At 35.6% G+C, this 57,671-nt stretch carries 28 protein-coding genes (1 of these 28 running past the window's edge); 3 read left to right on the top strand and 25 right to left on the bottom strand.

Annotation, left to right across the window (positions count from 1 at the left end; all coding sequences use genetic code 11):
- From JOD96_RS19680 to JOD96_RS19615, 14 genes are all read right to left on the bottom strand, one after another.
- Nucleotides 1–1,280, bottom strand: the 5' portion of a protein-coding gene (locus JOD96_RS19680) for a glycoside hydrolase family 43 protein (RefSeq protein WP_209565919.1). Its footprint begins 448 nt before the window's first position; only the first 1,280 of its 1,728 coding nucleotides appear in the window; the start codon lies at nt 1,278–1,280; its stop codon lies off the left edge, out of view.
- Between the two features lie 232 nt (nt 1,281–1,512).
- A complete protein-coding gene (locus JOD96_RS19675) occupies nt 1,513–3,456 on the bottom strand; it encodes a RagB/SusD family nutrient uptake outer membrane protein (protein WP_209565918.1) in 1,944 nt (647 codons plus the stop codon).
- Nucleotides 3,457–3,467: 11 nt separating this feature from the next.
- Nucleotides 3,468–6,560, bottom strand: coding sequence for a SusC/RagA family TonB-linked outer membrane protein (locus JOD96_RS19670; protein ID WP_209565917.1), 3,093 nt, complete (start codon nt 6,558–6,560; stop codon nt 3,468–3,470).
- A gap of 536 nt (nt 6,561–7,096) precedes the next feature.
- Nucleotides 7,097–7,753 (bottom strand): fructose-6-phosphate aldolase, encoded by a 657-nt coding sequence (fsa, locus tag JOD96_RS19665; RefSeq protein WP_209565916.1) that lies wholly within the window; start codon nt 7,751–7,753, stop codon nt 7,097–7,099.
- A gap of 174 nt (nt 7,754–7,927) precedes the next feature.
- Nucleotides 7,928–9,253 carry a xylose isomerase gene (xylA, locus tag JOD96_RS19660; protein ID WP_209565915.1) on the bottom strand — a complete coding sequence of 442 codons (1,326 nt, stop codon included), beginning with the start codon at nt 9,251–9,253 and terminating at the stop codon, nt 7,928–7,930.
- 4 nt (nt 9,254–9,257) lie between these two features.
- Nucleotides 9,258–10,742 (bottom strand): xylulokinase, encoded by a 1,485-nt coding sequence (locus JOD96_RS19655; RefSeq protein WP_209565914.1) that lies wholly within the window; start codon nt 10,740–10,742, stop codon nt 9,258–9,260.
- A 61-nt stretch (nt 10,743–10,803) separates the two neighbouring features.
- On the bottom strand, nt 10,804–11,511 hold the full coding sequence (locus tag JOD96_RS19650; protein ID WP_209565913.1) for an NUDIX hydrolase: 708 nt from the start codon (nt 11,509–11,511) through the stop codon (nt 10,804–10,806).
- 36 nt (nt 11,512–11,547) lie between these two features.
- Nucleotides 11,548–12,582, bottom strand: coding sequence for a glycoside hydrolase family 43 protein (locus JOD96_RS19645; RefSeq protein ID WP_209565912.1), 1,035 nt, complete (start codon nt 12,580–12,582; stop codon nt 11,548–11,550).
- A 24-nt stretch (nt 12,583–12,606) separates the two neighbouring features.
- Nucleotides 12,607–14,040: an MFS transporter gene (locus tag JOD96_RS19640; RefSeq protein ID WP_209565911.1), complete on the bottom strand. Its 1,434-nt coding sequence runs from the start codon at nt 14,038–14,040 to the stop codon at nt 12,607–12,609.
- Nucleotides 14,041–14,262: 222 nt separating this feature from the next.
- On the bottom strand, nt 14,263–15,378 hold the full coding sequence (locus tag JOD96_RS19635) for an endo-1,4-beta-xylanase (RefSeq protein WP_209565910.1): 1,116 nt from the start codon (nt 15,376–15,378) through the stop codon (nt 14,263–14,265).
- Between the two features lie 103 nt (nt 15,379–15,481).
- Nucleotides 15,482–16,651, bottom strand: coding sequence for a mannonate dehydratase (gene uxuA, locus JOD96_RS19630; RefSeq protein WP_209565943.1), 1,170 nt, complete (start codon nt 16,649–16,651; stop codon nt 15,482–15,484).
- 132 nt (nt 16,652–16,783) lie between these two features.
- Nucleotides 16,784–17,521, bottom strand: coding sequence for an SDR family NAD(P)-dependent oxidoreductase (locus tag JOD96_RS19625; RefSeq protein WP_209565909.1), 738 nt, complete (start codon nt 17,519–17,521; stop codon nt 16,784–16,786).
- A gap of 18 nt (nt 17,522–17,539) precedes the next feature.
- The gene (locus JOD96_RS19620) at nt 17,540–19,702 is read right to left on the bottom strand and encodes an alpha-glucuronidase family glycosyl hydrolase (RefSeq protein ID WP_209565908.1); all 2,163 of its coding nucleotides are present in this window, start codon (nt 19,700–19,702) and stop codon (nt 17,540–17,542) included.
- Between the two features lie 347 nt (nt 19,703–20,049).
- Nucleotides 20,050–21,084, bottom strand: a complete 1,035-nt coding sequence (locus tag JOD96_RS19615; RefSeq protein WP_209565907.1) for a LacI family DNA-binding transcriptional regulator — start codon at nt 21,082–21,084, stop codon at nt 20,050–20,052.
- Between the two features lie 226 nt (nt 21,085–21,310).
- On the opposite strand from JOD96_RS19615, the gene JOD96_RS19610 reads away from it, so the two are divergent.
- Together JOD96_RS19610 and JOD96_RS19605 are read left to right on the top strand one after the other, a co-directional pair.
- Nucleotides 21,311–23,944: a beta-glucosidase gene (locus tag JOD96_RS19610; RefSeq protein ID WP_209565906.1), complete on the top strand. Its 2,634-nt coding sequence runs from the start codon at nt 21,311–21,313 to the stop codon at nt 23,942–23,944.
- Between the two features lie 68 nt (nt 23,945–24,012).
- A complete protein-coding gene (locus tag JOD96_RS19605) occupies nt 24,013–26,055 on the top strand; it encodes a transketolase family protein (protein WP_209565905.1) in 2,043 nt (680 codons plus the stop codon).
- A gap of 57 nt (nt 26,056–26,112) precedes the next feature.
- Here the strand turns inward: JOD96_RS19605 and JOD96_RS19600 are convergent, their stop codons facing one another.
- The 11 genes from JOD96_RS19600 to JOD96_RS19550 all read right to left on the bottom strand — a co-directional run bounded on the left by JOD96_RS19600 (nt 26,113) and on the right by JOD96_RS19550 (nt 56,008).
- Nucleotides 26,113–27,093 carry a M20/M25/M40 family metallo-hydrolase gene (locus tag JOD96_RS19600; protein ID WP_209565904.1) on the bottom strand — a complete coding sequence of 327 codons (981 nt, stop codon included), beginning with the start codon at nt 27,091–27,093 and terminating at the stop codon, nt 26,113–26,115.
- A gap of 243 nt (nt 27,094–27,336) precedes the next feature.
- A complete protein-coding gene (locus tag JOD96_RS19595; RefSeq protein ID WP_209565903.1) occupies nt 27,337–28,761 on the bottom strand; it encodes a SusD/RagB family nutrient-binding outer membrane lipoprotein in 1,425 nt (474 codons plus the stop codon).
- Nucleotides 28,762–28,773: 12 nt separating this feature from the next.
- Complete coding sequence (locus tag JOD96_RS19590; protein WP_209565902.1) at nt 28,774–31,953, bottom strand: SusC/RagA family TonB-linked outer membrane protein; 3,180 nt, start codon at nt 31,951–31,953, stop codon at nt 28,774–28,776.
- A gap of 630 nt (nt 31,954–32,583) precedes the next feature.
- On the bottom strand, nt 32,584–37,278 hold the full coding sequence (locus JOD96_RS19585; RefSeq protein WP_245188455.1) for a hypothetical protein: 4,695 nt from the start codon (nt 37,276–37,278) through the stop codon (nt 32,584–32,586).
- A 102-nt stretch (nt 37,279–37,380) separates the two neighbouring features.
- Nucleotides 37,381–39,837 (bottom strand): hypothetical protein, encoded by a 2,457-nt coding sequence (locus JOD96_RS19580; RefSeq protein WP_209565901.1) that lies wholly within the window; start codon nt 39,835–39,837, stop codon nt 37,381–37,383.
- A 6-nt stretch (nt 39,838–39,843) separates the two neighbouring features.
- A complete protein-coding gene (locus JOD96_RS19575) occupies nt 39,844–41,187 on the bottom strand; it encodes a PKD domain-containing protein (RefSeq protein ID WP_209565900.1) in 1,344 nt (447 codons plus the stop codon).
- A gap of 21 nt (nt 41,188–41,208) precedes the next feature.
- The gene (locus tag JOD96_RS19570; RefSeq protein ID WP_209565899.1) at nt 41,209–42,024 is read right to left on the bottom strand and encodes a hypothetical protein; all 816 of its coding nucleotides are present in this window, start codon (nt 42,022–42,024) and stop codon (nt 41,209–41,211) included.
- Nucleotides 42,025–42,223: 199 nt separating this feature from the next.
- Complete coding sequence (locus JOD96_RS19565) at nt 42,224–43,306, bottom strand: hypothetical protein (RefSeq protein WP_209565898.1); 1,083 nt, start codon at nt 43,304–43,306, stop codon at nt 42,224–42,226.
- Nucleotides 43,307–43,311: 5 nt separating this feature from the next.
- The gene (locus tag JOD96_RS19560) at nt 43,312–48,813 is read right to left on the bottom strand and encodes a fibronectin type III domain-containing protein (protein WP_209565897.1); all 5,502 of its coding nucleotides are present in this window, start codon (nt 48,811–48,813) and stop codon (nt 43,312–43,314) included.
- 3 nt (nt 48,814–48,816) lie between these two features.
- Nucleotides 48,817–53,937, bottom strand: a complete 5,121-nt coding sequence (locus tag JOD96_RS19555) for a T9SS type A sorting domain-containing protein (RefSeq protein ID WP_209565896.1) — start codon at nt 53,935–53,937, stop codon at nt 48,817–48,819.
- Nucleotides 53,938–53,941: 4 nt separating this feature from the next.
- Nucleotides 53,942–56,008 (bottom strand): fibronectin type III domain-containing protein, encoded by a 2,067-nt coding sequence (locus tag JOD96_RS19550; RefSeq protein ID WP_209565895.1) that lies wholly within the window; start codon nt 56,006–56,008, stop codon nt 53,942–53,944.
- Nucleotides 56,009–56,351: 343 nt separating this feature from the next.
- Here JOD96_RS19550 and JOD96_RS19545 point away from each other — a divergent pair, with 343 nt between their 5' ends.
- The gene (locus JOD96_RS19545) at nt 56,352–57,371 is read left to right on the top strand and encodes a proline iminopeptidase-family hydrolase (RefSeq protein WP_209565894.1); all 1,020 of its coding nucleotides are present in this window, start codon (nt 56,352–56,354) and stop codon (nt 57,369–57,371) included.
- Nucleotides 57,372–57,671 lie beyond the last annotated feature (300 nt).

The raw sequence follows: 57,671 nt of genomic DNA, 5'->3' as shown, positions 1-57,671 counted from the left end.
AAAGGATTAATCTGAAGTCCTTTTTTGGTTACAGAACTAAAATTTTCACGCGGACCTCTCAATCCGATCCATCGGTAATCTAATTTATCTGAAGTAAAATTCTCGGTAAATGTGAAATTGCCATTTGGGAAAAAGCCGTCTTTGCCTGTTTTGTTTTCGGTAACGCCTTTTGGCATTTTTATTTTTGGTTCTAAAGGCACTAATCCGTTTTCAAAAACCGGAAAAGTTCCTGACCAGTCTACCGGAAGCATAAACGTTTCGCGTCCTGTATTAACGAGGTCTTTATCATTCGGACGAACGCCTAAAAATACACCGTAATATTTATTATCTGGTCCGAGAACTAAATCGGCATGTCCTGCCCAGTCTACTTTGTCTTTTCTGTTTTGCGGAAAATACCTTTGGGTTAAAATCGGGTTGTTTGATGCCGGTTTAAAAGGCCCTTTTGGACTGTCACTGATAAAAATAACTTCACTGTGATTTCCGCCTGTACCGCCCTCGGCACACATTAAATAATAATGACCATCTTTTTTATACAAATGCGGCGCTTCTATCCAGATTGGTTTTTTAGAAAGATCTACTCCCCCATCTACAATAATTTTATCCGTTCCTTTAATAACCTCATCTTTTTCGAGATCGTATTCCCAAACTTTTATAACACGATGACCTTCATATAATTGCTTTCCTTTATCGGGAGCGTCATTGTGCACGATGTAGCCTTTTCCGTTATCATCAAAAAAGATACACGGATCGATTCCGTCAAAACCTAATTTTATCGGGCTTCCCCAGCCTTTCATCGGGTCTTTTGTTTTTACTATGATATTGCCCAGGCCTCCGGAAAATGCTGTTACAATCATATAGAAAGTATCATTGTGTGGATTATACGTTATTCCCGGTGCATATACACCCTGGCTTATACCGGTATCGTGCGGATTAAATTCTGAGACTTTATTTAGTATGCCTCCAAGGTCTGTCCAATTCACTAAATCTTTAGAATGGAAAATAGGCACGCCTGGAAACATAGCAAATGAAGAGCATACCATAAAATAATCATCGCCTTTTCTGGTAATGGCCGGATCGGGATAACAGCCCTGCAAAACGGGAGAATAAAACTCATCTGGTTTTAAGGGATTATTTTTATAAATATTGTCGTTTCCCTGATACACAACATTCGAAAAAATGGGTGGTTTTGGTGTAATATAATCTTTAAACTTTGTTCCTTTAAAAGAAAAAAGAAATAGTATTGATATGGATAATAAAAATAATAGGTGTCTTTGTTTCATCTTACAGATTCTTTTTTGTAGACATTTCTTAAGAAATGTTAGATTATTTTAAAATAATTAATTTCAACATATCAATGTTAGCCTTTGGTAATCAATTCATTTTTACAATTAAATTCACAATTTAAAAGCCGGGGAATTTTACTTCCCCGGCTCAATTTAAGCAAACTTAACCAACTTATAAAAGTTTATTTGTAGAATCAACACTTATAATTACATTTAAATCTGCTATATCTTAATTGTATCCTGGATTCTGGTAAGCCTGCTTTTCAGAAGCTGACATCTCCATACCGTCTATCTGACCCTGTGGAATTGGGCGCAGATAATGATATTTCTCTATTGTTCTTGTAATAACCTGTGGTGTATGATCACCTAAATTTGGCCCACCGATTGTATATGTGCCGGCTAGTTCATTCCATTTTTGAGTTCTCACTAAGTCATACCAGCGGTAGCCTTCACCATAATATTCGCGTGAACGTTCTGCCAGAATATAATTAATGTCTATTATTGCAGGGGTTGCGCTTGTTAACAAAGCACTATTATCTGCAGTTTTTGCTACATTTCCATTATTATTCCAACGCCATTTTCCTGCACGTGCACGAATTACATTAATAAGATCTCTGGCAGTCATAGACCCTGTTGCTCCTTTTACTGCAGCTTCTGCAGCAACAAAATAAAGTTCTGAAAATTTAGCCACCGGATAAGGTCTTGTGCTACCGGCATTTGGCTGTCCCAATCCACCTGCGTTATCTGTACGGTATGGTCCCAATTTCCATAAGCCTGGGTATACTCTTCTGCTAATTCCTAGTGGAGAAACTACATAATCGGCTCTGCCCGGCAAAACTCCGGCACCAACATTACTGCCTCCGCCGCCTGTATAATCGATTGGTGTGGCTGGCTCATCATTAAGGAAAGACAAAATAGCATCTCCTGGTTTTACCGGTAATGCATTAGCATTATAAAGTGTTGCCACATCGGTTTGTCCGGTTCCTATTAAATTCCAGTTGCCACGATATACAGAAGTAAACGTCCCGTCATATCTGGAGTCATTTGTTTTATCTGCAAAAGTATTTGTAAAAACTCCTATTGGCGGCGCCATTCTTGTCCATGGACGGCCTAAGAATTGGTCTGCTGCTCTCTGAACGCTGGAAACTGCAGATCCTGCCGCATTTCTACTTCTGATAGAGGTATAATCCCATGTTCCCATCCAGCCTGCAAAATTGTCCGGTGAGCCTCCGCTACCATATGAAAGGCTTCCTCCATTATAATATTCACTTGCCTGAGTATGGTCTGCATAAAGCATCATCTCTTTATGACGGTCATTTGATCCTAAATTTACATCATAATAGTAGGGTAGCAATGCATATGGCCCAGGATTATTGATACCATCTAAAGCCAAATCGTAGGCTTTTTGAAAATACCATTGAGCATCGTGTCCGTCAGGATCTGTTCTTGGTGTATCAGGATATGTCGGAATATCATTTGGATTTTCTAGCCACCATCCATAAGTAAGATAAGCTTTTGCCAATATTAAACGAGCCAGAGTTTTGGTTGCTGTTCCTGTTAATCTTGGAGAATCCGGTAATTCATTAACCGCTGCTACAAGATCTGGAAAAATAGCTTTAGTGTAAACTTCAGGAACTGTATTTCTCTTGGAAGATCTTGATGGATAAATGTTGAATTTTAATTCTCCGGCTCCTAAATCTAAAGGCACTCCTCCAAAATTCTGAACCAGTAAAAAATAATCAAAACCTCTAAAGAATTTAGATTCCGCAATTAATTTACTTGCTACTCCCACTGCTGCCCCATTTTCAATAATTCCACTGGCAGTGTTTATATCATTATAGGAATTATTCCATACTACATCTGCTCTGCTTGAAGTGGGATTAATGATTCCTACCCCTGATAAATCATGATCTTTAAAGTTACCATCGGCTTGTTGACCATATGTATATTCATCTGTACCTGTTTCAGTAGAGTTGTAATAATAGGCCTGACCGTAAATCCAGCGTAAATGAGCATAATGTGAAGTTAATCCCTGAATTACACCACTTTCTGTTTTAAAATAGTCCGGTTCATAAAAATCATGGGGGTTCTCTTCCAGAATATCAGAGCAGCCCGAAAAGGATAACAAAACTACTGATCCTATAATTAAGTTTTTTAAAATATATCGTTTCATAGTTTTCTTGATTAAAATGTTAGATTAAGTCCTAATAAATAATTTCGGGTTGAAGGAGTATTTGTTCCAATAACCAAAAATCTTCTCTGGTAAGTACCTGTTACTGCTTGGTTTTCATCTCCAAGTGAATTTGTTTCCGGATCCATACCAGACATTTTGTGGTATGGGGAGAAAAATACAAAAGGATTTTGAGCTGTAAAATAAAGTCTCAGTCTTTCAATTCCTAAATCTCTCATGAATTCCTTATCCAATGTGTACCCCAATGTTAATGCTCTGATTTTCACATAAGATGCGTCAAAATAACCCATTGTTGACATGTATTTTGGATTATCACCTGCTCTGATACCTCTTGGGTTAGGGAATTCGGCATCTCTATTATCTGGTGTCCAGTAATCTACATCGACGTTACTTCTACGTCCGTTAAGAAGGTTAAGATAACTATTGCCTCCATAAAGCGTACTCACTAATACACCTCCGCTTTTAAATGCACCAACTGCAGAAAAATCAAAACCTTTATAAGTCAAATTAGTATTAAAACCTCCCTGAAAATCCGGGTCGGTATCTATTATTTGTCTGTCGCTTCCATTAATTGCACGTGTTGGTGAGCCATCTGGGTTGTACTCTCCGGTATATTTTACTTTAATAGACCCTACTACAGTTCCCTGCTGATTAATTCCTGCAGGTCCAGGTTCATATATAGACATGTAAGGATCACCTTCCTGCCAAAGTCCAACTTTTTCGTAATCATAAATAGAGTTGATATTATGCCCTACAAACCAAGAGTTACTCTCATCTCTTTGAGCTCCTGAAGCCAGTTTAACCAGTTTATTATTGTTGGCATATAAGTTAACACCAACAGACCAGCTTAAGCCTTTTGGATTATCCAGAATAACTCCGTTTAAAGAGATTTCATAACCTTTATTTTCGGTTTCACCAATGTTTCCGGTAAATGAGTTTATACCAGATGTTACAGGCAAGGCTACTTTTTGCAGAACACCTTCTGTATGTGTTTGATAATATTCAATTGTACCTGATAAACGATTATTAAAGAATCCAAAATCTAATCCATAATTCCAGGTTGTAGAAAACTCCCATCCCAAGTCTGCATTAGGTGCATCTGTAAAATATACTCCGGTTAAATTTGTACTTCCAAAGTTGTATGGTCTGGTTGTTAAAGCTCCTAAAGTAGAATATGGGGTAACTGCCTGATTGGAAGTTCTACCATATCCTGCACGAAGTTTCATTAAATTAATCCAGGAAAGTTTTTTCATAAATGACTCATTTGAAACTGTCCATCCTACAGACACAGCCGGATAAGTAAACCATTTATTTCCTTTAGCCAATCTGGATGAACCATCTGAACGAATTGTTCCTGAAACAAAATATTTATTATCATAAGAATACATTGCCCTTGCCATGTAAGAAGTCAGCCCCCATTGTGTATAGTCTTGTTCTGACGGCGTAATAATTATTGGTTCTTCACTGTTGGCCATATTGTAAAACTGAAAGGCATCTGAAGTAATTCCTTTTCTTGTTATTCTTGAAGTATTACTCGTATATTGTTCATTCGAATATAATCCAACAACGTTTATAGTATGTTTGTCTGCAAAAGTTTTGTCATAGGTTATCAAATTCTCAATAAGCCATTGGGTGGACATATCATTTCTAATAGCTGCTTCTGATAATGTAGCGGCATTTACATCAAATACTCCTTTTCCTTCGTAATAACCGTTATTAGCCACACGGAAATTTAATCCTGTATTCATACGATATTTCAGACCATCTACTCCAGGTATTTTCACCTCAGCAAAAATGTTATTGTAACTACTATATGCTCTGTCTAAGTTAACATAAGCTTCTCCCAGATTATTGATAGTCTCTCTTGTATACACCCAGTTTTCATCAGCTGCCATTCTAACTGTTCTTTTCAAAGAACCATCTTCATTATATGGATTTGCCAAAGGAGAAGTAGACAAAGCAGTACCTGTACCAATGTTATCTCCATTTGTAACAACATAATTACTATTGGTATTAAATCCAATACGGAAATAATTTCCAATCTGTTGATCTAAACCTGCCCTAAGGCTGAAACGTTCATAACTTTGACCCGGTAAAACAGATTCTTCTTTATAATAACCTAAACCTGCGTTGTATGCACCACGCTCAGTACCACCAGTAACAGTTACATCATGACTAACCATTTCTCCAGCACCATAAAGTGAATCCTGCCAGTTAGTGTTTGTGTCTCTTGATTCATCCAACCCATCAGTGTATAAAGTTGAGTAGTCACGAAGTGCCCCAAACTTAGCGCCATCCATCATATCATATTGACCAAAAACTTGTTTGATACCACTAAATCCATTATAATTAAATGTAGCTTTCTGGTTTTTGCGTCCTTTATTACTTGTAATTAATATTACTCCATTTGCTCCACGTGAACCATAAATAGCAGTTGCAGAGGCATCTTTTAAAACATCAACAGATTTAATGTCAACAGGATTAATATCGCCTATTTTACCACCAAACGGAACTCCGTCCAGTACAATCAGCGGATCATTTTCTCCGGTTAGAGATCTTGTTCCACGTATACGGATTTGCATGGCAGCTCCTGGTTTTGAAGAGGTCTGCAATAACTCTACACCTGCCAGCCTGCCCTGCAGCGCCTGTGTAACGTTCGCAGCCTGAACTTCGTTTAGTTCTTTTCCGCCAATAGACGCTACAGATCCGGTAACGGCTTCTTTTCTTTGTGTTCCATATCCGATAACAACCACTTCTTTTAATTGAGCGGAATCTTCTTCAAGGGTTACATTAATTTGAGTTTGACCGTTGACCGCTATTTCCTTGTTTCTTAAACCTATAAAACTGAAAATAAGAACACCATTGGAAGGTACATTGATAGTATAAGTACCATCAAAACCTGTACTTACTCCATTCTTTGTTCCCTTTAAATTTATATTAGCTCCCGGAATTGGACCATTTGCATCTGATACCGTCCCGGTAACTTTTGTCTGCGCACTCGAATGGAGAGACAACGCAAACATTAAGATCAAAAAACAAAAGCATTTTAGATGCTTTGCTTTACTTGTAACAAAAGAGTTAGTCATAAAAATTGATTTAGATAGTTAAAATTTGATTGGTTTAGTTAATAAGTGTATTTAAAACAAATATAGAAAAAAGCAATTAATACACAATCGGTTGTTTGTTATTTTTTTATGTATTCAATAAAAAAATACACTTTAAAAAATAGTGTATATAATTTATAAGCCAAAATAATACAAATTACTCATTTAGTCAATTGGTTTTAAATATAATTTTAATGATATTGAGGCTTTATTTGTATTTAATTAAAAAAAACATAAAAGTCTGTCAACCAATACTGCACTTTTAGAACAGCGCTTTTTTAATGTAAAAATATTGTTAAAATTGAATTATTAAAGGTAAATAAAGCCACGTACTTACTATTAATCACTGATTTTCTTGTTTCTTTTCATTCAAAAAAACTAACAGAAAAAGCAAAAAGGCAATCGGTTGTTATTGGCAATAAAAAAATCTCCTTCTAAGTTTAAATTTAAAAGGAGATTTTTATAAGATTATAATTTACCAGATTAACAATTACCTTATTTAACTAGTAATAAATATGTTACAAATTCATTTTCTTGGCATCTTCAATAAATTGGTTCAGTCCAATATCAGTTAGCGGATGTTTTAAAAGTCCTTTAATAGCAGAAAGTGGTCCGGTCATAACATCTGACCCTGCTTTGGCACAATTTACAATATGCATGGTATGTCTTATAGAAGCCGAAAGTATTTGAGTCTGATAATTGTAGTTATCATAAATTTCTCTTATTTCTTCTATTAAGTGCATTCCATCAGTTGAGATATCGTCTAATCTTCCTAAAAAAGGCGAAACATAAGTTGCTCCCGCTTTAGCTGCCAACAAGGCCTGCCCTGCCGAAAAAACTAAGGTAACGTTGGTTCTTATTCCTTTAGAAGAGAAATATTTACAGGCTTTTACACCATCACCAATCATGGGTAATTTCACCACAATTTGAGGATGCAAGTCTGCCAGTTCTTCACCTTCTCTCACCATTCCGTCAAAATCTGTTGAAACCACTTCTGCCGAAACATCTCCATCTACAATATTGCAGATGTCCAGATAGTGTTTCAAAATATTATCTTTTCCTGTAATTCCTTCTTTTGCCATTAAAGACGGATTGGTGGTTACTCCGTCTAGAACGCCCATTTCCTGCGCTTCTTTAATATCATGTAAATTGGCGGTATCTATAAAAAATTTCATTTTTTTGGTTTAATTTGGTTATTTAGTAGCTTAGTTTGTCATCCTGACGAAGGAAGGACCACACTCGATTCCGTAATATATATCGACAATCTTTGTCGAGTTTCTTGTGTGATCCTTCCTTCGTCAGGATGACAAACTGTACGCTGAATTATATAACGTCTTACAGCTATATCATTAAATATACTGATTGATAATATTCTCAAACAATTCCTGTTTACCGCTTTGAAGTGTTAGTTCACCGTTTTGGTTTGCGATATCGTATAAATCTTTCAGGTTTAATTTTCCTTCTGCAAAATCCTTTCCTTTTCCGGAATCGAATGAACTGTATCTTTCTTGTCGCAATTTTTCGTACGGAGAAGAAGTAATAATTTTATCTGCAGTCAATAATGCTCTTGCAAAAGTATCGGCACCGCCAATGTGCGCTAAGAAAACATCTTCAAGATCTGTAGAATTTCTTCTGATTTTAGCATCGAAGTTTACACCACCGCCTTGCAATCCGCCTGCTTTTAAGAAAACCAGCATTGCTTCTGTTGTTTCCTGAATATTGTTTGGGAATTGATCTGTATCCCAACCGTTTTGGTAATCACCTCTGTTGGCATCGATGCTTCCTAACATTCCGGCTTTTGCAGCCACTTCCAATTCGTGTTGAAAAGTATGCTGAGCCAAAGTGGCGTGGTTTACTTCGATATTGATTTTGAAATCTTTATCTAAACCATATTCTTTCAAAAATCCAATCGCAGTTGCAGAATCAAAATCGTATTGGTGTTTTGATGGTTCCATAGGTTTTGGCTCGATAAAGAAAGTTCCTTTAAAACCTTGTGCTCTAGCGTAATCTCTTGACATTGTCAGGAATTGTGCCATGTGGTCTAATTCTCTGCCCATATCTGTATTCAAAAGAGACATATAACCTTCTCTTCCTCCCCAGAATACGTAGTTTTCTCCGTCTAAAGCGATAGTTGCATCCAATGCCAGTTTTACCTGACCTCCGGCTCTTGCTACTACATTAAAGTCTGGATTGGTAGCTGCTCCGTTCATGAATCTTGGATTTGAGAAACAGTTTGAAGTTCCCCAAAGCAATTTAATTCCGGATTCTGCTTTTTTCTGTTTTAAATATTCGGTAATCGTAGCCAAACGTCTTTCTGATTCTGCGAAAGTTGGACCTTCAGCAACCAAATCATAATCGTGAAAACAGAAATAATCGAATCCCATTTTACTGATAAATTCAAATGCAGCATCGGCTTTGTCTTTTGCTGCCTGAATTGGATCTGATGACTGATCCCAGGCAAAATTTTGAGTTCCTGGTCCGAATGGATCACTTCCTTGTCCGCAGAACGTGTGCCAGTATGCAATCGCAAATCTAAAGTGCTCTCGCATTGTTTTTCCCGCAACAACCTGATCCGGATTGTAATATTTAAATGCTAACGGATTATCAGATTCCTTGCCTTCAAATTTAATCTGACCTATGCCCTTATAATATTCTTTATTTCCTAAAACTATCATCTCTTTATTTTTTATAAGTTAATATTAATTCTAATTCTTGTTTCCATTTTGCGTAAGCTTTTGCATACGGCTCAGCATTTTTTAGCGGTAAAAAGGTCATTACGTGATCGTTGGTTGTTATGCTTGAACCAAATTTTGTGTAATCTCCATCTTTTAGCCCCACAGCTCTCGCCGCTCCTACTGCTCCGGTTGTGTTGTAAATTTCGATTTCGTGCCCGATTAAGGTTGCCACTGTATTCGAAAAAATCTCAGAACGGAACAAGTTATCATTACCGGCCCTAATCACATTTATCGTCGCATTATCATCTTTTAGACATTCCATTCCGTACACAAAAGAAAAAGCAATTCCTTCAAGGGAAGCCCTGAACATATGGGCACTGTTGTGAATATTTAAATTGAGATTTAAAAAATGCGTTCCGATGTTTTTATTGTTGAACATACGCTCTGCACCATTTCCAAACGGAATCACGACAACACCATCAGAACCAACATCAATTTTTGACGCTTTTCGGTTCATCGATTCGTAGGTTTCATCGCCCATATTATTGCGCAGCCAACGATATTGAATTCCGGCTCCGTTTATATTTAAAAGTTTCCCTACTCGTGGTGTTTTTTCTTCGTAATTAACATGCACAAAATTGTTTACTCTTGTACTTTTTCCCGAAGATATTTCGCTAACGGCATAAAAAACGCCCGAAGTTCCGCCGGTTGCAGCCACTTCTCCCGGATTCAAAACATTTAAAGCCAATGCATTATTAGGCTGATCTCCTGCTCTGTAAACCACCGGAATCCCAACAGGAAGTCCTGCTTCTTTCGCTCCTTTTTCGTTTAAAGTTCCCTGATTGGTAAAATTCTCCACAATAGTTGGCGTCAGCGACTGGTCGATTCCGTAATAATCCAGAAGCCAGTTTGCGACTTTATTTTCTTTATAATCCCAAAGCATTCCTTCAGATAAACCATTTTTGGTGGTCGTAATTTCTCCGGTTAATTTTAGCGCAATATAATCGCCCGGAAGCATGTATTTGTAAATCTTATTGTAGATCTCAGGTTCGTTTTCTTTGACCCATTTTAGTTTGGAAGCGGTAAAATTTCCAGGGGAATTTAGTAAATGCTGCATGCATTTTTCTTCTCCAATTTCGGCGAAAGCCTCATTCCCAATTTCAACCGCACGGCTGTCACACCAAATAATGGAGTTTCGAAGCGCATTTCCGGCTGCATCCACAATAACCAATCCGTGCATTTGGTACGAAATACCAACACCCGTAATTTTCGACGCTTCGATATTCGCCTCACGAATGGCTCTTTTTGTTGCGGTGCAAATGTGCTGCCACCAGATTTCAGGATCCTGTTCTGCCCAGTCAGAATGAAGGGCAACAATTTCCATTTCGTTTTGAGGTTCATTCAAAACAATAATTTTCTTTCCTGTCTCTGCTTCTACCAAAGCCACTTTTACAGAAGAACTCCCAATATCATATCCTATATAATACATACTTATAATGATTCTCTTAAATTAAATTTGTTGGCCTGAATGTTATCAATTTTAATCCGAATTAAAAATTGAGGTTAAATTCCCTCTGCGATAATAATTCCTGATTTTGTAAATTCAGACTATAAAACCTTGCTGCTCTGTGTGAAACATCTTCTTCTTTTTCGTTTGAATCATGCACGATTCCAGTCTGCAGTAGCTTTCTTCTAAAATTTGATTTGTTTATCTCAATTCCCAAAATTTCTTTATAAAGGTTGATAACCTGCAGTAACGTAAATTTCTCGGGCAGTAAATTAAATCCAATGGCACTTTTGCAGATATTTTTACGCAATTCCATTAAACTGAAATCCAGAATTATTTTGTGTTTATTATTTAAATCAATTATTTCATTAATGCCAATCCATTTAGTATCAGCATTAAAAAAATCATCTTTACTGTTATCTCTTTTTACCAGAGCATAATAGGCAATCGAAATATCTTCCTGTAATGAAGAAGACGATTGATAACTAAATGCTTTTAACTGTTCTAAGAAAAAATGATCACCTCCAATATAATTCTTCAGAATATTATGGGCCGTACTCAGTATCGTTTCCCCTTTTCTGATGTAATCATTCGCCAGCCCCCAGGTTATAACTCCCTCATTGTCCTGCTGTTTTACTAATAAAACTTTAAGACTGTTATTTTCAAAATTGAATATTACACAATCAATTTCTATTTTGTTTGTAATATATTGTCCGGCGATTTTTCTAACTTTTTCATCTCCCTTTTTCATAGAAAACAAAATTTAAACATATTACTTTTCTTCAACTTAATCTCCCGATCTTCTTATTCCATAAGGATCTATAGTAACAATTGAGCCATCTTCCAGATACGCTATTTTTGTCACCTTCATGCTTCGCAAATGCGTTACCCCTTTTGATAAACTCGAATCGTGGTAAAACAAATACCAGTCATCTTCAACTTTACAGATAGAATGGTGCGATGTCCAGCCTACAACCGGATTCAAAATTCTGCCCTGATAGGTAAAAGGCCCATACGGACTGTCGCCTATTGCGTAACAAATAAAATGTGTGTCGCCTGTTGAATACGAAAAATAATATTTGTCGTTGTATTTATGTACCCATGAAGCTTCAAAAAAACGACGGTCGTTGTCTCCTGCCAATAAAATTTCTCCATTTTCATCGAGGATTTTAATCTCTTTTGGTTCTTCGGCAAATTCCAGCATGTCATCTGTCAACAAAGCCACAATTGGTCCTAAAGCTGTTTCATTTGCAAGAGGTTCTTCATGATCTAAACTGTAGGTATTGTTTCTGTATTTTTGAAGCTGACCGCCCCAAATGCCGCCAAAATAAATATAATGCTTTCCGTCGTTGTCTTCAAAAACAGCGGGATCAATACTATAACTTCCTTTAATAGCTTCTGGTTCAGGTAAAAATGGCCCAACCGGTGAATCGCTTACCGCCACTCCAATCTGGAAAATTCCGTTGGCACGTTTCGCCGGAAAATACAAATAAAACTTTCCGTTTTTGCAGGCGGCATCTGGTGCCCACATTTGTTTTTCGGCCCAGGCCACATCTTTTACATGAAGTGCCACTCCGTTATCAACCGTTTCTGCGTCAATACTATCCATTGAAAAAACGTGATAATCTTCCATTCCAAAATGGTCGCCATTATCATTAAACGGAATACCCGCATCAATATCATGCGACGGGTAAATATAAATTTTACCATTAAAAACATGCGCCGATGGATCTGCGGTATAAATATGAGAAACCAAAGGCTGCGAAATGGCTTTTTTATTAATTTGCTCGAAATTAATTTGTTCAGTACTATCTTCAGGCATAGTGTATTTTTGTTTTATAAAATATTAAGTTCTTCTTTCTTTTAAATCTGTCTCTATCTGTACTTCCATTTTTTTATCGATTTTATAGAAAAATAAGAGTGCAACTCCTATTAAAAAAGGTATTGCAGGAAAAATGCTCACCAATAATTTTATTCCGTTTATGGCAACAGCGGTTTGGCTTAAAGCGTTTGGTATATAATGGAAAAAGCCTAAAAACGAAGTGGTTAAAGCTCCGCCAATACTTAATCCGGCTTTTAAACCTACCATCATGGCCGAGAAAATAATGGCCGTTGCACGACGGTTATTGAGCCATTCTGAATAATCGGCAACATCTGCAATCATGGCCCATAAAAGCGGAATTGTTATTCCGTAGAAAAATCCGTGCAATATTTGTGAGAAAAACATAAAGCCGATGGCTCTCGATGGAAAAAAATAAAAAACAATAATAAACAAGGTCGAAATGAATAAAAACAACCCAAAAATATTTCGCTTTCCGTATTTATCTGCCAGACTTTTAGAAAGTGTAATTCCCACAATCATGAAGATGATTCCGCCCGCATTAAACAATCCGAAACCTGCTGAAACAGGATCACTTCCAAAATAATTCAATTTAAAGGTGGATAGAACATCCAAAATAGGCTGTATAAAAATCGCAAGCTGTTCTTTGTCTACATAATTTTCAAAATAATAGACATACGAACCGCCTTTCATCGCCAACGTAATGAATACTAACGTTGTAAGACTTAACATAATAACCCAGGGTTTGTTTTTTACCAAATCGCTCAAATCTTCTTTAATGCTTGATTTTTGTTCCGGTTTGGGAATAATACGTTCTTTTGTCGTTAAAAATGTGATCAACAACATGATCGTTCCAATGATGGCCAAAACCGTCATTACTTTTTCGATTCCGATGGCTTTATCTCCGTTTCCGGCACTTTTAATAATCCCGAGCATAAAAACCTGAACAAAGAATTGTGCAAACATTACCGCCACAAAACGATAGGCCGACATACTGTTTCTTTCGCGCATATCTCCCGTAATCACGCCGCTTAAAGCAGAATAAGGCAGGTTATTACTCGCGTAAAAAAGCAACAATAAAGTATAGGTTACAACGGCGTAAAGCACTTTTCCCTGATAAGAAAAATTGGGAGTTGTGAATGCCAACAAAGCGATCACACCCAGTGGAATTGCGGTTATTAAAATCCACGGCCTGAATTTTCCCCATCTTGTAATGGTCCTGTCTGCCAAAACACCAATAATGGGGTTGAAAACAAATGCAGCAATTAAGCCAACGACTAGCATAATTATGGAAGAATCAGTGGGTGACAATCCATAAATATCTGTGTAGAAATAGGCCAAATAAGTCATTAATGTCTGGAAAACCAAATTTGCCGCTAAGTCGCCTAAGCTGTATCCGATTTTTTCTTTGATAGATAATTTTTGTGAAATGTAATTCATTATTTTATGTGGTTATTTTGGCTTGAAATTAGAATTTATTTTTCTAATATTCGGTAGTTAATTGAGGTCTTTAAATACTATAAAAACAAAGAACAATCGGTTGTGTAAATTTATATAAAAAAACAGAACCCGCAAGTACTGTTTTAATTATTTCACTAAAACTAACAAAACACGCATTCGGTTGTGTAGTTATCAATAAAAAAGTTTTTTATAACTCCTTTTTTATTGTTTTGTTTCTTTTAATTGAATTACGCTGTTATACGCTTTTTTTGGCTGCAGGTTTTTATCAAATAATAGCGGGTAATTTGTCCTGCCTTTTATAGGCCAGTCGTTTAGCCACGATTGTCCGTCATGAACGCCCCAAAAAGTGACACGGCTAATTTTGTCTTTGTGTTTTAAAAATAATTTAAAGATAGAAGCATAACGCTCTGCCAGTTTCAGCTGTACAGAATCCGGAAGTTTTTCAGGATACGGATTCATTTTAGGATCTCCTTCAAATTTTTGATTTACATCTGCACCGCTAAAATCCTTCGGATTTGGCAATACCGAAATATCAAGTTCTGTAAAAGCCACCTTAATGCCAAGCGCAGAATATTCTAAAATACTTTTTTCAATTTCTTCTAATGACGGATAAGCTAATTTCCAATGTGCCTGAATCCCTACGCCATCAATTTTACCTCCACCAGCTTTTATTTTTTTGATCAATGCAATGTTTCCCGCTCTCTTGGCCGGTTCTTCATTATTATAATCATTGTAATACAAATCCACTTTTGGGTCGGCAGCTGCAGCCAGTTTAAAAGCATCTACAAGATATTTTTCGCCCAATTTGTCCAGAAAAATCGATTTTCTTAACGTTCCGTCTTCGTTTAAAGCTTCATTCACGACATCCCACGAATCTACCTGGCCTTTGTATTTAGAGACAATAGTCGTGATATGCTCTTTCATGAAAGCTTTCATTTCTGTGCTGTCTTTAATTTTTTGCATCCAGGGCGCCAGCTGACTGTGCCAGATCAAAGTATGACCGTGAATAAACATTTTGTTTTTTTTACCATACGCGATAAATTTATCCGTAAGAGCAAAATCATATTTGTCTTTCTCCGGATGTACATACATCGATTTCATGATGTTTTCTGCGGTAATCGCATTAAACTGTTTGACAATCAATGAATCTTCCTTGGCATTTTTTTCCTCAATTTGATCAGCGCTCAAAGCAGTTCCAATGTAAAAATCATTTTTATAGCTGTCTTTTAAGGAAACAGCCTCTTTTTCTTTTTGTACATTACAGCTGCTTAAAACTGCAACAGACAAAAGCAGTAGAGAATTTTTAAGTATTTTCATTTTATGTGGTTTTACGGTTAGTAGTTAGTACTTAGTTGTTAGTACTTAGTTGTTAGTACTTAGTTGTTAGTAAATTTTGCTTCTTGCTTTTTTCGATGATTGCTTAAGCCAGTTCTTTCAGTTTATAGGCGATGCCCATTTCTAATCCTCTTAACTCAGCAAGACCTTTCAATCTTCCTGTTAAAGAATAACCGGGATAGGTTTCCTTGTCTTTATCCACTTCATGCAAAAATCCGTGATCGGGGCGCATGGGCAGACTTATTTTTCTGGAATTCATGAGCAATAAAATTTTCTCGACAATGCTTTCCATTTTGGTATCACCGTTTAAATGTTCTGATTCCCTAAAAATAGTTTCGCTTTCGCGGAAGGTATTTCGAAGATGCAAAAAGTGAATTCGGTCGCCGCATTCGTCTATAATTCTTTCCAGATTATTTTTAGGATCTGCTCCCAAAGAACCTGTGCAATAACACAATCCATTTGCATGCAAGGGAACAGCATTCAAAATGGCTTTAATATCTTCTTCCGTAGAAACAATTCTGGGTAATCCCAAAACCGAAAACGGCGGATCATCAGGATGAATCGCTAATTTTACATCATACGTTTCAGCGACCGGAGCCACTTCTGATAAAAAATAAATCAGGTTTTCTCTTAGTTTCTTATTGTCAATATCAGCGTAGTTATCTAATAAAGAAAGAATTTGTTCTGCCGTAAAATTGATTTTACTTCCAGGTAATCCCAATAAAACATTCTTAAAAAGCAACGCTTTCTCGTCTTCAGAAAGTTTGTTTCCAAACTGTAACGCGTTTTCTTTCTCCTTATCAGAATAATCATTTCCTGCATTGGGCCTTTTCAGCAAAAAAACATCAAAATAAATAAAAGCTTCCTGATTGTATAAAAGTGCTTTACTCCCATCTTCATTAATAAAATTGTGCTCTGTTCTTACCCAGTCCAGAATGGGCATAAAATTATACGTGATGATTTTAATGCCGCAGTCTGCTAAGTTTTTAATACTAATTTTATAGTTTTCAATGTATTGCAGATAATTTCCGGTCGCACGTTTTATTTCTTCATGAACAGGCAGGCTTTCAACCACTGTCCATTCTAAACCTGCTTTTCTTATAATTTGCTGTCTTTCTTTAATAGCTTCAACCGTCCAGATTTCACCAACAGGAATTTGATGCAAAGCGGTAACGATACCCGTTGCTCCGGCTTGTTTTATATCTAATAAACTTACGTTGTCATTTGGTCCAAACCAACGCATCGTTTGCTGCATTTTTATCATAGCATCCAATTATTTTATTATGCTGAATTATTTTAAAAGGACTCGAAATTTGTCAAAGTTATTTCGCGACGAGACCTAACAGGTTTTGAAAACCTGTTAGGTCTAAAACCTTATATTAACTTATTAAAACCCAATACTATTTCCGCCATCAACAGGCAAAACAGTTCCGGTGGTGTATTTTGATTCGTTTAATGCGAAATAATAAACAGCATCTGCAATATCTGATGGTTCTCCTAAAAAACCCATTGGCGTTCTTCCCAGCACTTTATTTTTTCTTTCGGGATCATTATCCAATGCGGCAGAAGACATTTTGGTTTTAATGAATCCCGGAGCAATACAATTCACACGAATACCAAACGGCGCCAATTCTACCGCCATGGCTCTGGTCATCGACTCGATTGCGCCTTTACTGGCTGAATAGGCAATTACTTTTGGAATCCCATATTGTGATGCCATCGAACTAATGTTGACAATGCTTCCGCCATTATTTTCTTTCATGTTTTTTACAACGGCTTTACTCACAGCAAAAACGCTCAAAAGATTGGTATGAATTACTGATAGAAAATCTTCATCGGTAACGTCTGTAAATTCTTTTTTCAGATTGATTCCGGCGTTGTTTACCAAAATATCAATTGGGTTTTCGTGCGTTAACTTTTCAATCATTGTTGGAATTCCGCTTAGATCATTTAAATCAAAAATAACCGGAATGGCATTTTCGCCAATTTCCTTGCAGGCATCTTCTGTTTTGTCTTTTGATCTTCCAATTATATAGGTTTTAATACCGTTATCGCATAATTTTTTTGCGGTTGCAAAACCCAAACCCGAATTTCCTCCGGTTACAATTGCCGTTCTTGTGCTCATATATTTTTAATTTGAATATTAATTTCCCGGTGCAAAAGGAAATTTTAATGATTTAAAATAGTCTAAAGACTGTGTTGCTTTTTCAACGCTTAAAGGTAATTCCTTTCCTGAATATTGTTGAAAATATAGTAAGCACGCATCCCGCCACCATTTTGCTTCTTTATGCTGAATTTCTAACAACATCTGTACTTCCTTAAAACGTTCTGCATCAACATATTTCTGCGTTTTATTCCAGATATTTTGCATTGCTGCAACCTGATTTACACCTTCCTGATATTTTAAAGCTAAACCATTCCAAAGTGTTTGTCCGTTTTTCAGTTTATAATCCCAGGAAACGTGATGAAACCATAACAAATCTTTTTCAGGACAGGTTTCGAGATTATCGTACATTTTTTCTACTTCGGGAGCGTATTGTGCGGTGGCATTGGTTCCGGTTTTTGATCGATCGAAACCAATTCCGTTTTTATCTGCTTTGTGATAATACACGGGATTCCATTCTGGTCGTGACAAATTGGATACCCACGGACCCGGACCGTAATGATGTCCTGTATCCATAATGTGATGCAAACCATGCGGTGTCATGTAATTGACAACAGCTTCGCGCGAATCCATCATCATTGCTTTAACAGGTTTTATGAAATTTTCATCATTTGAAAATGTGCTTCGAAGCCACTCATCAGCAATGGTTTCAGACTCCAAATACGGATTCCAAGCCAGTCTGCCAAAGCCGTACCAATTGGCCTGTGCAAAAGGATGTCCTGTCCAGTTAAGATCATTTCCGATATTTGAAACTCCGGCAATTCCCGTGAGTTTCGTTTTGTTGAAAGAACCGTCAATCACTTTGGCAACGGTGGTTCCTTTTCCTTTTTGATACGTATCTGATTCTAGAACTTCCTGAAATAATTTTGGCAGAAAAACCAAATGTGTACTAAATCCTAAATATTCCTGTGTAACTTGAAACTCCATCATCAAAGGTGTTTTTGGCATCGCACCAAACATGGGATGAAAAGGTTCACGAGGCTGAAAATCAATTGCTCCGTTTTTGACCTGAACAATTACATTGTCTTTAAATTTTCCGTCATAAGGCACAAATTCGGCGTAAGCCTGCGTCGCTCTGTCGTTTGCATCATGTTCAGAATAGACAAAAGCGCGCCACATAATGACACCTCCAAAAGGTGCAACGGCATCGGCCAGCATGTTGGCCCCGTCTACGTGATCTCTGTTGTAATTTTGCGGGCCGGGTTGGCCTTCTGAATTTGCTTTTACCAGAAATCCGCCAAAATCAGGGATTCTTTTGTAGATTTCTTTGGCTTTATTTTTCCACCAATTGATGACTTGAGCATCTTTAGGATCGGCGGTTTTTAAACCTCCAATTTCTATGGGTGCAGAAAATCGTGCTGTTAAATACACTTTGATTCCGTACGGTCTGAAAACGTTTGCCAGCGCTTCTACTTTTTCTAAATATTGTGGCGTCAGAATCAGAGCGTTTGCATTTACATTCGTCAAAACCGTTCCGTTAATCCCGATTGAAGCATTTGCACGAGCGTAATCAATATAACGCTGATCGATAAAATCAGGTAGTTTTTGCCAGTTCCATAACGAAAATCCGGCGTAACCACGTTCTACAGTCCGGTCAAGATTATCCCAGTGGTTTAGGATTCTGATATTGGTTTTTGGTGCATCGGTAATATTTAAATTCTGAATGGATGTGTTGGTTTGCATCAATCGCAGAAAACTGTAAACGCCATATAAAACGCTAATATCTGTTTTTCCTGTAATGACAATTTGTTTTTTATTTTTTATGGAAATAGATTTAATGATAAAACCTTCGTCATTTATCTGATCGAAGTTCCCGATTTCCTTTTGAATTTCAGCCGTTAGAAATTCTTTTGAACCTATTATAATATTGTGATCTTCTGAAATTGCTGATTTATTTTCAAATTTCTTATCCAACATCTGCTCCAAACCAGATTGCAATTCCGAAGAAGCAATTTTTGCAGTTTCTGATTTCCCAAAAGAAACAATTTCCTTAATACTAGAAAGATATTCTGTTTTTAGATTTGCATTTTCAACCTTATTGTATTGCAACCATAATTTATAATCTTTTTGAGCTGACGAAGACCAGCAAACTACCATAAAAAATAAAATAGAGTTGAGAATGTTTTTTTTAAGATGCTTCATTTAATGGGATTTCTTCAATTGATTTTAAAATGCAATTCAGAGTTTCTTTCTTAAATACGCTTATTTAGCAAAAAAAGTGCTAAAAAAATATACTATCAGAAAAAATAATCGTCTTGCAATCGGTTGTGCTAAAATACAAAAATATGGGAATAAAAAAATAAAAATGACTTTTTTTAACGGGGAACTTTAAATAAAATGCTCCGAAAGATGGCTACAGGTTTCAAATCGCCGACATAAATAGGTTTTCTAAAGGTTGAAATCTGGGGTTAAATGGCACAAAAAATAGGACACAAAAAAACCTGCCAAATTGTTATTGACAGGTGTTATTATATTGGATAAAGTTAATTTTAAATCCTTTTAGAAGATTCTCTCACAAGGACTTGCGTGTTCAAAAATGTAATTTCTTTCGCATCATCTTCTTCCTTAGCCGATTTAAGATTTTTGATAATTAATTCCGCTGCGGCCTTTCCCATTTTCTCTGCCGGATGTGTTATGGTCGAAATGTTGGGTTCAATTATTTTGGAGATGGGATCGTCGTTAAAACCAATTACAGCAAACTCTTCGGGTATTTTAATTCCTCTCTTTTTAGCTGTCTGTACGGCACTTACGGCCAAAATATCTCCCGGAGCAAAAAGGCCGTCCGGACGCGGTTTTAAATCAAATAACTGATTACAAGCTTTTACACCATCTTCATAAGTCATTTCTTTCAGATTTATAATCAGCTTTTCATCAACGGGAAGTTCATTTTCTAACAAAGCATCCATGTAGCCTCTTTTTCTTTCATTATATAAGGTACCAAATTCTGATCCTGCCGTTAGGTGTGCAATTCTTTTACAGCCCTGTTCAATAAGATGTTTTGTCGCTTTGTAGCCCGCCAAATAATTGTTTATGACTACACGAAACGTATCATAATCTCTGGGAACCCTGTCGACGAATACAAGTGGAATATTGTTATTGGAAAATTGATGGAAGTGAGAAGTGTCTTTGGTTTCCATTGCCAACGAACAAATAACGCCACTTACTCTGTTGCTGTATAATGATTTAGCCAGATTAACCTCCATTTCATAGGAATCATGCGACTGCATAATAAGAACGGAATATTCCGATTTTTGAGCTGCAATTTCGATACCGCTAATTAACGATGACAAAAAAGGCTGTGTTACCGTCGGAATCAAAATACCAATGGTTCTTGATTTATTGCCACGCAAACCTGCTGCCAAAGTGTTGGGTACAAACCCCATTTCTTTGGCTGTCTGTTTTACCAGTTTGATTGTCTTCTCACTAATAGTATGATGATCCTTTAAAGCCCTTGAAATTGTTGACGTCGCAAGATTTAATCTCTCTGCAATATCGTATATCGTTACATGTCTGTGTTCTTCCATTCTTATAATACTAAGATCGTAAATGTAATTATTTTAATGATATATCAATACATTCTGTCTGCATTTTGCATAACTGTAGACTTAATTCAGTATCTTTTTGCCTGTCATTTTTTACAGATCTCACAAAACATAATTTTTTTATTTTAAAAAAATGTTATTTCTTTACACAATCGGTTGTTTTAACTTCTAACTTTACTATTATCATTTACTACCTAAACCAAAGCTTATGAGATCATTAAAATTCACCTGCCTGTTATTTCTTTTTATCGCTTCTTTTTGCTTCGGACAGGAAAAGGAAAAGCCACAAAAATTTTTATTTCAGGATACCAGTCTTTCTTTCGAAGAACGGGTTAATGATCTTGTTGGCCGACTGACACTGGAAGAAAAAGTGTCTCAAATGCTCAATTCGTCTCCGGCTATTCCGCGTCTGGGTATCATGCCCTACGACTGGTGGAACGAAACGTTGCACGGTGTAGCGAGAACTCCTTTTAAAACAACGGTTTATCCTCAGGCAATAGCTATGGCGGCAACATTTGATAAAGACGCACTTTTTAAAATGGCCGACTATTCTGCTCTGGAAGGAAGAGCGATTTACAATAAAGCTGTGGAATTAAACCGAACCAATGAGCGCTATTTGGGACTTACCTATTGGACTCCTAATATTAATATTTTTCGCGATCCTCGCTGGGGGCGCGGTCAGGAAACGTATGGTGAAGATCCGTATTTGACTGGTACTCTAGGAGATTTCTTTGTGAGGGGCCTGCAAGGCGACGATCCTAAATATTTGAAAGCGGCGGCCTGTGCCAAACATTATGCCGTACATAGCGGACCAGAATCGCTGCGCCATACTTTTGATGTTGATGTAACGCCTTATGAACTTTGGGACACTTATTTGCCTGCGTTTCAAAAATTAGTTACGGGCTCAAAAGTAGCGGGCGTTATGTGCGCCTATAATGCTTTTAGAACACAGCCTTGTTGTGCCAGTGATATTTTAATGACCGATATTTTGCGTAAGCAATGGAAATTTGATGGCTACGTAACCTCAGACTGTTGGGCAATTGATGACTTTTTTAAAAATCACAAAACACATCCTGATGCAGAATCGGCTTCGGCAGATGCTGTTTTTCACGGTACTGATATTGATTGTGGTACAGATGCCTACAAGGCTTTGGTTCAGGCGGTAAAAAATGGAAAAATCAGTGAGAAACAAATTGACATTTCGGTAAAAAGGCTTTTCATGATTCGATTCAGACTCGGAATGTTTGATCCTGTTTCGATGGTTAAATATGCGCAGACACCGGCTTCTGTTCTCGAAAGTCCTGAGCATAGTGCGCATGCGCTAAAAATGGCTCGGGAATCAATGGTTTTGCTACGCAACGAAAAAGAGGTTTTACCCCTTAGCAAAAAGTTGAAAAAGATTGTGGTTCTTGGTCCCAATGCAGATAATGCTATCTCGATATTAGGTAATTACAACGGAACTCCGAGTAAATTGACAACGGTTTTAAATGGCATCAAAGAAAAACTAGGCAATAGCACAGAAGTTGTTTATGAAAAAGCAATCAACTTTACCAATGACACTTTACTAGTGTATCAGGACGTTAAGAATCAGTATCAGTACGAAGGAAAACAAGGTTTTAAAGCTGAATATTTTGACAATGCTGATCTATCCGGAAAGCCTATTGCCGTACAAACTGAATCAGAAATCAATCACTTTTGGCAGGAAGGCGCAGCTGTTATTAAAAACATAAAGGCGAACCATTTTTCTGCGCGTTATACCACCAATTTCACAGCAGACAAAGATGGTTCTATAACATTTGAACTCAGCGCTGACGATGGCTATCGCTTTTTAATTGATGGAAAAGAAGTAATAGATGCCTGGAAAAAGAACAGATGGGGAGAAAAAACCTATCAGTTGGTTACCCAAAAAAACAAAGTCTACAAGTTAGTTTTAGAATATTGGCAGGGTGAAGGAAAAGCAAATGTGGCCTTAAATACCGGAAATTTTGTAAAAACTGATTTTGCTCAATTAGTTGGGAGAAACAAAGATGCGGATGCTTTTATTTTCGTTGGCGGAATTTCCCCTCAACTCGAAGGAGAAGAAATGCCGGTTAATTTTCCGGGGTTCTCCGGAGGCGACCGAACTTCTATCCTGCTTCCGGAAGTTCAGACTAAACTGATGAAGGCTTTGAAAAACTCCGGAAAACCAGTTGTTTTTGTGATGATGACCGGAAGTGCAATCGCTATTCCGTGGGAAGCAGAAAATATTCCTGCAGTGCTGAATGCATGGTACGGCGGTCAGGCAGCAGGAACTGCAGTGGCGGATATTCTGTTCGGGGATTATAATCCGTCGGGGCGATTGCCTGTTACTTTTTACAAGAGCGATTCAGACTTGCCTGCTTTTGTTGATTATAGTATGGACAATAAAACGTATCGTTACTTTAAAGGTACTCCGCTTTTTGGTTTTGGCTATGGTTTGAGTTATACTTCCTTTAAATATGATCAGCTAACGATTCCTTCCAAAATAGAAAAGAACAAAACGGTTTCAGTTTCGGTAAGAATTACCAATACCGGAAAAACGGAAGGTGAAGAAGTCGCTCAATTGTATATTATGAATCAGAATCAAACGATAAAAGCCCCTCTTAAAACTTTGAAGGGATTTGAAAGGCTTAGTTTAAAAGCCGGCGAAAGTAAAACAATCACTTTTACTCTTTCTCCTGAAGATCTGTCTTATGTTACTGCCGAAGGAAATTTACAACAATATGACGGTAAAGTTAAACTGGCCATTGGCGGTGCTCAGCCTGATGAAAAAAATCAATTGAAAAGTAACATCGTGTCTCAAATTATTCAAATAGAAAAATAAAAAGAAACTACATTCTCGCTATTCAGAACTCCATTATAATTATTACGACTATCAAAAAACCAAATAAAATGAACAACACAATAGACCAGTTATCAGCAGATAACATTAGAGCTTTGGCCATTTCTATGGTCGAAAAAGCCAATTCAGGACATCCCGGAGGTTCCATGGGCGGAGCCGATTTTATGCATATTTTATATTCTGAATATTTAAAATATGATCCGTCTGATATGCAGTGGATTTTCAGGGACCGTTTTTTTATGGATGCAGGACATCTATCTGCGCTGATGTATGCGCAATATTATTTGCTTGGGAATTATGAAAAAACAGATTTAGAAAATTTCAGACAATGGGGATCTGTTACGCCGGGCCATCCTGAAATCGACGTAAAACGTGGTATCGAAAATACATCAGGGCCCCTGGGTCAGGGTCATGCCATGGGAGTTGGTGCGGCGATCGCAGCAAAATTTTTATCGGCCAGATTTGACAATTTATTCGATCATAAAATATACGGTTTTATAACCGATGGCGGTGTTCAGGAAGAAATATCCCAAGGTGCCGGACGAATTGCGGGACATTTGGGACTGAACAATTTTATCCTGTTTTATGATTCTAATGATGTGCAGCTTTCGTCTATGACAGACGAGGTTACCAGCGAAAATACGGCTATGAAATACGAATCATGGGGATGGAAAGTCATTACTATTGATGGTAATAATCATACTCATATTCGTTCTGCTTTAAACGCTGCTCATGCCGAATTACATCGTCCGACTTTAATTATCGGAAGAACCATTATGGGAAAAGGCTGTGTTACGGCTGACGGAAGTATGTACGAAGGACAGTGCGAACTTCACGGAAAACCAATTGGGGCAACAAAAGCAGATTTTATAAAAACATTGCAGAATCTGGGAGCAAATCCTGATGATTCGTTTGCGGTTTATAAGGATGTCGAGGCTCATTATAAAACTATTTTAGACAAAAAAATAAAAGATGCATCTGAAAGAAAAGCGAAAATTTCGGTTTGGGAGAACCAAAATCCGGAATTATCAAAAAAGATCAAACAGTTTTTTAGTGGTGATTTACCCATTTTAGATTTCAGTTCTATTGCCCAAAAAGCAAATGCAGCAACCCGTGATGCTTCTGCAGCTGTTTTAGGATATTTGGCCGAAAATGTAGAAAACATGATTGTTTCTTCTGCGGATTTATCCAACAGTGACAAAACCGATGGTTTCCTGAAAAAGTCATCTGTTTTACAGAAAAATAACTTTAACGGAGCGTTTCTGCAGGCTGGTGTTGCCGAACTTACTATGGCTGCTATTGCCAATGGAATAGCGCTTCACGGTGGTGTAATTCCGGTAGTGGCAACGTTTTTTGTGTTTTCAGATTATATGAAACCGGCTATTCGTCTGGCTGCTATTCAGGAACTTCCGGTAAAATATGTCTGGACGCACGATTCCTTTCGCGTAGGCGAAGACGGACCCACACATCAGCCAATTGAACAGGAAGCACAGATTCGATTGTTAGAAAAAATTAAAAATCATTCGGGCAATCAAAGCTTTTTGGCACTTCGCCCAGCTGATGCGATTGAAACTTCTGTCGCCTGGCAAATGGCGCTTGAAAATACCAAAACGCCAACGGGATTGATTCTTTCGAGACAAGAAATTAAAGATATTCCGTCAAGCGGAAATTCAAGATTCGAAGCGGCTTCTAATGCCAAAAAAGGCGGTTATCTGGTAAAATCAACTGAGAATCCGGACATCACGCTCATTGCCAACGGATCTGAAGTTAGCACACTTTTGGAAGCGGCAAATGAAATCGAAAACAACATCAAAATCAAGATAAATGTTGCTTCTATTATATCTGAAGGGCTTTTTAGATCGCAGCCTAAGGAATATCAGGAAAGTGTTATTCCGCAAGACGGACTGGTTTTTGGTCTCACGGCCGGACTTCCGGTTAATCTCGAAAATCTTGTAGGTAACAAAGGAAAAGTGTTTGGACTGGAACATTTTGGATATTCTGCCCCCGCTTCTGTTTTGGATGAGAAGTTTGGTTTTACCAGTAAAAATGTAAAAGAGCAAATTATTACCTATTTAGAAGAAAGTAAAAAGTAGAAAAAAAGGCCAGAGAAGAATATGTTTCTCTGGCCTTTTTAATTTTTCTGAAATTCACTAATCCTGTTTAATAAAATACAAATCCTGTTTATAGTCTGCAATCGCAAACAAAGCATTATAAATGTATTTTGCAACCAGAGCTCCTCCTTTAATATTGATTAAATCAATATCATCTTCGGGAGTATGATATTGCGGATGTCCCCCGGTATGGAACCCTATTACGGATATTGAAGATTTATAAAACGAAACATGATCTGATCCTCCAACTTCTCCGGCGTGAATAACAGGATTAAGTCCACTGTTTTCTCCTAATTTTTTCATTAAGCTAACTCCATCGGGAAAAGTTCCGGCACCGCCCATATAAATTTGCTTTTCTTCATTTAATCTTCCTACCATATCCATATTCAGCATAACTTTTACAGCACTTTTTTCTACAGGCAAATGGGCAACAAAATATTTAGAACCCAATAATCCTTCTTCTTCTCCGCTAAAGGAAATAAAAATGATACTCCTTTTGGGTTTGACAGCAGCTTTGGATAATTCTTCTGCTATACAAAGCAAAGCCGAAACTCCTGATGCATTATCGTCTGCTCCGTTATGAATGGCAATAGTATCTTTCTTTTTGCTTCCTGAATTTTTTCCGCCCCAGCCCCAATGATCGTAATGTGCACCTATTACTATAAATTCATTTTTAAGTTTTTCATCAGATCCTTCTATATAACCGACAACATTTTGAGTTTTAACGCTGTCTGATTTTACTTTATTCAATCCTTCTTTTACAAAAAGACTAAAAGATTGAAAATAATTATCATTGAACTTTTTTAAACCATATTTTTTAAAATATTTCGCTATATAGGCTGCCGCATCATTATTCCCTTTTGTTCCCGGAAACCGGCCTTGCATTTTATCCGAAGAAAGATATTTATCGTGTGTGTAGAATGTTTCTGCCTTGATTTTATTCTGAGCATTTATTATTATACTAAAAAATAAGATGCTAAAGAAGAAGATATTAAATTGTAATTTCTGAAAAAATTTCATGAGGAATTATGCGTTTTCTTTGGGTTAATTTACGAGTCCTAATTTACATTAAAACTTATATGCTTTATATTTTTTCGAATTTAATTATATTAAAAAATGATCATTTTTATCTGAGGTTAAATTTGCCTAGGCTTTGTAAAGATTGCTTCCCATAATAAAAAATGGTGCCTAACTGAAGACAGTTGACACCATTTAATTTATATTTCTAAATATGCTAAAGTCTGGATGATAATTTAAATCATCTTATTTTACATCAAACCATAGTTTAGTCGTTAACAAGTCTTTTCCCTGAACAGCTATTGCAGCCTGGTAACTAGATCCGTTTAAAGATTGCTCTGTTCCCGGATAAAAGAAACGTGAAGGTATTTGTCCGTCTAAAACCGTAGCCGGACCTGCTGTCAATACCGGATAATCCAGTCTTCTCCATTCGGTAAAAGCATCAAGACCCTGTCCGAAGAATGCAATCCATTTTTGAGTACCTATCGATTTGGCATAGTTTGCCGCATCGTACTTTACAGTTGCCTGATTAAGATAATTAGCAATTGTGGTTGCATTTGTAACTCCAAATTGATTTAGCGATGCCGTAATTGCGCTATTATAATATTGTTCTGCATTTCCGGGAATAAAACCACGGGCTACCGCCTCAGAAAGATTGAATAGTGTTTCAGAATAAGAAGCAATTACAGCCGGTGATGCCGAAGTAAGGAAATAAGTACCCGGTTTTGATGTTTTTGCAAAACCCTGACTATTGGCATCGCTGTTTGACAATCCATTGGCGCCTCCAACATATTTGCCTACGCTTGCATCTGATGGCAGCTGAGCGTAAACTGGCAAACGTGGATCAGATAACTCGTATAACTTATCAACCAAAGTTTTTGAAATACGGAAATCATCACGTGTTTCAAACCAGGCTGAAGCCGGATTTTGTTGCGGAGAACTGGTGTAGATAAACTGAAAGATTTCGCTGTTACTGCTTATTACTCCTGCTGCATCACTTGTTGCTTCAATCGCGGCTTGTTTGGCCAAAACAGGTTCTCTGTCTGCAATTCTCAGCGCTATACGCAAACGAAGTGAATTTACCAGTTTTTTCCATTTTAAAATATTGCCCTGATAAGCCAAATCACCCGTTACAGTACCATTTGTTGTACTTAACAAGGACTGGGCTTGTTTCAAATCTTCCAGCAACCCTGTATATACTTCCTTTTGTGTATTATATGCCGGTGTCACTTTTTGACCTGCTTCTCTATAAGGAATACTTCCATAAGCATCTGTCAATAATAAGAATGTCCACGAACGCAAGGTCAGGGCGATACCTTTATAATTTGAATTTGCCTGTGCTTCCGGGAAATTCAGAATTGTATTTAAATCTGTAATCAGGGTTGCATATCCGGTATTCCACAAAGTTGTGAAAGAAGTATTAGATACATCGTATCTGTCTGGTTCGGTGTATTGAATTTTAGCCCAATGCTGTACAAAGAGCAAAGATGAGTTGAAATTATTAACATCTCCCCAGTATAAGTCAGCCCCCTGCTTTAAAGTTCCTGTTAACAGGTAAGGCGCCAATGGTGTTTCGGTTGCATTTGGATTTTTGTTAATTTCATCCAGGGTATCACCACAAGAAGTCAGTAAAAATGCAAACAGCGTTATATATGATAGTTTTTTTAACATGATTCCGTTTTTTTAGAATTTAAGATTAACATTAAGACTGAAATTTCTTGTTGATGGCAAGGATAAGCTCTCCAGTCCTTGTGCATTTCCGGTATTAAATGCTGATTCAGGATCAATATTTGGCACGTCTTTGTAGATAAACAACAGGTTACGACTTGCGGCAGTAATACTTGCTCCTGTCAATCCCAGCTTCTTAACCAGACTTTTATTTAAGTTATAAGTAAGTTTTACTTCTCTAAGTTTTACATAGGTTGAACTATAAATATAAGCTTCGCTTATGTTGTAAGATGCTTTGTAATATTCCTGTGCACTAATCACCTTATTGTTTGGAGTTCCGTCAGCATATACTCCTTTAAAGATCATTCCATCATCATATACCGCTGCCCCATTTGGTGCAGTTGTACCTGTCAATAATGTTTTTGTATTTCCCACATAATAATAATTTAGCCCTCCATTTGCAGCATCACGGCCTTCAAGAGTTTGAGCTAGCACACCTGTGTAATTACCTGTTCTGTTTGTTCCTGAGAAAATTTCTCCTCCTACACTGGCGTCAATAAGAAATGATAATTCCAGATTTTTATAAGTCAGGGTATTTGTAAGACCGGCTAAATAGTCTGGTGTATAATGACCTAAAACTTTCTTTTGCGGATCAGCTTTCGGCAAACCATTTGCTCCTACTACTATATTTCCGTTTGCGTCACGTTGATAAGCTGTACCGTAAAGTGCTCCATAGGCTTGTCCTACAGAAGCTAATACATCTACACCTCCCGAAGAGCCAATTGTGTAGTTTTTAATTTGTTTGTCATAATCTAGAATCTCTACTTTACTAACATTTTTTGCATAGTTTCCGCTTATATTCCACTTGAAATTTTCAGTCTGAACAGGAGTTCCATCCAATTGAATTTCTATACCATGATTGTTTATTTTTCCTGCATTTATTAATTGTGAATTATAACCACTTGCAGCTGTTGTCTTGATTTCCAGAATCTGGTCTAAACTATTCGTGTCATAATAAGCTACATCAAGATGCAACCTGTTTTTCCAGAAAGAGGCTTCTATACCAAATTCGGTAGATCTTGTCGTTTCGGGCTTCAAATTCTCGTTAAGTTTTTTCTGTGAAGAGGTTTGAATTGGATTTCCGTTGAATGCTGTCTGGAAATTGTAAACGGTAGACAATTGATACGGATCTGCATCGTTTCCTACTTCTGACCATCCTCCACGCAGTTTTAAGAAGTCCAGCGTGTTACTTTTCAGGTTTAGTGCATCTGATATTACTAAACTACCATTAATGGAAGGATAGAAATAAGAACGGTTGTTACTTGGCAGTGTCGATGACCAGTCATTACGCGCTGTAAGGTTTAAAAATGCATAATTTTTATAACCTACCTGCGCTGAGGCATATGCACTGTATACTCTCAATCTTGAGAATGTGTTTGATGAAGTTAATGGATCTCGTGAATTCGTTAACGTGTATAAATCAGGCACGGCCAGACGTGGTGCTTTTTGATAATTGTTTGCATCGCTGTGGTTACGAACGTTAAAGCCCGCAAGAGCATCTACACTAAAATCATCACTTAGTTTTTTTACATAAGTAAAAATACCTTCTGTATTTCTTTCGTTTACAGTATAAGCATCTTCAGCATAGGATCCGAAAGGAGTTCCGTTTGTACCATACTTAATTGTGTATTTTCTGCGATCGTTATAATAGTCGACTCCTGTACGAAATTTAAAATTAAGTCCATCAGCAAGTTTTGCATCCAAATGAATATCTCCAATTAAGCGGTTACGCTGTTGGCTGGTAGTATTATAATAAGCATTCCAATACGGATTGCTGTAATAGCTGTTATTCCAGTTAACGTCTCTGTTATTTCTAAGTTCATTGATATCTACCTGACGTCCGAACCAAAGAAACTGGAGCATTACACCGGCAGCACGATTTCCCGATGGGCCACCTGGCAAAGCCGGAGCATCTGTAACAATATAATTAGCGTTTACACCTACTTTTATACTTTCAGATATCTGATAATTGGTATTAACTGTAAAGTTTGTTTTGTTTACTTCACTATTTGGTACTGTCCCTAATTGTTTTTGATTGTTTACTCCCAGACGAAAATCTGATTTTTCATCTGATCTGGCTACAGAGATACTGTTATCATAAGTAATTCCTGTATTAAAGAAGTCCTTCACATTATCAGGATGAGCCACAAAAGGTACTGCTTCACCATTTGAATAAAATTGAGGGATAAGGCGTCCATCCATTTTAGGTCCCCAGCTTTCGTCTACACCGTCATTGATACCGCCTCCTTTACCATCTACATAGCTAAACTTTCCATTTGATCCCTGACCAAATGTATTTTGAAATTTAGGTAACGTGATAACCTCAGAAAGTGTTATACCTGAGCTCACGCTTATTCCTAATCCCTTCTGCCCTTTTCCTGATTTTGTAGTAATAAGAACAACTCCATGCGCAGCACGAGATCCGTAAAGAGCGGCAGCATTCGGGCCTTTCAATACCGTTAATGATTCAATATCTTGTGGACTTATATCAGCAATCGCGTTTTTGAAATCACGTGTCGCTCCGCCAACGCTGCCCAGCTGCGAGTTGTCTACCGGAACTCCATCTACTACAAATAGCGGTTGGTTGTTTCCGGCGATGGAAGTTTCACCACGAATAACGATACGTGACGATCCCATATCTCCTTGTGAATTGGTAATACGTACTCCTGCCAGTTTACCGGTAAGACTATTTACAATATTAGTTTCTTTTGTGTTTTCCAGGTCTTTACTTTTCAATGCCTGAGTAGTATATCCTAAAGATTTCTTTTCTTTTGAGATGCCTAATGCGGTAACAACAACTTCTGACAACTGATTTTGTTCCTGGGTAAGGCTGATAGTAACTAAATTTGCATTAACGACAACTTCTGATTTTTTATACCCCAGATAACTTACTACTAAAGTGTAAGGAAATTTTTGTCCTGTCTGGAAATAAAATCGACCATCTAAATCTGTCTGAACACCGTGTGTAGTACCTTTAATATTTACTGAAGCGCCAATAACAGGCTCTTTTGTAACAGCATCGATTACTGTTCCCTCAAGTTTTGACTGAATTAAAGGTTTGGTTTCCTGAGCCTTAACTCCTATGGAAATCAATAAAATACATAACCATATATATCTATTTAATTTTTTTTTCATTACTTTGTTTTAGTTTAATAAATAAGGTGACCCGAAAATGGATTTCCATTCTCGCTTCCTTATCGAGATGCACAATTTCTTTTTTAAGCTATACCATTTCTGTTCGAGCAGGAATGGTTTTTTTATTTACATACACATTCGTCTTTTCATTTCTATTTATTTTGGATTATTATAATATGATTCGTCTTTATGAAATTTTGCCTTGAAAAAAGGTTTCTTTATTTATTAAAATTTGTTCTAATTTGAAATTGGAAGAATTTAATTTTGCTTTTAATTAGTTTAAATTCTACTAATTTGATAGAACAAAAGTATATTAAAAATATTAATCGAAAAAGTTTAATCGCCTTTTTTGCAAAAAAAATGTTAAGTAAATTAATTCAACAATTTTAAGGCTCTAAAAACAAAACAGTTAGCAACTAACGACCTTATTTGATTGCGTAAGATTTTTTTTAAACCACAAGAGAAATTTTAGCGGTGCAAACTGCTTTTGAAGGAAATTTTTTTACAGAAAGAGCAGCTTTTCATTAAATGAATGATAAGAATAGTCATTTTATAGAAAAAAATTGGCCCCGATTAATTGAATAGCTATTCAATTAATCGGGGCCAAATCATCATTATTATTTTTAAGAACTATCTAAAATTATTATTGTTTTTAAACTTATAGGTAAACTCGCGTGCCTGTTTATCTCCTGGTAAGTTATACTTCATTACTATTTCATAGTTTCCGTATCGCATAAAAAGGAAGTTACTATTTACAAAACGGTTCGCAATTGCTCCAACACTTACATCACCGTTAACATAAGCGTTAATAACCTGATTGTTTAAATCAACCCAATCCTGTTTGTATAGCAATGGCATATTATATTTAAACGGAAAATTTTCTTTTGTCCATGCCTGGTTTACATTATTCTCTATACTGGTCATGTAATAGGCATTTAGTGGTATAGCTTTGGCCGGAATCACTCCTAATTCGTTTGTGTCTCTGTTGCTTATAGAATAAATGCCGTTTAAAGGATACTCTTTATAAAGATAAGGAAAAATATCTGTTGCATAATATTCATCGTTTAGCTTAGATTCTGCCGTAATCAGTGCTTTATTATCACTATATGTTGCTCCGTTTAGCTCTGTCATATCAAATGCTTCCTGGCTTGAAATGGTGTTGGTTAAGTAAATAACATCTGAATACAAAACTCCAAAATTGTGGCTTTGAGTATTGATTGCATTCATTTTAGAGGTGAATGTTTTGTATTTACTTGTATCAAATGCGTACGATAAACGCTCAATACTGCCTTCTGCTTTAGACATTTCATCAGCCTGATTTTCTCTAATCTGAATATCATTGCCTTCAGTACTGATGGTATTTGTTTTTGTTCCAGCACTAGTATTTGTTGCAGAATTTTGCTTCAGATTACTTACTATCATAAAATTGTATTTCTTTTCCTGATCAATATTTGGCAAATCATATGATACTTCATTTGAACCTGTACTGTAATTAAAGGCTGTTGCTTTTACATTAGAGGTTCCTTCTTCGGTTACTTTGATATTTGTTTCCCAATTTGCATCTTCAAACAGATAATCCTGACCTCGTTTAAGCTGAATATAACCTTTTGGATATTCTTCTTCAAAGAAATATTTCTGATCTACAACGGGGTATGCATATTTAATATTGGTTAATGGTATATGATCCGGAGCACCTCCTGTTGTAAATAATCTTTCTTCGTATTCTGTAGCTATTTTTCCGTCTACTTTTATAGGTTCAAAAGTTCCATTTACCATTTTTTGAAAACTAACCTCAACCTGTACTTTCAGTTCTTTGTTTGGAGGTAAAATATCTGTTGAAACAAAGTTTACCTTATCCTTCATAAAACTCCATTCAAAAACTCCCGGTATTTCTTTTGTTCCGTCAAGAACCTTAAACTTTTCAAGTATTACTTTGTAAGTCACATCTCCTGAATCTTCTGGTATTACAAATGCTTCATTTACTTTCATTGAGAAAGCTGCTTGCGGTACGGCAAAAACATCTACATCTGTTGCACTTTGTTTCGGGGTTACGTCGGTTATTAGTTTAAGACCTCCTAACGGTGAAGCATTTTCAAATTGACATTCTTCTCCCAGTTCAAATTTAAAACGGAATTTTCCTTTTATCAATCCTCCCAAAATATTCATATTTCCAGCCACATAACCTCGCATCCAGACCGGATTAGGCAATTTTGCCTGTAATAAAACGGCAGCACCTCCTGAAATAATCGGTACTTTAAATTTTAAAAATGATAATTTAACTCTAATACCTAACTCTCCTTGCAGGTATGCGTATGATTGCCCGTTCGCATACCAGCCATTTATTCCTACCTGATCTCCCGTATTAGAACATCTGGCTTCCTGATAATCTTTTAGCATGATATCAAATCCCATTCCTGCCTGAAAACGGGCGTAGAAAAGCAAGAAACTTAAATCTCCAGTATCAAAATCTAAACTGGCTCCAAAAGCTAAACCTCCACCGTTTGCCAATGCATTTTCATCACGCATATAATCCAGTTCTTTGGCATCAACACCCAAAATTTGCGATACTATTGCTGGCGGCGGCGGACTTCCGGGAAGTAGTGTTCCTGCCATAAAGTAACTTGTAGTTTTTAGGTACATTCCCGCTACTCCTATTTTTATTCCGCATCTGTCATCTGGTGTTCCCATATACATGTACCAGTCTTTTGGATCTTTATGAAAAACTCCCCAGACTGCTCTTCCTCCAGGTCCTGTTCCTGAAAGGAAATTTCCTGGTGTATTTATATATACATCTGTTGTAGCATGCAGCGATTTGTTTTGAAAATCAAATTCTATTGCTGCTGCCATTCTTATTCCTACTGCCGCAGATAAGTCTCCCGGAATTGCTTCTTTTGCTTCCGGAATATATTTGCTGGCAAAAGAGCCTTTTAGATCACTTTCTGTTACTCCCATAAAGCTTTTCTTTGCAGTAACATCAGAAGCCACTTTTCCCATCAGGTCTGTAACGCTTTTAAGCCCTGGTATCTTAGCCATAACATTTGCTTTACCAAAAATGGCTAATCTGTTTACTCCTCCTTTAGAATTAAATGCAATTTCGAATCCGGCTTCACCGTCACAAACGGTTTCAGAACCAACATGAAAATAAATTAAGGCTTTGACCCCTAAATTTACTTTTTCATCGGGAGTATAACTTAATCCGGACGGAGAGAAATCTCCAATAGCGATGTCTGGGTTTCTGTGCATTTTATAATATGCTCCTCCACCAAAACCATTAATCATAAATGGTGCTGGGGTTGGGGGCCATTTTACTGCGGCATCAAAATACCAATATCTAAAAGTGGTTTTTCCAAAAATAGCTTTTGCTTTTACATTGACTACACCGGCAACATCGACTTCAAGATCAGCATTAAACCCATTTCCATATACAGGGTCTTTTTCCATTAAGATCAAACCTCCTTTGATCGTTAATCCGCTAAATTTGCAATCAATATTAATGGCTGATAAATCCAGACCGTCGTACCTGCTTCGCTGCCTGTAACCATCATCATACATTTTGCCTTTTATCCCGATTCGGGCAGTGGCTCCGGCTCCTACACTTTCCATCAGATTGATTCCTAAATCAAAATCAATTCGGGAGTTATCTCCGTTAATGGCTACGTTTATGTTACCAATTGAAACAGGAAAATTACCAAAGGCGACAGTTCCTTTATATCCCATATTGCGAACAGAAATAATAGGGGAAACGGTTTGTAACTGAAGATTCTCAAAGGTTATCCCCTTAAAGTCAACTGTCTTTTTTCCTTCTACTTCCTTATCATCAGATGCTCCTTTATTGGTTCCGAAAGAAACTGACCCGTTTAAATTGGCTTTGGGTAAAAATTTTCCATTTACTAATTTTAATTCAACAGAACTATTAGGCAACAGCAAAGCTTTTGCTTTCCAAATATCAAAAGCAATAGAGTCTTTTGTAACTACAACCAATTGCTGTTCCTGCATGGATATAAATCCATTATAGGTTAAACCTGCTCTATTGGTCTGAGCCGGTTTAGGAGGCGTCGTTGCAGTAGCTGTAGTGGCGGCTGCAGCTGGTGTTGTTGTACCTGCTGCCGCTGTTGTGGTTTCTTTTTTCTCTTGTGCTGCTTTAGTTATTGGCAAAAGAATCTGACCGCTTAAATTTGCTTTTACAAAAGTATTTGCGGCTATTGTGACGTCGATATGGTCTAATGAGTATGCCCACGATTTTTCCTGACTGGTTATACCACGGTCTAAAGGAAAAACATTGTCTGCATAAAAAGTTCCAGAAACGCCATATTTATCAACAATAAGGTTTTGCGCTCCTACGTGAATTCTTTCTTTACCGGAAGCTGTATCGGTTGTCTGAAATTCTTTTGGAAGTCCTACATCAAATGTCTGAATAAATACTCCTTTCCATGCTTCCTGGCTTGGTACTAAAAGTGCATTTTTTGTATAATACTCCGGAAAAACAACTGTTGGATCATTTTTTAAATCACTTAGATCCAATACCGCATTACTGACTAAAAACTGAAAGTTACCATCAAAATCTTTTCCGTTGCGTTTGTCTTTTAGAGTAAAGGGCTGCAGGCTTACATTTACCAGAATATCATTCCAGCTGCTTGCCATAAAACTAAAATCACCTCTGACTCTGTTTGGTATCTGAACGGTTTTTCCGTTATAATATGTTTTAGGAACTGTTGTTTTTGCTTCGTCTACTGTTTTGGTTACCGGATCAATTGGCAATATCAGGTTTCTTGAAAACTCGACTGCGCCAGTAATTTTCATTTCCTTAAAACCATCACAGTCAATTGTAACATAAGTCAAATCATTGACTTTTCCTGTTGCCATATCAAAACCACCGTATAAGGAGACCTGCCATTTATTTTCACTAAACGGTATGTCTACATTACCCAGCAAAACTAGTTTGGCTTCGCCCATAATACCTCCCTGATGCGATAATTTTACATTATCGGCACCAAAAAATAATTGCATTGGCTGTCCGTTTTTGTCTTTTTGCGGGATATCTACTCTACAAAAAACAGTCAGCGTAGTATATTCTGGCGAAAAAACAGCTTTTGTAATCCCTATAGAATACTGAACGTTACTTACCGTTTTACGGATTCCGATTGGCAATTCAACCAAATCCTGATTGGAAAACTTATCAACCCAGCGGTCAGATGCTTCTATTTTTTCGATAGCACTAGATGCTGCACCTAATTCTTTTGGCGGTGCAATATCCTGACTGTAGGAAAAAATAACCGACAGCATGGTAAATAATACCGATAAATGCAATTTGTAAAAGTTTTTCATAAGCAAAAAATCATGTTTTTTTGTAAAATAAAGCATAGTAACTTTTTAAAACGATCTGTAGAATCCAGGTTCAAATACAAAGAGTTATACTTTTATTGATCGTTAATTATTTTTTAAATATTTGAATTCAACTTCGTCATCTTTAACGTTTTTAAGTGCTAAGTCGTGATAAAACGGAATTAATTTGATTTTTAATTCTTCAACTACTTCTGCATCAGTTTTTTTATCTTTCATCATTTTGAAAAATTGATTTAACTCCTGGCTATTAAAACGGGAAAGGTTTTCATTTTTAGGAATTTCGTCAACAGGTGTATTGGCAAGTATTGAAACTTCATTCAGCATCCATCGATGAACTAATAAAGGCTGCAGCTTTTTATTTTTTCGTTCCACCAATTTTAAATACGAATTATAACTTGTCTTGTTCGTTACATCTTGTTCGTTTACTCCGTGCATTTTATGTTTATTTACTCTTCCCAGAGCCATAACATAATCATTTTCAAACCCCTGATCTTTACGGCTCATTTCTTCTTCTAAGCTTTTAACAGTTTCGAGAATATAGCCGTTGTATTTATTTAGTATGTCGTTATTTAGATCATAAGCGTCTAAATAATTTTTAGCCTTTTCCTTAAAGGTAACCTCGTCCGGAGTTAGAGTCATAAGGGTTAGCAAATGCTGTAAATCATCCTGATCTTCTTTTGGAATCGGCTGTAACTTAAGCTGGAGTTCCTGAAACTGTTTTATAAGTTCGTTTCGGGTTCCTTCATAAGTCTTGTCTTTATGCTGTATTTTTATAACAGGATCTAAAACTATCTCTTTTTCTTTTTTTGGTTCTTTTTTGGCTGGTAATTTTATTTTATCAAGGGAATATGAATAATTTAATGTAGCATTTAAATCATTGAGTTTTTTAGCATTTGAACTGCTTCTGAACATTGAAATCACACTCATATTAAAATTATGCTTTTCCAGAAGCATATAACTATTGTTAAACTTAATTCCAAAAACAGAACTCGAATTTGTATTTGCCTGAGAATTATTATATAATACTCCAAAATTCGTATTTAACTTATCCTTAAATAATTTCTTTGATGCCCCAACTGATGCTCCAACCGAAGAGCTATTATTTTGACTAACCTGATTACTGGTGTAATTAAGTGAACTGTTTAAACCGATTTTTGTCTCGATAAAATTTATGGAATGCGCCACATTATAGTTTTGAACTGTACTTGCCTGTCCTCTGCGTATTACTCCTCCTTGTTCATTTGCCTGACCGGCAATGCTGTAGTTAAAATTTAAGTTTTGATTTCGTTTTTGTCCAAAAGAATAAGACATATTTACATTGGCATTTTGTGATAGTTGCCTGTAATCTAAAGTGTCTGACTGCACCACATTTGGATTGTTTATAAGTTCAAACTGGTCTAATTTTTTATTTGTATACGTTGAGAAATTTGAATAACTACCTGTAATATTAATTTGGTCTGTCACTCTGTAGTTCATGTTAATAGAACCAACAACTCTTTTTGTATCTTGTTTTTTTACTTTTTCGAGATCATCTCTCTGGAATCCTAAACTGGTAGATACCGTAATTCTGTCCTGATAAAAAGGGCGTGAAAAACGCAAGGCAATGTTTTCTAAATCATTATTAAAGTATAAGGCTCCCAATGTATTGTAATTTGGATCAATACGTTCGTAGGTAATTCCTACTATACTTTTTTGAATGTTATAGTCGAAATTTACATTTAATGCGTTTAAGAAACTTGTGCTTTCCTTACTTGAAAATAATTTATCCCTGAAACTTCCTCCCGAAATCCTGCCTGCTCGTGTGTCATCTGTCATAACAGATAAAGCATATTCTACATTCAGGTTTAAATTTTTTATTATGGATGTGCTAAAGATCAAACTATTTACAAAATTTTCTTTTGGTGTAACTCCTTTATCATTCACCATATTTAATGAATTTATATTGTCTTTGGCATAAAAACCTATCCAGCCGATTTTATATCTCTGTTGTTCAAAACCAATTTTTGCCCCGTAACCGAAACGTTCATAAACAGGAATCCCGCCTAAAGCTTCTTCTTCAGAAACGGCTTTAAGTAACTGCCCGCCCATTAAACTTATTTTAAAAGGGCTTCTCGGAGTAAGCTCTAACCCAACTCCTTTAAAAGGAAAACCACTTAAGGTATATGGTGAAAAAGTCATACTTACATTTCCGATATACGCTTTTACCCATTTATATTTTGGCATAATACTTAATCTGTTAAAATCAAACGGAGCTGTGTAACCCAGGTTATTTCCCTGATTGGTAATACTGTAAAATAACGGTACACTAAAATTAAAAGCGCTAATATTTAAATTTCCCGAAAGTAAATACGTAAAGGGTTCACGCTCATTTTGCATGTTAGAAGTATAATACATCATATTTGCATTCACGTTACCCGTAACTTTAAAATTCGGTTTATAAAAATTCTCTAAATCCACATCCTGAGCATATGCTGTTCTGCATATACAACAGACAAAAACTACGCATAACCAAAGCAAGATTTTCTTATTTTCTCTCTCCATTTATGGTTATTGTTTTTGAACTTTGATGTCACATAAAATATAAGAACTTGTTCCGTTCTTTACCATATCCTTAATTTTGATGGCTCCTTTTCGTCCGTCTTGTGTTTTAAATAAAATGATTCTCGGATAAGTAAAACCAAATTCCTGTGCACCTGCCGCTGTATAATTTATGTTTAAAGATTTTATAGGCGTGTCATTTACCATCGCATCAAACTGTGATTCGGTAAAATTCAAACCACAATTGCACAAGTTTTGAGAATTTACAAAAATGGTACTTTGCGCATTTTGTAATGCTAAAAAACCAAAATTATTAGCCTGGTCCGGTGATATAAATTTATTGTAGGTAAAATTGCTGTTTAGCCCCTGAAAAACGATATCTATTAAGCTGCTGTTCTGATCGTTAATTTCATTTGCTTTATAAACCTCACGTGTTACCGTAGAGAACATAGCACCAATATTATTATTGTTATGTGCTGAGTTTATCCCAAGTTTGATATTGGTTAAAATACGCAGATTGGTATCTGGCAAAACTGTAATTGTTGATTTAAAAATTTGACTTGTTTTATCATTAAAGGCTTCTAAAACAACTTCATGATTTCCGGCACCTGTGAAAACAACTGTCGGATTCTCCTCTGTTGACGTTGCCGGATTTCCATTCTCAAAAGTCCATTTATAACTTGTCGCACTCACGGACTTGTTGGTAAAATCTATTGTAACCGGATCTTCATAATCATCATCTTCAAACTTTGGCACATAGGAAAACAAACTAACCAAATTAGAAGCAACGGTTACGGTCTGAGTCTGCTTGTCTGATTCGAAACCATTTGAAACAGTTAAAGTGATTGTATGATCGCCCGGAGTTGTGAAAACAACATTTGGAGGTGTCTTTCCTGTAAAAGTAGCTGGCGCACCATCCTGAAATTCCCATTCAAAAGTTAATCCTTCTCCGATTGTTGTGTTTTTTAATATAACTTCAACGGGAGAATAATTGCTTTTTATTATTTCATGGGTAAACTCAATTTTGATTCCATCTTTTATTATAACGGTTTTAGTGAACTCATTACGTTCACCGTCTGCATTTGTAGCTACTAATGTTATGGTATAACTTCCTTGTTTATTGTATAGTATTTCACCCGGATTTTTTAGCGCTGATGTTGACGGATTCCCTCCTTCAAATGTCCATTCATATTTATCTGCTCCGGTAGTGTTATTATTTATTTTAACAATAACTGGTATTGATTCGTCTTCGTTAACAAACGAAGTCGTAAAATCACCCTCTATAGCTATAGAGGTTTCCTCATAACAAGAACTAATAACAATAAATAAGAGTAATAGTAAAGTTTTTTTCATTATTTTATTTTAATTCTCATGCTATTTATTTTCTCTTTTTGAATACTGGCTTCCCAACGTATAACCATTGGCTACCAAAACCCTAACAATATTCATGGCTGTGATATCTTTACTCATTTGATATCCTGTCGGATTACCTCTGTTATCAAAAGCTGCTTTTAAAACCTTATTATCATAGGTGATTAGCTCCTGATTTAAAAGTTTATCATACCCCGAATAAGTGCCGCCTTTCGCAAACCATGTTGCTACTAATTTGTTATCTAAATCCCCAACTTCATATTTCAACTCGCCATTTGCAGATGGAGAAGTCATTTGGATATAACCAATTATTTTATCATTCGGATCTGGATTTTGTGCTTTTATACTATAAATAACACCATTATCACCTATCGCTAATTGATAGGTATCAGCCACAATATTTGCGTTTTCTACATCGTTTTGAATTCCTAAACGGTTTGCAGAAATTCCGGTTGATTCTCCATTGATAAAACTATTTAATGCTTCAACATTTAAACCGTCGGCAGTTATAAAATTTCGTTCTAATAATTCGTAAATAATACTTCTGTCATAATTGAATGCACTAAACTTTCTGCTCTTGAATTCTATTTCGTTGGCTTTTCCGGTTGTTTCATTTTTAATTTCTATCCATGGCAGCGTTAATGATTCAGCATTAGGAACATTTTTTAATTCTGCTGTAATCGCAACACTTTTATCTAAATTATAAATTTTAAAAAGAGGTTTTTTACCTTCTACATAACCAATTGTTTTTTCGTCCAGCTTTATTTCTCCTTTATCAATTTTTATTTTTTGCGCGTAAATGCATGTGCTTATTAACACAGTGAATAGGGTTAAAATATATTTCCTTATATGTGAATTTTTATTTTTCATTATATTTATTTCTATTCAACTTATCTTCATTTCTTCAAATATATCTTTACATTGTGATATGTATCATAGCATTTCACAGAAAGAAAAATTACTATCATAAAAAACATACCCATGTATGTTTTGTTCACGCTTGATGAATTTTACAATCTTAATTATAATCACTTTCATAAATTCGCAAATTATTTTCACTATCTAATACACCCAATAATTTATTATTAGTTTGAGGAACATCCGTAAAAAACAAATATTTTTTCTCCTCTAGTGGGGCATCATACCAAACTACTTCTAGTTTTTCTGTATCAAAAATCCCAACTGCTCTATTAACGACTTCCCCTTTGTTAGCACCAATAAAATAAAGATTCTTGTCTCCAGAATAGTATTTACTCCTATTTATACGCCAGGATTCTTTTGGGTTTTCTCCAAAATCTTTTTTGATTTCAATTTTTAAAGTGTCCAGATTCATTTCCCAGTAATATCGATAAGACAAACTTTTAATCACACCTTTTTCCTCATCTAAATGAACATCCTTAATTGAAAAATTAAAATTTTCAATTGTATCTGGAATTAAGCCTAGTTCTTTACATAGATTAATTTCATGTAGCAAAATTCCCTTTTCTACATCAAGTCCAATTATTTTACGATTTGTTACTAATATCCATAGTGCTTTTTTATAAACACCTATAAAAGACAGAAATTCCGTCTCCATATCAGTTTCAACGCCATTTGAGATAGCCTCTATCTTAGATAAAGAAAAGTTCCATAGCTCAATGTTTTGGACATTGCTAAAGCCTGAAATGTATTTATCTTTATTGAACCCTATTATTATTTCATCATCTTGTAATATAAAATTGCAATTATTAAAATTCTCAAAGGCTTGTATTTGTTTTCCATCTTCTATATTAAAAAGACCTATCTTCCAATCAAAAGTGTTAGAATTAAAATTATAAGTATGATCGTAATTAGCGTAGACTTTTTTATTGTTTGTGGTAAAAAGATAAGGAGAATAATTTAACCCTTTAATTAGCTTCTCTTCTAAATTAAGCAATTGATAATCACCGTCATTATTGTGAAAAAATATAAAATTATCTTTTTGCCAAAAAGATTGACATTCTAAATTCTCTATTAAAACTTCATTCTCATCGGTATATAATTGAGAATTTTTACAGTAGTAAAAATTTTTATCATATACTTTGACTCTTTTAACATTATCAATATTATTTATTATCTTCATAATTATTACTCAACATTTATAAATTTAAAAAGAGAATCATCTCCTTTATCAACCCAGTTCTTAAATACTAACTTAGCATTCTGCTTTGTTAAATTTGGAAATTCTGAAGATTTCCACAATTTGTCCTTCCAAGTCGGGTTATTCCAAAATTCTTCAAACATAGCATAATCATCTTTCTTAAACACTCTCTGAAACTGCTCTTTTACAAATTTGAGAGGATCCGCTACTCCATCATTTAAAAGTTTTGTTTTATTAGCAACATATTCAAAAACTTCCCCGCTCTTTATATATCCTTTTAATTGATTCAAACTGCTTGTGCCTCCAAAAGCTTCCCAACTACTTTTAGCAAAACTTTTAAATTCTACCAATTTTGTAACTCCGTCAAACAATTTTATATCAGCTTCAAATCTTTCTCCGCTTAGGTAGAAGCTCTCAAATTCTTGTACTTTGCTCGCAAATTTTGCTCCTTTATTTTTTAGATATTGTAACATAAATGCACCTCCGTCAGCTTTATTGCTATGAGCAGCCATTTCAGTAAGCAGTTTGTCAAAACCATTTTTATCTTTATAATTTGTAATAGCAAAATCCAAATCATCAATAATTTCATCAAGGTGTTTTAATCCTTCATTTGTTCCTTTTGTTGGACAAGTTTTACATCTAGCTCCCGCTGCTGCTAATTTGTCATAAATTTTTTGAATTTTACCTATATTATCCTCAACATATTTAGAGTTGTTCTTAAGCATTTTAGCAGTCGCCTCTAAAATACTTTCGTCAATACGCATTTGAGACCTATTTGAAATAAATTTCCACGCCTGCAAAAGTTTAGGATTATCTATGAAATTTTTAAATAATGACGGTGCTTTCCCTATGTCATCAACAAACATTCTAAGCTGGTATACGTCGCTAAAACTATTGCTTTCTAAAAACTTTGCTAGTTTTTCACCATTTTGTACTGTTTTACCCAAAACAGTCAATACTCTCTCTAGACTTGCTGGATCAGCACCTAAATCAGTAAGACGTTTCAATAGTTGTTCATTGGCTGTTCCGAAAATTTGTGCAGAAAGAGTGCTAAGATTAGAAGAACCAATTGAGCCCGGGCTTACACTTAATTTTATACGTTGGTTAACGCCGTTTATTGGATAATCCATTCCGTCTGCTCCGGCCATTACTAATCGATTAACCTCTTCAAACGACATCTCCAGATTTGGCAGCTCGGTATTATTAACAATAACTTTTATTCGAAATAAACCATTATCTAGTTGAGTTATTACATCACTGGTAGCATTTTTTATTACAATACCCACTTTTCCAGATACTCCTTTAACAAATCTAAATGACATTCCTATGTATCTGAACGGATCAGTAAGTTTGTCACATAACTGTAGTGCCTTAAAAGTTGTTGATGCTACTTTACTCATTATTCCGGCACCTGCCTCAACATCTCCAATACACATCACAATTATTGGCCCTACAATAGACCCAACAAATTCAGCTCCCACACAAGGCTTTTGTGAATCAAATTGACCGACAACACCTTCTTTTAATAAATACCATACTTTGCCAAAACTCAATCCTTTTCCATAAATAAGTACTTCTTTTCCATTAGCGTCTTTCTCAAACATTTCCATTTCTTCTATTTGAGTTAAGAACTTACTATTTGCTTCTCTTCCTTTAGATGATAATGGAGAAATCAGCAATTTAGCTAAATCAGGAACCGATTTTACAACATCAATAAGCCCATTATACATTCCACAGAATAATGCAAATTGAATTTGGCTTGGGGTTCCTTTTGCAAATACTTTATCGAACTCCGGATAGGCATCAGCCAGCTTATCGGCAATAATATCATGAACAACAGCTGACAAAGAGATATAACTAAATACTGTGGCATAAATATCATTATAATCTTTATCAGTACAATCATACACCGAAGGTTTAATCTTGACTTTACTTATTCCACTACTCAACATATCAAACATGTCATAGTATGCCGTAAAATATCCGTCGACAGATTGATAACCAATTGCTATTAATTTTTCAAACAATGTTTTTTGTTTCCAGTCTAAACTTGATTCCCAAGATTTTAGGGCAACAGAAATATTTTCATCGAAACTACTTCCAGAGATAATTTGTTTAACTCTGATTTTACCTTCTTTACTATATTCGAGCCAAAATACGATTTCGTCAGGTTTTATCTCTTCCTTTACATTATCTACATAAAAACTGTTATCCTTATATACAACTCTGTTGGTTTGTTCTGCTTCTGCCGTTAAAAGTATATGACCTTTTATCTGATGAGCCTGTCCTGTGATCCAGTTTTTTGAATTTCCAGACATCAAGGCTTCTAATTTGTCCAGAACTTCTTTTTTAACTTCTCCTTTAATTAAATTCTTAACAAATAGTCCCTGGCTTCCTCCAGATGTTCCTTTAGTTTCACTCCAATCCTGTGCACTTGCATCATTACATGCAACTGCTTTTTTATTCTTGGAGTTAATATATTGATTAATAAAATTTTTAAGTGATTTTCCACTTGCTAAAAAATCTGCAATTTTAACTGTTACATAAGTTGTGTATCCACATTCTTTGTCCTTATCAAAAAATAAATACAACCATTTATCTTTAATCGAATTCAGCTTACCTGAAACATCTGTTATTGGATAATCGCCCTCATCATTTCCATATTTATCACCTTTCCACCAATAAAGATTTCCTGATAATTTAAACCCAGGTAAGGTTCCATCATTTGCAGCAACATCACTACTTGAATAGGTGTTCTTATCAACTTTTGTACGATCTGATCCAATAGTAAAGATTTTGTAATCTGGACTTACAACATAACCACCTGCGAACTCCCCGCTGGCCTGACCTTGAAACGCATACAACTTAAATGCAGGATCATTAATCTGTTTCCAGTCCTGATGGTTTAAAATAGTTCCCTCACTGTAGTCCATCAACAAATCAGTACTTTTTTCCGCTGTTTTATAAACCTCAAAAGGATGTTCTAATTTAAAGATTCCGTGACCTAATTCATGTGCCGGTGTTTTTGGTAAATCTGATTGAAAAACATAACCAAACTGTCCGTTCAATCGCATATAACCCTGTTGTCCTGTACTTGAAGCCTTATCTGTAACAAAAAGCACATAACTTGACTCCGTTGACTGGTACAAACTATTTATATTTTGCTGCTCTGTACTGTAAGTCGAAGTAAGTGTGTTTTTTTCTGTCTGAATTGTATTTCCAGAAACTACTCCATCGATGTTTAGAATATCCTTCTTTGTGAAGTTTATTTTTACACCAATTTTATTATAAATCGTTTGTGTTTTGGTAATAATACTGTCAAGTTTTTTCTGCGAAACTTCATCTGTAGGCACCAGCGCAACATTGACATCTTTTGGCGAAATGTGTACAAGCATAAAGGCTCCAATAACTTTCCATTTATTGCCTTGTTTTATAGTTGCCAATATTTCCTCTTCTGCATAACTCAGGCTTCCTTTTACCTTTATGACAAATACTTTATCATTTCTGTCAAAATCAATATTAGCTCCATTCTGAGTTTTGAAGACTATACTGTCTAATTTTATATTGGCGTCGGTAACAGTTACTGTACCCAGTAAGGTATCTGTATCCCCATTTATAACGGCCTTATACGGCAGTGCTGCATTTCCTACTTTTTTATACAATGTTTTTAAAGCTGAAGAAGCATTGTCTGGCATTACATCAAAAGCATATTTACTTCCATTGCCCGAAAAAGCAATTGTAATTCCTTTGGCCGTAAATTCGGTAGCCTGACCGTTTTTATCTACACCATCGGTATTCTCGGGTGTTGGTTTTCCTCCGGCTGCAGCTATTGTAGGTTCGTTACTTCCGTTTCCATCTTTATCTATGTTATAAGTATTTCCTTTGCTGTCTGTAATTACAGTATCTTTTCCTCCCGGAATGGTTACCTGTTCACCGTCTTTACCGCTAACTACAATATCTCCATTTGGATTGATTATAATTTTATCAACTTCAAACGGAACAGTTTCTTCGATTTGTCCGCCCTGACCTTCGCCGGTAAAATCTTCTGTGTCTGTAACGTTTTTCCAATCGGGATTGTAACTCGTCTCTACAACACCGCTAATCAATTGATAATCGGTATTGATCACGATATTATTAAACTCAACTGCAATTTTAGTATCAGCCAGATAAGGTACAATGATGTAGCCTTTTCCTGAATATGGACTGTTTTCGCCTTTAAGTTCTAAAATCGTTACCGGAAAATCTCCGGCTTTGAATGTTTCGCTTTGAATTAAGTTTGTAAGCGGTTTTTGATTCTGAATATTTATTTGAGGAACAATACCACAATTATAAGCAGGAACGCCATTTGTATCTGTCGTTGTAGTAAACGTACTGACTCCGGAGTATGTAAACGACTGAACGCCTTCTGTTACGGGATCACAGCTTGAGCCAACTCTAAACTGATAGGTAACACCTGGTTCTAAATTCGTTATTAAGCTTTGTGTGTTTAAGCTGTATGCTGAAAACCATTGTGCATTGCGCACATCTTGCTTTTTGTATTGTACCTGAAAACGGGTATGTTCCGGTATTCCCTCCCAAGTGATTTTTACGCTTTTGGAACTCTGGGATTCACTTAACAGAAAAGTTGGAGCAGCACAGGAAGCTGTATATTTAAAAGAATAAATCTCACTGTATCCATCATTTTTAAATACGGCATTTTCTGAAAGTCCTGTTGTCGAAATTGCTTTTACCCGCCATGCATATCGCATACCCGGAGTAAGAATTGGCATACTTAAATTGTATAGTAATGCTGTTCCAAAAAGTGTTTCTTCATATAAAATGGGAGACATTTGAAATGCAAACTGAGGATCTAGTGTTGGATCAATTAGCTGTTTTAGCTCAAATTTATACGATATGTTGGTTGCATTTATCTGACGCGGTGTCCAGGTAAATAAAATATTTGGAAATTCTGTCGAAGCAATTTGTTCGTTTCGCTGTGGTGTATTTAGTAGTGGAGGATCGTTTAATATCAAATATAAACTGGCACAACTTTTTTGAGATATCTTTTGGTTGGTTACAAAATCATACATCTCAAAACAGAAATTGTACATTCCTTCGGGCAAAGCATTCGCGTATTGCGCCGGAGAAATTCCCTGTAGATTTTCTAATCTAAAAAGGGCTGCGATATCTGTGTTAGTAAGTGTTTGTAATTCACCTCCATTTATAAAAATTGGACGCTGACCTTGTACATAATCAGTACTTTGTATATTAAGCCCGTTTCCTTGTATATACAGTTTCAGTCGTACTTGTCTTTGAGATATTGAAATATCTGTCGGATTAATAATCAGCTGCATTTTAGTATCCATACTAGTCGCATAATCTGATATTTTGACACTATACGGACTATTAAATACTGGTGTTAACTGGACTGGATATAATTGTGCATATCCGGCAACACAAAAAAACAGAAATAGAACAACTAAAATTTTATTATTGAAAAAGTTCTTCATTTTTTAATAGATGATAATTTTTTTAACCAATGTTTGTTGTCCCGTCTCTAATACTAAAACATAAATTCCAGATCCTAATGAGGTATCAAAATCTATTTCATATGTTTTCTTTCCTGATTCTTTTTTCTGAATCATTGTATCTTGTCCTGTGGTTGAAAAGAGTCTTAAATTTATTGCACTTACATTCTCTAAATTTATAAATGCTTTAAAATTCCCATCACTCGGGTTTGGACTTACTATAAAATCTAAAATAAACTGAGATGTACTACCTGTATTTGGCAATGTACTTCGTTCTTCTACAGTAATATTTTTAGTATATGTTGCATAACATTCGCCTTGCGTTTGCTGCAAACCAATTGTATAAACACCTGTAGCATTAAATTTTAATGTTATGTATTTTTCCTTTTGCTCGACAATTTTCACTCCATCAGGAATTACCCAATTAGTACTTTCTCCAAACGGGTTACTGGTGTTGATTAAAATTACTTCTTCGTCTAAATAAGCCTGTGAACTTAATAGAAACTCAGAACTAATTATTGCCCGACTGGTTTTTATTATAATTTCATCTTCACTAATACATCCCAAAGCTGACGTTACCTTTACATGGTATGTTCCTGCTTTTGATACATTTACTTTGGCTTCATTTGAGGAAAAACCATTAGTAGAAGTCCAGCTGTATTGTGCTTTTTGATCTGTAATTGTAGCATCAAGATCCAAATTTTGGTCATTACACAATGTTCTGTCTGAACCAAGATCAACTATAATAGCTTCCGGATCTTTTAAAACAAATCTCTTTTTATATACACAACAATCCGGACAAGTAATTGAAACTTCGTAATTCCCTGCTGCAAGATTGTTTAAATCCTTAGTTGTAGCTCCAGTATTCCATAAATAGCTGAAAGGTGAGTTTCCTCCTGTAACATTTAGTTCTATTGATCCATCATTCCCTTGAGAACAAATAGGATTTTTAACTATTTCAGTAGTAAATATTCCATTTGGATCTCCAACGAAAATACTTCCCTGAGTAATACATCCTTTTGCATCGGTTACGATCACAAAGTAATTATTTGTTGTAATGTTTTCTATTTTCGCCGTTGTTTCTCCATTTGTCCATTGATAAGTGTATGGTGGAGTTCCGCCGGAAACGTGTGCCTCAGCCCAACCGTCATCACCTGTGGTACATCCTACATCCAACTTAGTAAAGCTTACACTTAATTTTGCAGGCTCTGGCATGTAATAGGTCATATCAATTTCTTTGACCAAAACATTATTTACATATGTACCCAGTTTTATTCCGTTTGCATCTTCAATATTTAAAGCATAAGTCCCCTCAGATATGTATTCAGCAGTTTCGTCTTTATCGTTCCACAATACCCAAGAACCATCTTTTTGTTGCTTTTTCCAGGTATAATAATATGGTAATCCATTATTTTTATCTGCCTGTAACTGAATTCCTCCTTTAACATGAGCGACTAAAATTCCATCCTGAGATTCATCTCTTTGATTATCTAAAGGAGTGGCATCTGTCTCATTTCCAAATTCATTACTCACGTTGCACGAAATAGTACGAACGACTTCAAAAGTAACTTCAAGAGGGTCCGGATCATCTAAAGTTGTAATAGAATTAACTACCGTACAGCTCGATTTATTTGTTGCAGCATCATAATTAGCATCATGAACTGTCAGGCTGTAATTATCTTCAGGAAGTCCGTCTAAAGTGATTGTATATATTCCATTATTAAAATTAGTGGTTGTTGTAGTTTGAATTATTCCTTTACTGTTTTTCCATTCGAACCAATATGAATTATCAGGAAAAATAGTTCCACCTACAACTTCAACAACAATTCGTCCATTAGTTGCTTTATAAAAGCTAGGATTAAGAATCTCCTTATATGTAATACTAAGTGGTGTTGCCGGTTCTGTAATAATTACACTTTCTTGTGTTGTACAGCCTTTATCATCTGTAACAAATACCCAATATTCACCTGCTTTTATGAAATTATTCTGATCAGTCGCAACATCATTTGACCATTTATAATCATAAGGTGGTGTGCCTCCTACAACGTTTGCCGTAGCCCAGCCATCATTTCCATCATTACAAAAAACATCACCATGAGTAATAGTTACTGATAATTTTGGAGGTTCCTGCATAAATTGGGTAACATCAATTTCTTCTGTAAGTACATTATTAACATATGTTCCTAACATGATTCCGTTTCTGTCTTTTATATTCAAAGAATAATTTCCGTGAGAAAGATTCGATGCCGTTTCTCCCTGAATGTTTGACAAATTGACCCATGAACCATCTGTTTGCTGTTTTTTCCAATAAAAATAGTAAGGTAATCCATTGTTTGCAGAAGATGCCAAAGGGGTACCTCCAGTAACATGAGCAACTAAGATACCGTCCTGTGACTCATCACGCTGGCCATCAATTGGAGTTGTATCTGCATCATTACCAAATTCGTTACTTGTATTACAAGAAATAGTACGAACCACTTCAAACACAACTTTTAATGGGTCTGGCTGATTAAGGGTTACTTTTGATTGTAATACCGAACAGTTGGTAATTTGATTTGTTGCTTCGTTATAATTTTTATCCTTTATAGTTAAAAAATAATCATCTGCCGGAACTCCATTTAATGTAATTGTAAAAACTCCATCTTTTAATTCAGTCGTTGCAATTTGCACTACTCCTGCAGAATTTTTCCATTCATAATTATATGAATTATCATCATTTGATGTTCCGCCTGTTATCTTTGCTATAATTCTACCATTAGTCGCACCGAAAAAAGTAGGCGTAAAAATTTCTTCATAATCAATATTTACAGGCAATAATGGTTCTGTAATTTCTATATCTCCTTTGATAAAACAACCATTTTTGTCGGTAACTTCAATGCTATACGTTCCGGCAGTTAAATTAGATATTTTATTTTCATCGACTGTTCCTCCATTTGTATTATACCAAGTGTAAGTATATGAACCTGTACCACCAATGACTGTTGCTGTTGCCCATCCGTTGTTGCCGGCGTGGCAGGAAACATTTCCAGAAACGAATGATAATTCAAGTTTTGCCGGTTCCAAAATTTCTTTGGTTGTTGATATTGCAGTTTCTAAATCTGTAGAATTATAAGTTCCTTGTACAATTCCGTTAGCATCTACGACATTCAAAGAATAATTTCCTTGTGAAAGATTCCCGGCAGTTTCTGTTGTTTTATCCGTTAATTCATCCCAAACATTTGTTACGGTATTATATTTTGACCAGATAAATTTATAAGGAAGCCCATTATTTGCAGATCCGGTAAATTGTACACCACCGCTTACTGTTGCTTTTAAAATTCCATCAGATAGTTTATCTAAATTTCCTAAAACAGGGTCATGGTTTTCTGTGTTACAAGAAATAGCCTGCGTTTCTTGTATCGTAATTACAATTGGATCAGGTTGTGTTAAAATTTGCGATGATTCAATAATAGAACAACCAGCTTTATTTGTAGCATCATTATAATTTTTATCCTTTACCGTTAGTTTATATTCGCCGAAAGGAACATTTTCTAACGTAATATTAAATGTTTTATCAACAGAATTATATTGTGCGGTTGTTGGTAAAATAACCCCACTACTGTTTTTCCATTCATATTCATAAGTTTTATCATCATTAATAGTTCCTCCAGATACTGAAGCTACTATTTTTCCGTTAACAGCCTGGTAAAAAGTTGGATCTTTTTTAAATGTATATTCTACTGCTAAAGGTGATGTTGGTTGTGACAGTGTTGTTTCCAGCACTTTATCGTCACCAAGTTGAATTTCACCATTTATTTGTGTTTGAATTTTAGCAACACATCCATTCATATCTTTTACCTTCACTTTGTATGTACCAGGTGTTAATCCAGTAATAGTGTGCGGCATATTGTTTGGAAAGGGTGTCCAGTTAGCGCCATCATCTAATGAATAATAATCATTACCTAAAACATTACGTGTTCCCCCAGTTGGTGTTATAGTTATCGTTCCATCCTGACCACCAAAACACTTAACATTTGTTGCGTTTAATGCAAAATCTAATATAGGTGGAGAACTTATTTGAAAAGGTTTCAAGTCATATCTGTCTGCATCTGTGGAGGTACTTAGACCATCTTTAAAGCCTACCAACTGTAGCATATAATTTCCTTTTCGTAAATTTGAAATTACAAAGGATTTGTCTGCTCCAATAGACAATACACCATTATAACTTGTAGGGGTATTTGTGGTAGCATCAAGTAAGGTATAGTTTAATTGTTCTCCCGGATATAGGGTTCTATTAAATACAACCTTTATTGATCCGTCATTTGTGTCACTGCAAGTAGGCTGAGTTGGTGTTGCCGAATCGACTCTTGGTGCAGATAAACGTACAGTGTAAGTAACTATATTTGAAACTGCTGCACCATTGTAAGCAACTTGCCTAAAAGATACTTTTTTACCATGACTTGTTCCATCTAATACTTGTAATACATCAATTGCATTTACAGATATACTTGCTGCATTAAATTGTGGCAGGCTCACCCAACTTGATGGATCAAGCGGTGTAAGTGAATATTGCCAATTATATTCAGAAGTTAAGAAGCCTGTATCTGATTTAATTGTAATTCTGTCTGTTGTTGGTAAAATATCACTCATATTTCCAGTTATACCCAACAATTGTATATGAAGATCAGGAAGAATTTTGAGGGTGGCTCTTAAGTCAAAAACAAAAGTAAAATAGTTTTGAGTATAATATTCTGTAACCCCATAAGAAACATTCATGTATTCAGTACTAGTGTTGTCATTTTTACAACCTGAATTAAATCCCCCATGCCATTTTCTACCTGCCGAATAATACTTAATTCTTGTTAACTTTTTTGTACTCGGAAAACTGGTTGTCCAAGTGTTGGGAAGATCCTGTCCGTCACCAACTGGCTGATAAAAAAAGTTATCATCGGCAACACCTGGATTACTGTAATCTAACCATGACTCTAAGCGGCTTCCGCAATTTCCGGAGATACTTTTCTTAACGTCAATATCGGTAATATTCATACTAACATTATATTTACCAATGCCCTGAGCAAAACCAAATGTTGAAACCAATAAAATGATTAATAAGTATATTTTTTTCATAGGCTTAATATATAACTGTTAATGTCTCTGCTCTTGCAGGAGTATCACTTTCTAAATTTGGAACGAAATGATATTCGTATTCCTGGTTAATTTTTAAATTCTTATCTTCTAAAGTAAAAACATCATTATTTAATTCTCGCCACAATGTTGGTGGCGTGCCTTTTGTATTTTTATAGATACTTACTCCCAAAATTTTACTTTTATTTTTCACATAATCCCAAGAGAGAATTATTTTTTTGTTTTCCCTATCAGGCAATCCTTGTAAAAAATTAATAATTTTAACCGGAGTAAAATCCAATACATTAACAGTGATTGTAGAATGATCCAATGAAGACCAAAGATTACTTTTATCTTTAGCCAAAATCGCATACTGATATATTTTTTTATTTTCTACCCTATCATCAGTATATTCCTGAATCGTATCATTTATCTGTTTAATCTCAATCCATTTTTCCTGTCCTTTTTCTCTCCTTCTAAGGCTATATCCTACCACATCTTCACTATAACTTCTAATCCATTTTAATTTTACCTTACCATCTTTGTTATCGTAATCTTTAAAAATAGGTGCAGCCGGAGGTATTTTATCTGGTTTATCTAAAACTAATATCTCAGATGGATCAGAAATATTAAATCGCATGTCTTCGGCAGCAATTCTGTAATAAACCTTGCTATTGGTCATTTTCAGGCTTACACTGTCCTGATAGTTATTCCCTACATAAGATTGATGGTAAATATCTACAAATTCTTCACCTGTATTATTAGCCTTCAAAATTCTGTATCCCCGCAGATCTTTTTCCTGGTTTGGCTTCCATTTCAACCGCACCACTCCAAGACTATCAATTATACCTTCAAGTCCTACTGGTATTGCAGGGGGTATAGAATCTACAGGCTGAACCAACATACTTTGAGAGGTCAGTCGCTGATTATTTTTGCCAACAACAGATATTGTAAAATAATTTGATGGAAATAGATTTTCCTTATAATTAAGCTTCCTTTCAGACGGAGGAATAATTTTAGTAACAACCTTATAAGGTCCCTTATCATTATCTGCTAAGTTAATTTCATAACCCTGAATAAAACTTTCTGACTCTTTAGGGTAATCCCATTCTAAATTAACTTCATTTGAATTTATAATATTATAATCTACCAGCCTCGCAGGTGTAACAATAGCAGAAACGCCCGTCGCTGTAATAGTTTTTGTCAATTCTCCTTTTTCGCCAAATGAAGTTATTCCATATAACCTATAATGATAGACTTTTTCATTTACACTAAGGGTATCAATATAATACATAGTTTTAGACGGATGTTCATCTTTATCATTTAGGTTTACTAAAGGTGTAGTTGCAATAGGGCTAAAATTAATTCCATCTGTAGATTTTTCTACCATATAGGAAGTATAAATCCTTTTAAAAGTCTCATAGTCCCAGGATAGTAAAACTTTTTTATCATCAGGAATAGCAATGAAATCGGTTGGCGCAGGCAGGGCACTATAATCCTTTAAACCAATCATATAAGATGACTCCTTAACCTTTGGACTTTCAAAAACACTTACCTGATAAGCATATACCTCATTTTTTTTTACATTTTCATCTATATATCCCCATCCTGCTTTTAATGCTGAAGAAAAACTCATATCGGCCGCATACAAAGCAAAAGTATAACGTTGATTTATTTCATCTGCCATATTTACTATTTTAGACAAATCTCCTTCTTTGGCAGCAGTGACCTCAAAGCTATCACCATAAAGTGATTGTGCTATAATGGCTGCATTGTTATCTTTCTGCACCACATCCAGCCACGAATCTAAAGGTTCTGGCAGCAATGGTTTTGGTGTCAGAAGCATTTTTTCAGGTTTTGATAAAACAACACCATCTCTTAAAACTGTCGATCTGGTAATGATAAATCCTTTTTTGTTAGCTTTTTGCCACTCGATCGGAGAATTAATAGCCCATCGAATTAAAATTTTATCTTTTTGCGCTCTGGCATTGACCATGACTGTAGCATGTTTCGTTTGAGAATACGATAATGATATAAATAGTAAAAAGAATAAATAAAATTTAATTTTAGCCATTAACTGTAATTATTTCCATGTTAAAAAAAAACAAAAATAATATTAAAAATTAACTAACAAGCAAATTTTCATAAAATAAAGCATACGTAATATTAAAACAATTTAAAATATATCACAAAATTCTACAAAACAAAAAATAAGAAAAAACTTATTTAATATTAAAAAAGCATACAATTATTATTGCCTTTTTTCAAGAAATAATAGTTATGTTTTAAATTAATCAATAACAATTTAATTATGAGAGAAATAATTACAAATTATTAAATTCACTTCGACGTAATTCATGTTATTAATTCATAAAAAAGTGTAATTTTAAATCATTCAATAACTTATAATTCTAAATATGCGTATTATTCCAATCATTTTATTACTCCTGTTGACCATTTCCTGTCAAAAAGAAAATAAGCCTGAAACTCTTTCAAAATATTTCACTTATAAAGAAAATACCAATATAGAATCAGCTGGTGTAAAAATGATACCTATTAAAACTCCTATTGGGAATTTTAAAGTGTGGACTAAACGTTTTGGGAACAATCCAAAAATAAAAATTTTGCTATTGCATGGTGGTCCGGCGATGACGCATGAATATATGGAATGTTTTGAAACGTTCTTCCAAAGAGAAGGTTTTGAATTCTATGAATATGATCAATTAGGATCATACTACAGCGATCAGCCAAAAGACAGTAGCCTATGGACTACAGAAAGATTTGTTAATGAAGTTGAACAAGTCCGTAAAGCCATTGGAGCTGATAGCAGTAATTTTTACGTGTTAGGAAATTCGTGGGGAGGAATTTTAGCTATGGAATATGCACTAAAACATCAAAAAAACTTAAAAGGATTAATAGTATCAAACATGGTGGCAAGCGCTCCTGAATATGGAAAATATGCTGATGAAGTTCTGGCAAAACAGATGAATCCGGAAGTCCTTGCAGAAATTAGAACTTTAGAAGCTAAAAAAGATTTTAATAACCCAAGATACATGGAGCTTCTTATTCCTAATTTTTACAAAAAATATTTATGCCGTTTGGAAGAATGGCCAGATGGATTAAATCGCGCTAGCAAACATATAAATGGAGAAATCTACACCTTAATGCAAGGGCCTAGTGAATTTGGAATTAGTGGACGCTTAGCAAAATGGGATATAAAAAACCGATTAAATGAAATCAAAATTCCAACTCTAATGATTGGTGCAAAATACGATACAATGGACCCCAAAGCAATGGAACAACAAAGCAAATTAGTAAAGAAGGGAAGATATTTATATTGCCCAAATGGAAGCCACTTAGCAATGTGGGATGATCAAAAAATATTCATGTCAGGCGTAATCGAATTTATTCATGATGTTAACAATAACAAAATTTAAATCAATTCACACAAGCTAAGATTTAGTAATCTACTAAGAGAATCTAATTATTATGAATAATAGGTAATACCAATCCAATATTTCTTATACCTTAATTTGACATTTTGTGAAACTTCATGAGAGATTTTTTTTATCCCATAAAAATTGATATCTAATATCAGAATGATATAATTCTATCAAACATATGAATTATAGAAAGCACAAAATGGATGAAGCACAAAGCTTGGGGAGGAAATGTCAAAATAAAACAAGAACTTTGCAATCTAAGAATTTTATATGACCCCTATAGAGCTTTTGAAG

This window comes from Flavobacterium sp. 1355 (genome assembly GCF_017833415.1).
Classification (GTDB): domain Bacteria; phylum Bacteroidota; class Bacteroidia; order Flavobacteriales; family Flavobacteriaceae; genus Flavobacterium.
Note: the sequence above shows the minus strand (reverse complement) of the source record. Positions and strands in the feature narration are given on the sequence as shown.

What these genes read in the sequence shown, in the direction of transcription:
- JOD96_RS19675 (WP_209565918.1), bottom strand. Translation starts at nt 3,456, where the DNA reads ATGAAACGATATATTTTAAAAAACTTAATTATAGGATCAGTAGTTTTG.
- JOD96_RS19670 (WP_209565917.1), bottom strand. Translation starts at nt 6,560, where the DNA reads ATGACTAACTCTTTTGTTACAAGTAAAGCAAAGCATCTAAAATGCTTT.
- fsa (WP_209565916.1), bottom strand. Translation starts at nt 7,753, where the DNA reads ATGAAATTTTTTATAGATACCGCCAATTTACATGATATTAAAGAAGCG.
- xylA (WP_209565915.1), bottom strand. Translation starts at nt 9,253, where the DNA reads ATGATAGTTTTAGGAAATAAAGAATATTATAAGGGCATAGGTCAGATT.
- JOD96_RS19655 (WP_209565914.1), bottom strand. Translation starts at nt 10,742, where the DNA reads ATGTATTATATAGGATATGATATTGGGAGTTCTTCTGTAAAAGTGGCT.
- JOD96_RS19650 (WP_209565913.1), bottom strand. Translation starts at nt 11,511, where the DNA reads ATGAAAAAGGGAGATGAAAAAGTTAGAAAAATCGCCGGACAATATATT.
- JOD96_RS19645 (WP_209565912.1), bottom strand. Translation starts at nt 12,582, where the DNA reads ATGCCTGAAGATAGTACTGAACAAATTAATTTCGAGCAAATTAATAAA.
- JOD96_RS19640 (WP_209565911.1), bottom strand. Translation starts at nt 14,040, where the DNA reads ATGAATTACATTTCACAAAAATTATCTATCAAAGAAAAAATCGGATAC.
- JOD96_RS19635 (WP_209565910.1), bottom strand. Translation starts at nt 15,378, where the DNA reads ATGAAAATACTTAAAAATTCTCTACTGCTTTTGTCTGTTGCAGTTTTA.
- uxuA (WP_209565943.1), bottom strand. Translation starts at nt 16,651, where the DNA reads ATGCAGCAAACGATGCGTTGGTTTGGACCAAATGACAACGTAAGTTTA.
- JOD96_RS19625 (WP_209565909.1), bottom strand. Translation starts at nt 17,521, where the DNA reads ATGAGCACAAGAACGGCAATTGTAACCGGAGGAAATTCGGGTTTGGGT.
- JOD96_RS19620 (WP_209565908.1), bottom strand. Translation starts at nt 19,702, where the DNA reads ATGAAGCATCTTAAAAAAAACATTCTCAACTCTATTTTATTTTTTATG.
- JOD96_RS19615 (WP_209565907.1), bottom strand. Translation starts at nt 21,084, where the DNA reads ATGGAAGAACACAGACATGTAACGATATACGATATTGCAGAGAGATTA.
- JOD96_RS19610 (WP_209565906.1), top strand. Translation starts at nt 21,311, where the DNA reads ATGAGATCATTAAAATTCACCTGCCTGTTATTTCTTTTTATCGCTTCT.
- JOD96_RS19605 (WP_209565905.1), top strand. Translation starts at nt 24,013, where the DNA reads ATGAACAACACAATAGACCAGTTATCAGCAGATAACATTAGAGCTTTG.
- JOD96_RS19600 (WP_209565904.1), bottom strand. Translation starts at nt 27,093, where the DNA reads ATGAAATTTTTTCAGAAATTACAATTTAATATCTTCTTCTTTAGCATC.
- JOD96_RS19595 (WP_209565903.1), bottom strand. Translation starts at nt 28,761, where the DNA reads ATGTTAAAAAAACTATCATATATAACGCTGTTTGCATTTTTACTGACT.
- JOD96_RS19590 (WP_209565902.1), bottom strand. Translation starts at nt 31,953, where the DNA reads ATGAAAAAAAAATTAAATAGATATATATGGTTATGTATTTTATTGATT.
- JOD96_RS19585 (WP_245188455.1), bottom strand. Translation starts at nt 37,278, where the DNA reads ATGAAAAACTTTTACAAATTGCATTTATCGGTATTATTTACCATGCTG.
- JOD96_RS19580 (WP_209565901.1), bottom strand. Translation starts at nt 39,837, where the DNA reads ATGGAGAGAGAAAATAAGAAAATCTTGCTTTGGTTATGCGTAGTTTTT.
- JOD96_RS19575 (WP_209565900.1), bottom strand. Translation starts at nt 41,187, where the DNA reads ATGAAAAAAACTTTACTATTACTCTTATTTATTGTTATTAGTTCTTGT.
- JOD96_RS19565 (WP_209565898.1), bottom strand. Translation starts at nt 43,306, where the DNA reads ATGAAGATAATAAATAATATTGATAATGTTAAAAGAGTCAAAGTATAT.
- JOD96_RS19560 (WP_209565897.1), bottom strand. Translation starts at nt 48,813, where the DNA reads ATGAAGAACTTTTTCAATAATAAAATTTTAGTTGTTCTATTTCTGTTT.
- JOD96_RS19555 (WP_209565896.1), bottom strand. Translation starts at nt 53,937, where the DNA reads ATGAAAAAAATATACTTATTAATCATTTTATTGGTTTCAACATTTGGT.
- JOD96_RS19550 (WP_209565895.1), bottom strand. Translation starts at nt 56,008, where the DNA reads ATGGCTAAAATTAAATTTTATTTATTCTTTTTACTATTTATATCATTA.
- JOD96_RS19545 (WP_209565894.1), top strand. Translation starts at nt 56,352, where the DNA reads ATGCGTATTATTCCAATCATTTTATTACTCCTGTTGACCATTTCCTGT.